The sequence below is a fragment of the Massilibacillus massiliensis genome, from assembly GCF_900086705.1.
Lineage (GTDB): Bacteria > Bacillota > Negativicutes > FLKF01 > FLKF01 > Massilibacillus > Massilibacillus massiliensis.
This window is the reverse complement of the sequence record NZ_LT575483.1, coordinates 866,238-923,908: the sequence shown is the minus strand read 5'-3', so window position 1 is coordinate 923,908 and position 57,671 is coordinate 866,238. Positions and strand designations below refer to the sequence as shown.

49 protein-coding genes and 1 other annotated feature (2 of these 50 cut by a window edge) are annotated in these 57,671 nt (G+C 38.2%); of the genes, 44 read left to right on the top strand and 5 right to left on the bottom strand.

The annotated features are described in order from the left end of the window. The 6 genes from BN6559_RS04740 to BN6559_RS04715 form a co-directional block, all read left to right on the top strand. Positions 1 to 438, top strand: partial view of a YbaK/EbsC family protein gene (locus BN6559_RS04740; protein WP_110953670.1) — the 3' portion only. The gene continues 39 nt to the left of window position 1, outside the view; 438 of the gene's 477 nt are visible here — the last part of the coding sequence; its start codon lies off the left edge, out of view; its stop codon occupies positions 436 to 438. A gap of 579 nt (positions 439 to 1,017) precedes the next feature. Continuing rightward, on the top strand, positions 1,018 to 1,743 hold the full coding sequence (locus BN6559_RS04735) for a tRNA threonylcarbamoyladenosine dehydratase (protein ID WP_110953669.1): 726 nt from the start codon (positions 1,018 to 1,020) through the stop codon (positions 1,741 to 1,743). A 349-nt stretch (positions 1,744 to 2,092) separates the two neighbouring features. Then, positions 2,093 to 2,857, top strand: coding sequence for an HD domain-containing protein (locus BN6559_RS04730; protein WP_110953668.1), 765 nt, complete (start codon positions 2,093 to 2,095; stop codon positions 2,855 to 2,857). 134 nt (positions 2,858 to 2,991) lie between these two features. After that, positions 2,992 to 4,671 carry a glutamine--tRNA ligase/YqeY domain fusion protein gene (locus tag BN6559_RS04725; protein WP_110953667.1) on the top strand — a complete coding sequence of 560 codons (1,680 nt, stop codon included), beginning with the start codon at positions 2,992 to 2,994 and terminating at the stop codon, positions 4,669 to 4,671. A gap of 78 nt (positions 4,672 to 4,749) precedes the next feature. Continuing rightward, complete coding sequence (locus tag BN6559_RS04720; protein WP_110953666.1) at positions 4,750 to 5,064, top strand: hypothetical protein; 315 nt, start codon at positions 4,750 to 4,752, stop codon at positions 5,062 to 5,064. 179 nt (positions 5,065 to 5,243) lie between these two features. Continuing rightward, on the top strand, positions 5,244 to 6,530 hold the full coding sequence (locus tag BN6559_RS04715) for an ArsB/NhaD family transporter (protein WP_110956270.1): 1,287 nt from the start codon (positions 5,244 to 5,246) through the stop codon (positions 6,528 to 6,530). Between the two features lie 421 nt (positions 6,531 to 6,951). Here the strand turns inward: BN6559_RS04715 and putP are convergent, their stop codons facing one another. Beyond that, a complete protein-coding gene (gene putP, locus BN6559_RS04710) occupies positions 6,952 to 8,433 on the bottom strand; it encodes a sodium/proline symporter PutP (RefSeq protein ID WP_110953665.1) in 1,482 nt (493 codons plus the stop codon). Between the two features lie 176 nt (positions 8,434 to 8,609). On the opposite strand from putP, the gene BN6559_RS04705 reads away from it, so the two are divergent. The 6 genes from BN6559_RS04705 to BN6559_RS04680 all read left to right on the top strand — a co-directional run bounded on the left by BN6559_RS04705 (position 8,610) and on the right by BN6559_RS04680 (position 14,529). After that, positions 8,610 to 9,992 carry an NAD(P)/FAD-dependent oxidoreductase gene (locus BN6559_RS04705; RefSeq protein WP_110953664.1) on the top strand — a complete coding sequence of 461 codons (1,383 nt, stop codon included), beginning with the start codon at positions 8,610 to 8,612 and terminating at the stop codon, positions 9,990 to 9,992. A 220-nt stretch (positions 9,993 to 10,212) separates the two neighbouring features. After that, positions 10,213 to 10,860 carry a trimeric intracellular cation channel family protein gene (locus BN6559_RS04700; RefSeq protein WP_110953663.1) on the top strand — a complete coding sequence of 216 codons (648 nt, stop codon included), beginning with the start codon at positions 10,213 to 10,215 and terminating at the stop codon, positions 10,858 to 10,860. Between the two features lie 260 nt (positions 10,861 to 11,120). Further along, complete coding sequence (locus BN6559_RS04695) at positions 11,121 to 12,482, top strand: ammonium transporter (RefSeq protein WP_110953662.1); 1,362 nt, start codon at positions 11,121 to 11,123, stop codon at positions 12,480 to 12,482. A 150-nt stretch (positions 12,483 to 12,632) separates the two neighbouring features. Further along, positions 12,633 to 12,992 carry a P-II family nitrogen regulator gene (locus tag BN6559_RS04690; protein WP_110953661.1) on the top strand — a complete coding sequence of 120 codons (360 nt, stop codon included), beginning with the start codon at positions 12,633 to 12,635 and terminating at the stop codon, positions 12,990 to 12,992. 209 nt (positions 12,993 to 13,201) lie between these two features. Further along, entirely contained in the window at positions 13,202 to 14,068 is an 867-nt protein-coding gene (locus tag BN6559_RS04685) for a response regulator (RefSeq protein WP_110953660.1), read from the top strand. A gap of 2 nt (positions 14,069 to 14,070) precedes the next feature. Continuing rightward, positions 14,071 to 14,529: a chemotaxis protein CheX gene (locus tag BN6559_RS04680; RefSeq protein WP_110953659.1), complete on the top strand. Its 459-nt coding sequence runs from the start codon at positions 14,071 to 14,073 to the stop codon at positions 14,527 to 14,529. Between the two features lie 57 nt (positions 14,530 to 14,586). Here the strand turns inward: BN6559_RS04680 and BN6559_RS04675 are convergent, their stop codons facing one another. Further along, positions 14,587 to 15,759 (bottom strand): aminotransferase class I/II-fold pyridoxal phosphate-dependent enzyme, encoded by a 1,173-nt coding sequence (locus tag BN6559_RS04675; protein ID WP_110953658.1) that lies wholly within the window; start codon positions 15,757 to 15,759, stop codon positions 14,587 to 14,589. Next, a complete protein-coding gene (locus tag BN6559_RS04670) occupies positions 15,756 to 16,235 on the bottom strand; it encodes an Lrp/AsnC family transcriptional regulator (protein WP_110953657.1) in 480 nt (159 codons plus the stop codon). Before BN6559_RS04670 ends, BN6559_RS04675 begins: the two co-directional genes overlap by 4 nt. A gap of 52 nt (positions 16,236 to 16,287) precedes the next feature. Beyond that, positions 16,288 to 16,498: a binding site (T-box leader), on the bottom strand. A gap of 118 nt (positions 16,499 to 16,616) precedes the next feature. Between BN6559_RS04670 and BN6559_RS04665 the strand changes: the two genes are divergently transcribed. From BN6559_RS04665 to phoU, 24 genes are all read left to right on the top strand, one after another. Beyond that, positions 16,617 to 17,099, top strand: a complete 483-nt coding sequence (locus BN6559_RS04665) for a YhcH/YjgK/YiaL family protein (RefSeq protein WP_110953656.1) — start codon at positions 16,617 to 16,619, stop codon at positions 17,097 to 17,099. Between the two features lie 125 nt (positions 17,100 to 17,224). Continuing rightward, complete coding sequence (gene speD, locus BN6559_RS04660; protein WP_234407809.1) at positions 17,225 to 18,007, top strand: adenosylmethionine decarboxylase; 783 nt, start codon at positions 17,225 to 17,227, stop codon at positions 18,005 to 18,007. Positions 18,008 to 18,247: 240 nt separating this feature from the next. Next, positions 18,248 to 22,024 carry a phosphoribosylformylglycinamidine synthase gene (locus tag BN6559_RS04655; protein WP_110953654.1) on the top strand — a complete coding sequence of 1,259 codons (3,777 nt, stop codon included), beginning with the start codon at positions 18,248 to 18,250 and terminating at the stop codon, positions 22,022 to 22,024. A gap of 214 nt (positions 22,025 to 22,238) precedes the next feature. Then, on the top strand, positions 22,239 to 23,144 hold the full coding sequence (locus BN6559_RS04650; protein ID WP_110953653.1) for a DUF2156 domain-containing protein: 906 nt from the start codon (positions 22,239 to 22,241) through the stop codon (positions 23,142 to 23,144). Between the two features lie 404 nt (positions 23,145 to 23,548). After that, complete coding sequence (locus BN6559_RS04645) at positions 23,549 to 23,992, top strand: DUF1934 domain-containing protein (protein WP_110953652.1); 444 nt, start codon at positions 23,549 to 23,551, stop codon at positions 23,990 to 23,992. A 30-nt stretch (positions 23,993 to 24,022) separates the two neighbouring features. Next, entirely contained in the window at positions 24,023 to 25,681 is a 1,659-nt protein-coding gene (gene argS / locus BN6559_RS04640) for an arginine--tRNA ligase (protein WP_110953651.1), read from the top strand. Positions 25,682 to 25,915: 234 nt separating this feature from the next. Beyond that, positions 25,916 to 26,272 (top strand): DNA-directed RNA polymerase subunit delta, encoded by a 357-nt coding sequence (gene rpoE, locus BN6559_RS04635; protein ID WP_110953650.1) that lies wholly within the window; start codon positions 25,916 to 25,918, stop codon positions 26,270 to 26,272. A 128-nt stretch (positions 26,273 to 26,400) separates the two neighbouring features. Continuing rightward, positions 26,401 to 28,005, top strand: a complete 1,605-nt coding sequence (locus BN6559_RS04630) for a CTP synthase (RefSeq protein ID WP_110953649.1) — start codon at positions 26,401 to 26,403, stop codon at positions 28,003 to 28,005. Positions 28,006 to 28,072: 67 nt separating this feature from the next. Continuing rightward, positions 28,073 to 29,008, top strand: a complete 936-nt coding sequence (gene sppA, locus BN6559_RS04625) for a signal peptide peptidase SppA (protein WP_110953648.1) — start codon at positions 28,073 to 28,075, stop codon at positions 29,006 to 29,008. A gap of 9 nt (positions 29,009 to 29,017) precedes the next feature. Beyond that, positions 29,018 to 29,608 (top strand): Yip1 family protein, encoded by a 591-nt coding sequence (locus BN6559_RS04620; RefSeq protein WP_110953647.1) that lies wholly within the window; start codon positions 29,018 to 29,020, stop codon positions 29,606 to 29,608. Between the two features lie 276 nt (positions 29,609 to 29,884). Next, complete coding sequence (locus BN6559_RS04615) at positions 29,885 to 30,274, top strand: response regulator (protein ID WP_110953646.1); 390 nt, start codon at positions 29,885 to 29,887, stop codon at positions 30,272 to 30,274. Positions 30,275 to 30,410: 136 nt separating this feature from the next. Further along, positions 30,411 to 31,040: a hypothetical protein gene (locus BN6559_RS04610; protein WP_110953645.1), complete on the top strand. Its 630-nt coding sequence runs from the start codon at positions 30,411 to 30,413 to the stop codon at positions 31,038 to 31,040. 141 nt (positions 31,041 to 31,181) lie between these two features. Next, on the top strand, positions 31,182 to 32,063 hold the full coding sequence (locus tag BN6559_RS04605; RefSeq protein ID WP_110953644.1) for a peptidoglycan DD-metalloendopeptidase family protein: 882 nt from the start codon (positions 31,182 to 31,184) through the stop codon (positions 32,061 to 32,063). 64 nt (positions 32,064 to 32,127) lie between these two features. After that, positions 32,128 to 32,349, top strand: a complete 222-nt coding sequence (locus BN6559_RS04600; RefSeq protein WP_110953643.1) for an anti-sigma-F factor Fin — start codon at positions 32,128 to 32,130, stop codon at positions 32,347 to 32,349. An 83-nt stretch (positions 32,350 to 32,432) separates the two neighbouring features. Then, positions 32,433 to 35,729 (top strand): transcription-repair coupling factor, encoded by a 3,297-nt coding sequence (gene mfd / locus BN6559_RS04595; protein WP_110953642.1) that lies wholly within the window; start codon positions 32,433 to 32,435, stop codon positions 35,727 to 35,729. 95 nt (positions 35,730 to 35,824) lie between these two features. After that, positions 35,825 to 36,397, top strand: coding sequence for a stage V sporulation protein T (gene spoVT / locus BN6559_RS04590; protein WP_110953641.1), 573 nt, complete (start codon positions 35,825 to 35,827; stop codon positions 36,395 to 36,397). Positions 36,398 to 36,478: 81 nt separating this feature from the next. Then, entirely contained in the window at positions 36,479 to 38,071 is a 1,593-nt protein-coding gene (locus BN6559_RS04585; protein ID WP_110953640.1) for a putative polysaccharide biosynthesis protein, read from the top strand. A 23-nt stretch (positions 38,072 to 38,094) separates the two neighbouring features. Beyond that, positions 38,095 to 39,552 carry a bifunctional methyltransferase/pyrophosphohydrolase YabN gene (yabN, locus tag BN6559_RS19495; RefSeq protein ID WP_110953639.1) on the top strand — a complete coding sequence of 486 codons (1,458 nt, stop codon included), beginning with the start codon at positions 38,095 to 38,097 and terminating at the stop codon, positions 39,550 to 39,552. Between the two features lie 104 nt (positions 39,553 to 39,656). Continuing rightward, the gene (locus BN6559_RS04575) at positions 39,657 to 39,932 is read left to right on the top strand and encodes an HU family DNA-binding protein (RefSeq protein ID WP_110953638.1); all 276 of its coding nucleotides are present in this window, start codon (positions 39,657 to 39,659) and stop codon (positions 39,930 to 39,932) included. A 214-nt stretch (positions 39,933 to 40,146) separates the two neighbouring features. Then, positions 40,147 to 40,440: a hypothetical protein gene (locus tag BN6559_RS04570; RefSeq protein ID WP_110953637.1), complete on the top strand. Its 294-nt coding sequence runs from the start codon at positions 40,147 to 40,149 to the stop codon at positions 40,438 to 40,440. A gap of 14 nt (positions 40,441 to 40,454) precedes the next feature. After that, entirely contained in the window at positions 40,455 to 41,147 is a 693-nt protein-coding gene (locus BN6559_RS04565; RefSeq protein ID WP_110953636.1) for a winged helix-turn-helix domain-containing protein, read from the top strand. Between the two features lie 21 nt (positions 41,148 to 41,168). Next, complete coding sequence (locus BN6559_RS04560; RefSeq protein ID WP_110953635.1) at positions 41,169 to 41,933, top strand: SDR family NAD(P)-dependent oxidoreductase; 765 nt, start codon at positions 41,169 to 41,171, stop codon at positions 41,931 to 41,933. Between the two features lie 287 nt (positions 41,934 to 42,220). Continuing rightward, positions 42,221 to 42,976, top strand: a complete 756-nt coding sequence (gene pstB, locus BN6559_RS04555; protein WP_234407808.1) for a phosphate ABC transporter ATP-binding protein PstB — start codon at positions 42,221 to 42,223, stop codon at positions 42,974 to 42,976. A 30-nt stretch (positions 42,977 to 43,006) separates the two neighbouring features. Next, positions 43,007 to 43,672, top strand: a complete 666-nt coding sequence (gene phoU / locus BN6559_RS04550; protein ID WP_199883739.1) for a phosphate signaling complex protein PhoU — start codon at positions 43,007 to 43,009, stop codon at positions 43,670 to 43,672. Positions 43,673 to 43,758: 86 nt separating this feature from the next. Here the strand turns inward: phoU and BN6559_RS04545 are convergent, their stop codons facing one another. Continuing rightward, positions 43,759 to 45,552 (bottom strand): HAMP domain-containing sensor histidine kinase, encoded by a 1,794-nt coding sequence (locus BN6559_RS04545; protein ID WP_110953633.1) that lies wholly within the window; start codon positions 45,550 to 45,552, stop codon positions 43,759 to 43,761. Between the two features lie 138 nt (positions 45,553 to 45,690). On the opposite strand from BN6559_RS04545, the gene BN6559_RS04540 reads away from it, so the two are divergent. The 4 genes from BN6559_RS04540 (at position 45,691) to BN6559_RS04525 (ending at position 48,889) form a co-directional block, all read left to right on the top strand. Then, positions 45,691 to 46,845: an MGDG synthase family glycosyltransferase gene (locus tag BN6559_RS04540; protein WP_110953632.1), complete on the top strand. Its 1,155-nt coding sequence runs from the start codon at positions 45,691 to 45,693 to the stop codon at positions 46,843 to 46,845. A 249-nt stretch (positions 46,846 to 47,094) separates the two neighbouring features. Beyond that, complete coding sequence (locus tag BN6559_RS04535; RefSeq protein WP_110953631.1) at positions 47,095 to 47,307, top strand: hypothetical protein; 213 nt, start codon at positions 47,095 to 47,097, stop codon at positions 47,305 to 47,307. A gap of 111 nt (positions 47,308 to 47,418) precedes the next feature. Continuing rightward, positions 47,419 to 47,916 (top strand): protease inhibitor I42 family protein, encoded by a 498-nt coding sequence (locus tag BN6559_RS04530; RefSeq protein WP_110953630.1) that lies wholly within the window; start codon positions 47,419 to 47,421, stop codon positions 47,914 to 47,916. Between the two features lie 142 nt (positions 47,917 to 48,058). Then, entirely contained in the window at positions 48,059 to 48,889 is an 831-nt protein-coding gene (locus BN6559_RS04525; protein WP_110953629.1) for a shikimate dehydrogenase, read from the top strand. Positions 48,890 to 48,975: 86 nt separating this feature from the next. Here the strand turns inward: BN6559_RS04525 and BN6559_RS04520 are convergent, their stop codons facing one another. Continuing rightward, positions 48,976 to 50,280 (bottom strand): amidohydrolase, encoded by a 1,305-nt coding sequence (locus BN6559_RS04520; RefSeq protein ID WP_110953628.1) that lies wholly within the window; start codon positions 50,278 to 50,280, stop codon positions 48,976 to 48,978. A 363-nt stretch (positions 50,281 to 50,643) separates the two neighbouring features. On the opposite strand from BN6559_RS04520, the gene BN6559_RS04515 reads away from it, so the two are divergent. The 4 genes from BN6559_RS04515 to BN6559_RS04500 all read left to right on the top strand — a co-directional run. Further along, on the top strand, positions 50,644 to 51,456 hold the full coding sequence (locus tag BN6559_RS04515; protein WP_110953627.1) for a DUF3100 domain-containing protein: 813 nt from the start codon (positions 50,644 to 50,646) through the stop codon (positions 51,454 to 51,456). Then, entirely contained in the window at positions 51,453 to 51,899 is a 447-nt protein-coding gene (locus tag BN6559_RS04510) for a hypothetical protein (protein ID WP_110953626.1), read from the top strand. Before BN6559_RS04515 ends, BN6559_RS04510 begins: the two co-directional genes overlap by 4 nt. 329 nt (positions 51,900 to 52,228) lie before the next feature. Further along, the gene (locus tag BN6559_RS04505; RefSeq protein WP_110953625.1) at positions 52,229 to 53,932 is read left to right on the top strand and encodes a ShlB/FhaC/HecB family hemolysin secretion/activation protein; all 1,704 of its coding nucleotides are present in this window, start codon (positions 52,229 to 52,231) and stop codon (positions 53,930 to 53,932) included. A 50-nt stretch (positions 53,933 to 53,982) separates the two neighbouring features. Continuing rightward, positions 53,983 to 57,671 carry the 5' portion of a two-partner secretion domain-containing protein gene (locus BN6559_RS04500; protein ID WP_110953624.1) on the top strand. 3,175 nt of this gene lie beyond the right edge of the window, so only the first 3,689 of its 6,864 coding nucleotides appear in the window; its start codon is at positions 53,983 to 53,985; its stop codon lies beyond the right edge, outside the window.

The following is a 57,671-nucleotide window of genomic DNA, read 5'->3' as shown; positions in this document are numbered from 1 at the left end:
GATGCGGGGCATAGAGTTATAGAATTTGAACAATCCAGTGCGACCGTTTTGTTGGCTGCAGAAGCAGCCGGTGTAATTCCAGCAAGAATCGCGAAAACAATTTCTTTTCATGATGGAAACGGCGGCTGTATTTTGATAGCAACTGCTGGTGATATGAAAATCGATAATGCTAAATTTAAGCAACAGTTTGGCATTAAAGCAAAGATGTTAGACGCTGATAAAGTAATTGAGCTAACGGGACATGCGATTGGCGGGGTCTGTCCATTTGCAATTGAACATCCGAGTACAAAAGTATATACAGATGTTTCTTTGCAGCGTTTTGACACAATATTCCCTGCCTGTGGCAGCAGTAATAGTGCAATTGAGTTAACTTGCGATGAACTTTTTATTTATGCAAAAAGTAATGCATGGATTGATGTTTGTAAAATAATCTTATAAAAATACGGATTGTCAGCTAAAAAATTCGGGAACTTTTGTTTTCGTTCTCCGGACTTTCTGGCAAGATGCGTTCCGAAAGATGAAAAAAGATCAACTTACGTTAAGAAATCCGTTTGTTTGAGCGAAGCACGTTTAGGATTTTAGTAAGTTGGTCTTTTTTCAAGTATTCTGGAGGGCCATGCTAATTAGTAAGGCCTTGGATAACAGATATATCTGGGTGAACAAGTATAGTAATCTCGCCAGCGAGGTTTACAATTGAAATTTCCACCGCTCACGCTTAGCAGAGTGGCGCTTGATAATGAGCCAAGTGCAAAAATGGGTAAAAAGCCAAAAGCTCGACTGTTCGGGGGTATTGTTTCATCCCAGTCAATGAGTTCGGGATTTTCATAAGGTTCCAAATTTTTCACCTTCTTTTTTGTGTATAAAGATTTGAAGCTATTATTATACTATGTAATCATAACGCACATGGGAACTTTATAGAAAAAACGGGCAATTGGGCTGGAGAGAAATTTGCTGGCGCTGACATTTATGATACAATGACAAAGAATACAGTAATTTTAATAATGTAGGTGATAAGAAATGGAACATAGATTAACAAGAACAGAATTATTATTAGGCAATGAAGGGATTACAAAACTTAAAAACAGTAAAGTCATGGTGTTTGGAGTCGGAGGGGTTGGCAGTTTTGTTGTAGAGGCATTGGCTCGTTCTGGGGCGGGGCATTTAGTGCTTGTTGATAAAGATGATATTTCTATCAGTAATGTGAATCGGCAGCTTCCTGCGACAACTTTGACTGTCGGTCAATCGAAAGTAGAAGTTATGCGCGAGCGTGTGCTTGCGATTGCACCTGATATTAAGATCGAGGTACGGCAAGAGTTTTACTTACCAGGTATGGCAGATGATTTTTTGAAAGATGATTTAGATTATGTTGTGGATGCAATTGATAATGTAACCGCAAAAATTGATTTGGCGGTGCAGACAACGGAACGCAAAATTCCGTTGATCAGCAGCATGGGTGCAGGCAATAAATTAGATCCAACCAGGTTTCAAGTTGCTGATATAAAGAAAACATCGGTTTGTCCTTTGGCAAAAGTCATGCGCCGTGAATTAAAAAAACGTGGCATTGATACGTTAAAAGTCGTTTATTCTAAAGAACAACCATTGGTTCCAATGATGAAAAATGAGCAAGGTGAAATGGTACAGGCCGATTGTCCGGGAAGTATCGCCTTCGTGCCATCTGTTGTAGGTTTAATTATTGCCGGAGAAGTCATTAAAGATATCGTATTTGATCGTTTAAAGAAATAGGCATACAACGCTCGTAACGGGCGCTGTTGCATCTAGATTTGTACTTATAAAAATCTTAATGGAAGAATAAGCGAATAGATGTTCTTTTGGCATTGCCCAAAAGAACCAAAAAGCTAGGCCTTAAACCTCCAAGCTACTTGAAAAATAACCGGTTTACTAAAATCCTTAACTCGCTTCGCTCAAACAAACGGATTTCTTAACGTAAGCCGATTATTTTTCATCCTTCGGAACGTAGCTTTCCGGAAAAGACCAGGTACGAAAAGAAAAGTTACTTTATTTTAGTGTGAAAGCCCCTTATATTCACATTGCTAAAATCCCTGTGGTGAGTATATGGTGGGAGGTGTAAGTATTGAAAGATTTGTTTCAGGACATGCTTGTTTGGACAGAGTCTTATATTCAGTCATTTTATACATCAGAAGAAAATATTCAAGCAAATATTATACTAAAGCAAGAACATACGAACTATGTAATTCAAAATTGCAAATCGCTTGCCAAAGTGCTGAAGTTGAGTACACATGATGAAATCTTAGCAATGATCATAGGTTTGTTTCATGATATCGGAAGATTTAAACAATATAGTATTTATCAGACTTTTAATGATCGATTGTCAGAGAATCATGCGTTACTTGGATTGAAAGAAATTAAGAATTTAACTTTACTGCGTCAGTTGAGTTCGGAGGATCGTGAAATATTTGAGTTCGCGATTGCAAATCATAACGCGATTGAAATACAGAATACAGAGAATGAACGTGCTTATCTTTTTGCTAAAATAATTCGTGATGCGGATAAATTAGATATTTATCGCGTTCTTGAACCAACTTTGATTCCTTCTGACGGAAGCGGATATAGTGATAAATTTATGAAAAGTTTTTTAGAAGGAATACAATGTGATTATTCTGATATCAAAACGCAGGATGATCGTAAATTGGTAAGATTACTTTGGGTATATAATATGTATTTTGCTTGGACAATTCGCCAATTGCTTGCGCGTAAACATATTGAGAATATTATAAAGTGTTTACCTGAAAATGAGATAACAAAAAAGGGGATTGAGAACTTAAATACGTATATAAAAACAAGAATCAGCTTATCAGAGCAACACTTTTTAGGCTAAAATCTAGTATAAAGAAGGAATATGTAATAAAAAGACGAATATAAACTATTTGTATATTTAATTACATATTGGAATATTTTATAACTTAGGATTACTTTTGAAGTGAATAGATAAATCATAAAGGGGTAAGTTTTATGTCAGAGAGTACTGCAATAACTTCAAATTTTGTACAAAACATTATTGATGAAGACTTAAAGAATGGAAAATATAGTGAAGGTATTCATACCCGTTTTCCGCCGGAACCAAATGGCTATTTACATATTGGTCATGCAAAATCAATTTGCTTAAACTTTGGACTAGCGATGCATAATCAGGGACTTTGCAATCTACGGTTTGATGATACAAATCCTACTAAGGAAGACGTAGAGTATGTGGACTCCATCCAGGAAGATGTCAAATGGTTAGGTTTTGATTGGGGAGACAGGATGTTCTATGCATCGAATTATTTCCCGAAAATATTTGATGCTACAATTGAGTTAATCAAGGCTGGAAAAGCTTATGTATGTGATTTAACAGCAACTGAGATGCGTGAATATCGTGGGACTTTAACCGAACCTGGCAAAGAAAGTCCATATCGTAACCGTAGTGTAGAGGAAAATCTTGATTTATTCATGCGGATGAAAAATGGTGAGTTTAAAGATGGTGAACGTGTGCTCAGAGCAAAGATCGATATGTCTTCGCCTAATATGAACATGCGTGATCCTGTCATTTATCGTATTTCTCATACAATACATCATCGTACAGGGGATGCATGGTGTATTTATCCGATGTATGATTATGCACATCCAATTTCAGATGCAATTGAAGGCATTACGCATTCGATTTGTACATTAGAGTTTGAGGATCATCGTCCTCTTTATGACTGGACCTTAGAAGCACTTGGTTTTGATCAGAATACAAGACCAAAGCAAATTGAATTTGCGAGATTGAATCTAACAAATAGTGTAATGAGTAAAAGAAAATTAAGAATGCTTGTAGAAGAAGGTGTGGTATCCGGATGGGACGATCCTCGTATGCCAACCATTTCTGGTCTTCGTCGGCGTGGTTACACAGCAGAATCAATTCGTGATTTTTGTGAACGGATTGGTGTGGCAAAGAGTAATAGTTTAGTGGATGTTGCAATGCTTGAACATTGTATCCGTGAAGATTTAAATGATCGTGCAGACCGTGTTATGGCAGTTTTACATCCGTTAAAGGTTATCATCACAAATTACCCTGAAGATCAGGTAGAGTATGTGATTGCTGAAAATCATCCGCATTCTACAGCAAAACGTTATATGCCGTTTGGTCGTGAAATTTATATCGAGCAAGAAGATTTTATGGAAGAAGCGCCGAAGAAATTTTTCCGTTTAAAACCAGGTGGAGAAGTTCGGCTGAAAAATGCATATATTATTCAATGTGAAGAAGTTATCAAAGATGAAAATGGAAATATCATAGAACTTCACTGCAAGTATGATGCGGATACAAAAAGCGGCAGCAAGGGAAACAGTGGACGCAAGGTAAAGGGAACACTTCATTGGGTTTCGGCGAAACATTCCATAAAAGCGGAAGTACGTTTATATGATTATTTATTGCTAAATGAAGATGAAGAAACGGATACTGCTGATTTCATGCGTACAATTAATAAAAACTCCTTGGAAGTGATTGCAAATTGTATGGTGGAGCCAAGTATCGCGTGGGCAGCTCCAGGTACACGTTATCAGTTCTTACGTCAGGGATATTTTTGTGTAGATAAGGATTCTACAAAAGAGAAATTGGTCTTTAATCGAATTGTTGGACTGCGTGATTCTTGGGCCAAAGCAAATAAAAGTTAAATATAAATTTTTCGAGAAGCGTAAGTTTCTGCCGGCAGAAACTTTCCCATGAATTTTTGAGGGAGAGAGGGGAAGCGTATGGCAAAGATACCAAAAAATTTAAGTGATAAAGAAATGTTTGTTGGATTTAAAGAAGAAAAAACATTTGAGCATACTTTTCTGGAAGCCGACACTCAGATAGAAGATAAACCAGCAATACATAAGAAAAAAGAAAAAGAAGATTTATCAACAGCTTTTTTGACAAAGGAACTTCAAGAAAAAATAGGGAAGGCTTTATTGGACTTAAAGCTGGATTTATTTAAAGAAGGTTTAGTTGAGTATGATCTGAAAGTAACACGCGAAGGAAAGAAGATTGTACTTTCAGCGGTTGCAAGCAAGAAAAAAAATAAATAGTATGATTCTATGGCTAACGGATCTAGCATAAGTGCTTTGATATGGTTAGCCATGTTTTATATGGAAGCATTTTATTGTTTTTACGTGGGTGTGCCATAGATGATACGTTTTTCTGCAGAAAGAAAATTCGTTTTGAGGGTATAGAGAAGAAATTTTATTGTTTGGAAGAAGTGAATGTTGTGGAGAGTAATGCAATATTGGCAGTGGTTATTTTCATCGCTGCTTATACACTGATTGTGTCAGAGACAATTCATCGCACAGTGGTCGCGTTGACAGGTGCCGTTTTGATTCTTTTGTTGGACGTCTTAAATCAAGAAGCTGCACTTCGTTATATTGATTTTAATACAATTGGATTATTAATTGGCATGATGATTATTGTCAATATTACGAGTGAAACGGGGATATTCAATTATCTAGCAATTTGGTCAGCGAAAAAAGTAAAGGGAGAGCCGTTTAAGGTTTTAGTAGCACTGAGTCTACTTACAGCGATTTGTTCGGCTTTTTTGGATAATGTTACGACTGTTTTGCTGACAGTGCCGGTAACGTTTAGTATTACTTCGCAATTGAAAGTTTCTCCGAAACCATTCCTCATCGCGCAGATCCTTTCAGCAAATATTGGCGGTACTGCAACTTTGATTGGTGATCCACCGAATATTATGATTGGCAGCGCGGTACCTGAGCTTGATTTCATGACATTTTTATCAAATCTTACTTTGATTTGCATTGTGATTGAGTTTGTAACATTGGCAATCTTAAGAATTGTGTATCGTCAAAGTTTACATACAACGGATGAGCTGAAAGAAAAAATTATGGCAATGCGAGAAGAAAATCAAATTGTAAATATGCCGCTGTTGAAAAAATGTTTAGCAGTTTTAGCGTTGACTATGATGTTGTTTTTGGTGCATAGTTTATTACATATTGAGACTGCAACGGCAGCATTAACCGGTGCAAGTTTTTTGATGGCGATTACGATTGCACGTGATGAAGCAATGCTCACAAAAGTGTTCTGTAAGGTAGAATGGTTGGCGATATTTTTCTTTATTGGATTATTTATTTTAGTTGGCGCATTGGTGGAAACTGGTGTGGTTGGGCAAATTGCCGCTGGAATGATGCAGTTAACACAGGGAAATGTGACGTTTACAGCGATGTTGATTTTGTGGATGAGCGCAATTGCTTCCGCGTTTATTGATAATATACCTTTTGTTGCAACGATGATTCCTATGATTCGTGAAATGAGCGTATTAGGATTTGATAATTTAGAGCCTTTATGGTGGGCACTATCTTTAGGTGCCTGTCTTGGGGGAAATGGGACTTTAATTGGTGCAAGTGCGAATATTATTGTTGCCGGAATGGCAGAACAGAGAGGCTATCATCTTTCGTTCATTCGTTATATGATGATCTGTTTTCCATTGATGCTCTTATCCATTGTTTTATCGAGTATCTATATTTACATTCGATATCTATAAATCGATATGGGGTTGCTATATTAAGAACTTTTTTGTAAAACTGAATGTACAATTAAACGAGGATGTCCTTTTGGCATGAACGTATTTTACTGTAGAATATGGGAATAAAAACAAAAGCTGTCGCATTTTAGTGCGACAGCTCGGACTATAGACAAATAATATATTTATGTAGATAACTTAGAAAATAACGAAATTCGTTTCAATTATAAACTAGAACGAAGATAGGTTGCCGGTTGGTGAGAGGTGCTCAAATGCTAGGCACAGTAATAAGGGGTTGTGAAGGTGTCGTACTTCCGTACGTCGACGCGCAGCACCTTACTGTAACGACGCAGATGAGTGCTTATCATCGACCCGCTGCCTATCTGTCCATAGTTTGTTTACACGCTGAGGGGGCCGCATTAAAAATGCGGCCCCCTCTCATTTATATAGTACTCTTGTCTACAGAATCAAAAACGTCGAGTGTTTTTTGATCGGGTGGGGTATCGTATTTGCTTACAAAGTAAATAGATAATAAAGATAAAAGAAAGCCGGGTACGATTTCATACAGACCAAACCAGGAAAATTGCTTCCAGATAAGTACGGTAACACCGCCCACAATAATACCGGCTAGGATGCCATTGCGTGTTGTGCGGCGCCAGTAAAGTGAAAGCAAAATCGCGGGGCCGAAGGAGGCGCCAAAACCTGCCCAGGCGTATGCAACCATATCTAGAATTAAGCTATTAGGGTTTAAACCAATGATAATAGCGATGATAGAAATTACGAGAACCGATATGCGGCTCGTCCAAACCAATTCTTTGTCAGATGCATTTTTATGAAAGATTGCTTTGTAAAAGTCTTGGGAAAAAGCAGATGCGGCTACCAGCAGCTGCGAAGAAGCGGTACTCATAATAGCAGCAAGAACAGCAGAGATAATGAGTCCATAGAAAAATGGTGAGAATAATTGATCTGTCATTAACATAAATACAGTTTCGACATCAGAACCAGTGAGTTCGGTACTTAAAAAAACTTTGCCAACCATACCGACGAGAACTGCTGCTGCTAAGGATATAATAACCCAAGTCATCGCAATACGTGTTGCTTGTTTAATTTCGCGGGAGGATTTGCTGGCCATAAAACGGACTAAGATATGTGGTTGTCCGAAGTAACCAAGTCCCCATGCTAATAAAGAAATAATTTCTATTGCACTGAAAATACTGCCGTCTTGTTTTGTAAAGGGATTAAAATATTCGGGATCTATCATATAGAGCGCAGTGAAGGTAGGTGTGATACCTCCAAAGGCATAGGCACCTAATAGGGGAACTGCAACAATGGCGAAGAACATCATAATACCTTGAATAAAATCAGTCCAGCACACAGCGAGGAATCCACCGATAAACGTATAAAATACAACGACAAAAGCTCCAAAAATCAAAGCGTATTCGTAAGGTATACCAAAGACTGTATGAAATAGTTTTCCTCCGGCTACAAAGCCAGAAGAAGTATAGATGATGAAAAAGATCAGAATGAATACAGCGGAAATGATTCTTAAATAATTTGATGTATCGTGAAAACGATTTTGAAAATAGTCGGGCATTGTTAAAGAATTATTGGCAATTTCCGTATATCTGCGAAATCTCGTCGCGATGAACCTCCAATTTGCATAAGTTCCTATTGCCAATCCAAGTGCGATCCATCCAGCACCAAGTCCGGCAACATAAGCATAACCCGGCAATCCCATAAGCATCCAGCCACTCATATCAGAGGCTTCGGCACTTAGAGAGGTTATCCAGGCTCCAAGCTGACGATCGCCTAATATGTAATCTGACATTTTCTTTGTACGTCTATAAAAATAAATGCCGATAGCCATCATAAGCGCTAGATAAAGAACAATGGCCAATATAATATAAAAATTCTCGGTTAACATAAAATACTTCCTCCAATTTATAAAGATAGTTCATATTATACATATAAATGTATGCGGAATGCAATCAATAACCGTATATAAACTCGTTTATGTTATTGTCCGCTGGTAGATAATAGGAAGAGTATACGTTATAATAAAATTGTGTATGGCATAGTGTCGAGAGGAGTGCTGCAAAGATGCATGATAATTTTGATATAGCAATCATAGGAAGTGGCCCAGCAGGAATTTTTGCTGCGTATGAACTTATGTTGAAAAAACCTACACTAAAAGTAGCAATCATTGAAACTGGTAAAGATATTTATCAGCGCCATTGCCCAATTACTGATAAAAAGGTGGAACATTGTATCAACTGCAAGCCATGCAGCATCATGCGTGGTTTTGGCGGGGCCGGTGCTTTTTCGGATGGTAAATATAATTTTACGGCACAATTTGGCGGTTGGCTGAATGAATATTTATCTGACGATGAGATTTTAGAATTGATTGCATATGTGGATGAAATTAACCTGTCTTATGGTGCGCCGAAAGAAATGTTCAGTACAAGCAACAGCTCGCTGGGAAAGAAGGCGATTGCTTGCGGCTTACATTTGTTGGATGCGAAGGTGCGTCATCTCGGTACAGAAAATAATCTGAAAATGCTGCAGGCAATCTATGAAGTGTTGAGAGAAAAAGTTACGCTGCTGTTTGAGACGACTGTAGAAAATATAAAGCCGAAGACAAATGGTTTTACCCTAGAGCTTGATAATGGGCAGTCTATAGAGGCAGCGTATTTAATCGCTGCACCCGGCAGAGCTGGTTCAGAATGGTTTACGGAGCAATGTAAAACATTAGGGTTGCAGCTTCTGAATAATCAGGTTGATGTTGGTGTAAGAGTAGAATTGCCGGCGATTGTATTTGAACATATAACGGATGAAGTATATGAAGCAAAGCTGGTCTATCGAACCAAACAATATGGAAATTTAGTGCGAACGTTTTGTATGAATCCAAAAGGGTATGTTGTAGCAGAGAATACGGATGGCATTGTTACAGTGAACGGACATAGTTTCCGCGATGAAAGGATGCATAGCAAGAATACAAATTTTGCGTTACTAGTCAGTAACAAATTTACTGAGCCTTTCAATGAACCGCATCAATATGGAAAGCGCATTGCTTCTTTTTCTAATATGCTTGGTGGAGGGGTATTGGTACAACGATTTGGTGACTTAATTAAGGGGCGGCGTACGAATGAACAGCGCTTAGCAAAAAGTTTTACAAAGCCTACCTTAAAAGCAACGCCTGGCGATCTTAGTTTAGTACTGCCGAAACGTCATTTGGATAATATTATAGAAATGATTTATATTTTAGATAAGATTGCGCCGGGAACGGCAAATGATGACACATTATTGTATGGTGTAGAAGTTAAATTTTATAGTGCTAGATTGGAACTTAATAAAAAATTAGAGACGAAAATTGCAAACTTTTTCGCAATTGGGGATGGTGCTGGCGTGACACGCGGTTTATCACAAGCGGGTGCAAGTGGTGTATATGTGGCAAGAACGATTTTGGAACGTGTGAAGCAATAAATAGAGGACGTTTTAATCGTTGTGCAATGCAGACTCTATGATTTGAGTTAGTTTGGGATAAATAAATTGTGAGATGTTTATTGTTATGTTACAATACATGATAAGGCGATAAAGAGGAAATAAAGAGGTTATTTGAAATCTTTTCTAGATCGAAGTCGATCTGTGCGATCTTTATACGGCTGAAAACAATTTATAGAAGTAAGGATTTTGATTTTTCATTATGTTTGTTTTTGATATTATTGGAACAATTGCTTTTGCAATGGCTGGCGCATTAACAGCAATACAAAAAAAACTTGATATTTTTGGTGTGTTTATTTTAGCAGTGACAACGGCTATGGGCGGTGGCCTGATGCGAGATATTATGATAGGCAATACGCCACCGATCGCGGTTAGAGCTTATGAGTTCGTAATAATCAGTATTATGTCCGCGGTCTTTGTGATGGCAATACACCGATCCATTGATAAATTTAATTTTACGATTCAAGTATGTGATGCTATTGGTTTAGGGGCTTTTACTGTGGCGGGCGCAAATATGGCGATTGATTTTGGGCTGAACAACTTGTTGTCTGTTACTTTTTTTGCAGTGGTTACCGGTGTCGGTGGCGGCGTAATCAGGGATATTTTCATACAGGAAATTCCCGGAGTGTTCTGTAAGGAAATCTATGCTGTTGCGTCTTTGGTAGGTTCTGTATGCTTTTATTATATTTATCCGCATGTTTCGTTGCAGCTGGCGATGTATGTTGCCTTTATCGTAACGACACTATCACGCTTGATTGCGATGAAATACAATATTCATCTGCCGATTATTCAATCCATCGGGTCACAAATAGAGAGAAAAAAGGCAGAATGTTTTATCAAAAATAGGTAATCATGTATACATGTATGCAACTTGACAGAACTTAACATCCTGTATATAATTAGGAACATCAACAAGATAGTTTTGAGGCAATGAAGCCTCCGCAGATTTTATTGCGGAGGCTTTTTCTATTTTCGAATCTTGTTTGAAGAGACAATGACGTCTTGAGATTTTAGGTAATACGATGTGTGTATACATAGATTACTTAAACTCAGACGTTTATTTTTTTTATTTCATTTTGTTTAAATTATGAGGGGAAAGAGGGTATTAAGATGAAAAAGTTATGGTCTACAATTTTAACCTCGGTTATGCTCGTGTGCATGATGGCTCCTGTGGCTTTTGCTGCAGATGCAGAAGCTGCTGCGAAAATTGATGCAGGAGATACTGCTTGGGTACTAATTAGTGCGGCATTGGTATTTATTATGACGCCGGGTCTTGGGTTTTTCTATGGCGGCATGGTACGAAGTAAAAATGTTTTATCCACGATTATGCAAAGCTTTTTTATTGTTGCACTTATTTCTGTTGAATGGGTATTATTTGGTTATTCTTTAACATTTAGTGGTGATGTTTCAGGCTTGATTGGTAATTTTGATAAAGTTGGGCTGGCTGGAATTGGCGTAGCTACGGTTTTAGAGAATGGCACGATTCCTGAATTTGCTTTTGTGGCTTTTCAATGTATGTTCGCAGTGATTACACCGGCATTGATTACGGGTGCTTTTGCTGAAAGAGTTAAATTTCCGGCATTTTTAGTTTTTATTTTGTTATGGGCAGTTTTCATTTATAATCCAATGGCGCATTGGGTTTGGGGCGGTGGCTGGTTAGCAAAACTAGGTGCACTTGATTTTGCAGGCGGTCTTGTCATTCATATCTTATCTGGTGTTTCTGGGCTAGTATTTTGTTTAATGATTGGCAAGAGACGTGGTTATGGAAAATCACCGATTGTACCGCATAACATACCAATGATTGTTCTTGGCGCGACATTACTGTGGTTTGGCTGGTTTGGTTTTAATGCTGGGAGTGCACTTGGTGCCAATGGTTTAGCTGCAAGTGCCTTTGTTGTTACGCAAGCTGCTGCTGCGGCTGCAACGATATCTTGGGTTTTTGCTGAGTGGATCTATAATGGAAAACCTACCTTATTTGGTGCAGCAAGCGGCTGTATTGCCGGGTTAGTTGCGATTACGCCTGCAGCTGGATTTGTAACGACATTACCGGCGGTTTTGATTGGTCTTGTCGGTGGTGTAGTATGCTATTTTTCTGTTGCGGTTCTAAAAGCAAAACTTGGTTACGATGATTCTTTGGATGCCTTTGGCGTACATGGCATTGGTGGTACATGGGGTGCGATTGCAACTGGACTTTGGGCAACTACTTCTGTAAATGAAGCTGGTGCGGATGGCCTTTTTTACGGCAATCCTGATTTGGTTGTAATTCAATTGATTTCGGTAGTAGCTGCATGGATTTTTGCGATTGTCGGTACTTTCATCCTCGTAAAACTCATTGGCTGTTTTATGCAAATTAGAGTGGATGAAGCTGATGAAATCGCTGGTACGGATCTTAGCGGGCATGGTGAAAGTGCATACGGACAAACAATTATTGCTGGCCATCCAGTCATTGGAGGTCAAGACGTAAAAATGTAACTTTCTAGTAGACGGCAAAGTCTAGAATAGGATGTGCATAAAGTTTTTGATTTGTAAGACGATTGGCAGGATAAAAAACGATAAATTTGGGTTTGGCGGACTGCTCAATATAAGCTCGATTAAATTTAGAATATAAAGAGAGGTTGTATGATGAGAAAGCTAACGAAGATTGATATTATAACGAGACCGGGGAAACTCGAGGAATTAAAAGAGGCATTAAATGCAATTGGTGTCGCGGGAATGACTGTAAGCCAAGTTTATGGCTGTGGGTTACAAAAGGGACATAAGGAAGTGTACAGAGGTCAGGAGTATACGATTAATTTAGTGCCCAAAGTAAAAGTCGAAACTGTCGTGTGTGAAGTTCCTGTTGAAAAGGTTTTGGATGTGGCACAAAAAGTATTAAAAACAGGAAAAATCGGTGATGGAAAAATATTTGTCTATGATGTTGAAAATGCCATACGAATCCGTACGGGCGAATCAGGCGATATCGCAATTATTGACCAAAAATGAGCAAGAATATCTTCCCCTAAAAGATACTTTGATGATTTTTAAACCCAGTATACAGCTGAAATGCTGCATACTGGGTTTGTTATTTTATAAAAAATATGAGGTAATATATGTTATTATTTAAGTGACGTTTGCAGGACTTTTGTCACATTTGTATAAATATATAAATACAACAAAGTATTTGAGTCTGATTATACAAGAAGGTGATGTATGTGAAAAAAGTTCGTGTATTGGTTGTTGACGATTCTAAAATGAGTCATATGATGCTAGATGGAATCATGTCGAAAACAAATTTCGAAATTTGTGGTTATGCAATGAATTGCGAAACAGCTGTAGAAAAATATCAAGAATTGCAACCGGATGTAGTTACAATGGATATGAATTTGCCGGATGCTGATGGACTTGAGTGCAGTAAAAGAATTTTAACGATAAATCCACAAGCAAAAATCATTATGATTAGTGCGATGAAAGATACGAGTTTAATGATACAAGGCCGTGCAATTGGCATTCGTTCATTCTTACAAAAACCCTTGTCGCCGAATGATCTGATTGACACCTTAATTATGGTTTGCCAGTCAAACGATGAGATTACGGTCAAACGACTAGAAGAATCTTATGTGCAAGCTTTTGTGAAGGTCATACAAAAAAATTTATTTAGTTTGGCAGGCGTGCATTGTAAGATTACAGCCGAAATTGCAAAAGAAGAGAAGATAGAAATCAATGGAATTGGAATTTTGATTGGTCTTACTGGAATGCCGGTAGGTCGAATTATTTTACATACGGATTTAAAAACGATGCATAGTTTGGCAAGAATTATCCTTGCCAAAGGGGATGATGATGAGATTACGGAAGACGAAGCGAGCGCTTGCATAGAAGAGACTGCGAATATTATTGCAGGGCATAGCGTGTCAATGATTAATGATGCTTTTAAGGATAAAGAATTAAGGATTACACCTCCAGGCATTATCATTGGGGAAAAGCTTAGTATGGTCAATCCAAAACTTATTGCTTTTAATGTGCTGGCAAGTACGAGTTTTGGAGATTTAAAAATGAATATTGGATTCGCTGGAGGGGAGTAACATTGGACGCAAAATTAGTTAACCCATTTATTGATGCAATGACTACAGTAATGCCGCAAATGGGGTTTCAGAATATTGTCAGAGGTAAAGTTGCAGTAAAGGATAAGGCGGCTGACAGTTTAGGCGTTACCGTTTTAGTTGGTATAACAAAAGAGATACGAGGGAATGTGGCATATAATATGTCTGATGAAACTGCACGTTTTATCGCTTCGACGATGATGTGCGGTATGCCGGTGGCTTCGTTCGATGAAATGGCACAAAGCGCGATTTCTGAACTGTCTAATATGCTAACAGCAAATGCTGCGACCAATTTAACTACTCTGGGAATTGAGGCTGATATTTCGACACCTAGCTTGACAATCGGTGATGGATTTACAGTGAAAATTAGTGATGGGCAATATCTTGTAATTGAAATGGTAGTAGATGGACATGCCGTAGAAATCAATATTGCACTAAAATAAAAAATACCGTTATAAAACAAGATCGTTTTATAACGGTATTTTGCGTGGATATTGCAGCTATTTTTTATGCTTCTTTACAAAATTTTCGATTCTGGATAAAGCTTCTGAGATTTTATCTACTGAAGTGGCATAAGAACAACGGATAAATCCTTCACCACATGCACCAAAGGCTGTTCCTGGAACTAAAGCAACTCGCTCAGAGCGAAGTAATTTTTCAGCAAATTCTTCCGAAGTAAGTTCGGTGTTTTTTATAGAAGGAAAAATATAAAAAGCACCTTTCGGTTCAAAACACTCTAATCCCATATTACGTATGCCGTCTAAAATAAGATGACGACGATGATCATATTCAGTGACCATTTTCTTCATATGCTTTTCTCCATGCCGGAGTGCTTCTACAGCACCGATTTGTGCTGTGATTGGTGCACAAAGCATGGTATATTGATGAATCTTTGTCATCGCAGCAATGAAGGTTGGATTTGCCAGAGCATAACCAATACGCCAGCCTGTCATGGCATAAGATTTTGAAAAGCCGTTTAATAAAATGGTTCGTTCACGCATACGAGGCAAGGCAGAGAAACAAGTATGCTTTGCCCCACCATAGGTGAGATTAGAATAAATTTCATCCGATATAACGATTAAATCGTGTTTTTCGGCGAAATCAGCAATTTGCGCTAGGTTATCTTTGCTCATAATTGCGCCGGTTGGGTTGTTTGGATAGCCAATGAGTAATACTTTGGTTTTAGGCGTAAGATATTTTTCTAACTCCTCGGCGGTAATACGAAATTCATTTTCGATTGTGGTTGGTACGCCCACAGCTATGCCCCCAGCAAGTGTAACACAAGCTTTGTAAGATACGTAGCAAGGCTCAGGAATCAATACTTCATCTCCTGGAGATACTACTGCACGCAAAGCCAGATCCAGTGCTTCACTCACACCGACAGTGATGAGAACTTCATTTTGAGGGCAGTAGGTTACATCATGATCCCTTTTTAATAAATTTACGATTTCTTCGCGAAGTTCTAAAAGTCCGTGATTTGAAGTATAGGCTGTATAACCTTGTTCTAATCCATATACGCAGCTTTCACGAATATGCCAAGGTGTTATAAAATCTGGTTCACCGACGCCTAGGGATACCACATCATCCATTTCAGCAGCAATATCAAAAAAACGGCGAATACCAGAAGGAGCAATTGCATTTACAGAAGGCGAGATACGAGATGCCCAATTCATGGCGACACCACCAATCTACGGTCTTTTTCTTGATCGTCGATAATAACCCCGTCTTTTTTATAGGGTTTCAACATAAAGTTGCTGCGCGTACTGATCACGCCTTCAATTGTAGCAAGACGTGTTGCTACAAAGTTAGAAACGTCTTTTAAGGATTTTCCTTCAATCATGACGAGGAGATCAAAACCACCTGACATGAGATAGACGGAACGGACCTCATCAAAGCGATAGATCCGTTCGGCGATTGCATCAAAGCCTACTTCTCGCTGCGGGGTAACTTTTACTTCGATTGTAGCTGTAACGGTGTCATCACCAAATTTTTCCCAATTAATCAAGGTGTTATAACTTAAGATGACTTTATCTTTTTCGAGCTTTTTGATTTGTTCTTCTATTTCATACTCTGATTTATGCAACATGGCGGCGAGTTCTTCGACCGGTCTTTTTGCATCATGTTCTAATAATTCGAGTAACTCTCTCATCCTAATCCACTCCTAAAATTTTTTTACAATAAAAAAAGTTCTCCATCCTTGAAATAAGGACGAGAACTGTTCCCGCGGTACCACCTTAGTTAGCATAAAGCTCACTTAGCTATCGTTAACGCCGATTCTACGGTAAAGCCTACTTCAAGAAGGTTCGGCTCACAGCTCATGGGCAGCTTTCTAAAAATATTCTTACCGATTCACAGCACCATCGGCTCTCTGTAAAGAATTTATTTTTATACTTATCCAGTCATTGCTTATATTGATATATTTGTATAAAATAATAACATAGGCCAAAAGGAGAATGCAATAACAATTTTCAAAATATTCTTTGGCGGTCTGTTACATAGATTAAAATTATATCATAAGGGGTTGGTTTGAATGATCGTTGGAAATGTGAACAATTTGGACAAAGAAATCTGTCAGTTTCCTGAAGCAATAAGAAAAGCTTTGGCTTTTTTGCAGGAGAATGATTGCGCAAATCTCAAACCGGGAAAATATGTAATTGATGCCGAGGCTGATATTTTTGCTCTGGTGCAGGAGTATAGAACAAAAGAGAAAAAAGATTGTCGCGCTGAAACACATGCAGAGTATTTGGACATACAATTTTTAGCGAAAGGTAAAGAGGTTATGGGGCAATGTGCATACCATCCATCTCTTGAAATTGAGGAAGATTGTTTAAAAGATCGCGATGCATGTTTTTATAAAAATCTGCCAGCAGAAAGTCAGATTATTTTAGGGGCAGGCACTTATGCGGTGTTATATCCGACAGATGTACATCGTCCAGGCTGCAGTGCGGAAAAACCGGAGGATGTTGTAAAATTTGTTATAAAAATCAACGTTAAATCGCTAAAAACAGCTTAATTTTTCTAAAAATAAGATCATAATGACGAAAATGGAGAAATAAAAAGGTTTTTAGTGTTTTTTGTAGAATAGTAAATGAGCTATTTCTACTTCGGTAGTTAATTTTAAAAGTAAGGTGGATTAGATTGGATACTAAAAACAAATTAAAACTTTATGGATTTAATAATTTGACGAAGACATTAAGCTTTAACATGTATGACATTTGTTACGCAAAAACGGCAGAGCATAAAAAAGCATATATAGAATATATTGATGAAGAATATAATGCTGAGCGGCTTACGGCTATTTTAACTGAGGTTGCACATATCATAGGCGCTAACATTTTAAATATTGCGAAACAAGATTATGAACCCCAGGGCGCTAGTGTAACGATGCTGATTTCTGAAGAACCTGTCGAGCCGATGTCAGATGCGGTCGTGTGTCATTTAGATAAAAGTCATATTACAGTGCATACGTATCCAGAAAGTCATCCTGACCAGGGAATTACTACTTTTCGTGCCGATATTGATGTTTCTACTTGCGGTATGATATCACCATTAAAAGCACTGAATTATCTTTTGAAATCTTTTTGTTCAGATATAGCGATGGTTGATTATCGGGTAAGAGGATTTACGCGTGATGTCAATGGAAAAAAATATTTTATTGATCACAAAATTAATTCGATACAAAACTATATTGAACCTAAAATTAGGAATCAATATCAAATGATTGATGTAAATGTTTATCAAGAACATATTTTCCATACGAAAATGTTGCTCAGAGAATTTGATTTGGATAATTATCTTTTTGGCACGCCAAAGAATGAATTAATGCTTGGAGAAAAAAAGAAAATTAAACAACGCTTGAAAAAAGAAATGGCGGAAATTTTCTATGGGCGTAATATTCCAAAAGTAAAAGGAACTTTATAATAACAACTTAGTTTCCAAATGCATCGAGGCTTTTTGTTTGGGAGCTAAGTTACATTTGTTTCATAGACAAACTATTTTGGAAAATAGCTTGTCTATAAGATAAATGAAGACTGAATTTTACCCAAGGTTTAGCAGAAAATCCTAGGTGGATGTGTCTAAGGGGTAACGGAGCTTTTTCCTGCGTGGGAAATTTAAAACGATCGATCAAGGGAATTGTTAAGATATATTGGAGGATGGAAAATGAGTGTAAGAAGAATTTATGTGGAAAAGCGTCAAGGCTTTTTTGATATACCGGCGCAAGCTTTGTGCGCAGATTTAGTGGAGAGTTTTAATTTATCAAAATTAAAAGCAGTACGTGTGATCAATCGTTATGATATAGAGGGAGTAAGTGAAGAAGAATACGCATTGGCGCGTAATATTGTTTTTTCTGAGCCTACCGTGGATGTTGTATATGATGAAACTTTGCCGAATTTTCCTAATTCGCGGATGTTTGCAGTAGAATTTTTACCGGGTCAATATGATCAAACCGCTGACTCGGCTGCACAATGCGTGCAGCTGTTGACGCAGAAAGAGCGTCCGGTGATTACGACTGCACGCGTAATCGTACTCGTTGGTGAAGTGACAGACGAAGAATTTGATAAGATCAAATCTTATTGCATTAACGAAGTAGAAAGTCGCCAAGCGTCTTTGGAAAAACCAGAAACATTGAATCTGACAGCAGAGGTACCGGCTGATGTAGAAATTTTAACTGGTTTTATCGATAAAAGTGAAGGCGAACTTCAACGTTTTATGGATGAACAAGGATTTGCGATGAGCTTCCAGGACTTGAAATTCTGTCAAACGTATTTTAGAGATACGGAAAAACGTGATCCAAGTATTACTGAAATTAAAGTCATTGATACCTATTGGTCAGATCATTGCCGTCATACAACTTTTATGACAAAGGTAGAAGCGGTTGAGATCGAAGAAGGATATTTTTCTGAGCCTATAAAGAATGCGTATAAAGCTTATTTGGAAGATCGAAAGTTGGTTTATGGCGATAAAGAACGTGATGTTACGTTAATGGATATTGCTGTAATTGGGATGAAGCAGCTTAGAAAGCTGGGTAAATTGGAAGATTTAGATGTGTCAGAAGAAATCAATGCTTGCAGCATTGTGGTTAACGCTGATATTGACGGGAAAAATGAAGAGTGGCTGGTTATGTTTAAGAATGAGACACATAATCATCCGACTGAAATCGAACCATTTGGCGGTGCTGCGACCTGTCTTGGCGGTGCGATTCGCGATCCGCTTTCCGGACGTTCCTATGTTTATCAAGCAATGCGTGTTACCGGTGCAGCCGATCCAAGAAAAAGCGTTGCTGAGACTATGCCGGGGAAATTGCCGCAAAAGAAAATTACCTTGGGAGCAGCGCGTGGTTACAGCTCCTATGGCAATCAAATTGGTTTAGCAACAGGACAAGTTGCTGAAGTTTATCACGAAAATTTTGTTGCAAAACGCTTGGAAGTAGGTGCGGTCATTGCGGCGGCACCAAAGTGTAATGTGGTGCGTGAAGTCCCTAAAGTAGGGGATGTAATTGTCTTGGTTGGTGGAAAAACTGGCCGCGACGGCTGTGGTGGGGCAACTGGATCTTCTAAAGAACATACAGAAGAATCGCTTACAAGCTGTGGTGCAGAAGTACAAAAAGGGAATCCGCCAACGGAACGCAAAATTCAGCGGTTATTCAGAAATCCAGCCGTAAGTAAGATGATCAAACGTTGTAATGATTTTGGAGCTGGCGGGGTATCAGTTGCAATTGGTGAGTTAACGGATGGCCTTGCAATCAATCTTGATGCAGTACCTAAAAAATATGAAGGCTTGGATGGGACTGAGCTTGCGATTTCGGAATCACAAGAACGTATGGCAGTTGTAATCAGAAAACAAGATACGGCGGCTTTTATCCAGTTCGCTGATGCGGAAAATTTAGAAGCAACTGAGGTTGCAACGGTCACAGAAGATGCGAGATTGAAAATGTGCTGGCGCGGCAGAGATATTGTAAACTTAAGCCGTGCGTTTTTAAACACCAACGGTGTAAAACAAACCGTTGATGTAAAAGTGACAACACCAAGTATAGATACAAATTACCTGCAGCGCACGCCGGAAGTAATTGTAGAGAATTTGACGGATTTAGAACAGGCTTGGATTGCAAATCTTGCGCAATTAAATGTATGCAGTCAAAAAGGTCTTGTAGAACGTTTTGATTCTACAATCGGTGCTGGTACTGTATTGATGCCATTTGGCGGAAAATATCAGAAGACCCCTGCGGAAGGTATGGTGGCAAAACTGCCAATACTAAGTGGTGAAACGAATACTGCAACAGCAATGACATATGGTTTTAATCCACATTTAATGGAATGGAGCCCGTTCCATGGTGCAGTGTATGCCATTGTGGAATCTGTTGCAAAAATCGTTGCTTTAGGTGGTAAATATCAGAGCATTCGTCTTACTTTACAAGAATACTTTGAAAAATTGGGGACAGACTCTGCGAGATGGGGAAAACCATTTAGTGCGTTGCTAGGCGCATTGCACGCGCAGCACGGATTTGAAATCCCTGCGATTGGCGGTAAGGATAGTATGTCAGGAACATTCAAGGATATTGATGTACCGCCATCTTTAGTCTCCTTTGCCGTTGATATTGTCAAGGCGGATAAAATCATTTCTCCAGAATTTAAGCGTATGCAAAGCAAAGTGATTGTTGTTCCAGCTGTACGTGATGTATATGATCTGCCTGATTTTACTTCATTGAAACATAATTTCAGTAAGATCAGTCAGATGATACAAGAAGAAAAAGTGCTTGCTGCACATAGTGTGCGAATTGGCGGCATAGCAGCTGCTGTCAGTAAGATGACATTTGGTAATGGAATCGGGTTTAAATTTGCAGACCGTGTGACTGCAAAAGATTTGTTTATGTGTGATTACGGTACAATCATTTTAGAAATTGCACCGGGTACGAATCTAGATCATTATTTAGAAGGCACAAAGTATTATGAATTAGGTGTGACAACAGAAAAGCCAAATATCATTTTCGGCGATGCCATTGTCAGCATTGCAAAAGCGGAAAAAGCGTTTGATGGAACACTAGAAAAGATTTTTTCGACAAAAACAAAAGAAGTCAGCAAAAAAGTAGGTGTGGTGCCATATACAGCAGGTAATAAAATTACGGCTGCGGCAACGTATGCAAAACCGAAAATTTTTATTCCTGTATTCCCGGGCACGAACTGTGAATATGATTCTGCCAGAGCATTTGAGCGTGCTGGCGGGGAATCGGAAACTTTAGTAATTCGCAATTTGACTGGACGGGCGGTAGAAGAATCGGTAGAGGCTATCGTAAAAGGAATTGCACAGGCGCAAATTATAATGCTGCCCGGCGGGTTTAGTGCAGGTGATGAACCCGATGGTTCCGGTAAGTTTATTGCCGCAATGTTTAGAAATCCAAGGATTAAAGAAGCGATCACTGCACTCTTAAAGCAGCGTGATGGATTGATTCTCGGAATTTGCAATGGTTTTCAAGCTTTGATTAAGTTAGGCTTGGTTCCATATGGTGAAATTACAGACTTAACGATCGATAGCCCGACCTTAACCCATAATCAAATTGGCCGTCATATTTCGTGCATGGTAAAAACGAAAGTTGTATCAAATCTTTCGCCGTGGTTTAACAATGTCAAAGTCGGCGATGTACATGATATTGCTGTTTCTCATGGAGAAGGACGTTTTGTAGCGGGCAGTGAAATCGTGGCAAAACTTCGTGCGAAGGGGCAAATTGCAACGCAATATGTGGATTTCGCAGGAAATCCATCGCTTAATATTCCATTTAATCCAAATGGCTCTGTGGAAGCGATTGAAGGTATTACAAGTCCGGATGGCCGTGTGTTTGGTAAAATGGGACATTCTGAGCGTATTGGAGCTTCTGTAGGAAGGAATGTTCCGGGGAATAAAGATCAACAGATCTTTGAAGCAGGTATCCGATATTATAAATAAAACAGACTCGTTTTGTCCACGATAAGCAGTGGGGCAAGTTTGTATTGAAGTTTATTTAAAAAGTTTTTTTAGTCTTTTTATGAACCGTTTACGAAAGAATACAAGGGGCGTAAACGGTTCATTTTCTTTGTAAATATTTCCGATTAATCCGATGGAATTGATAAGAATTAATTGTATTCAGTACCTTTTGCTGTTATAATATTCATTCAAGGGAGTGATTTATATTAATTTTCAAGCATTAAAAAAAGAAGATAAAAGTATTTTTGATCGGTTTTTTAGCGATAGATATTATGAAAATTCCCATTTTAATTTCACGAATTTATTTATGTGGCGTAATGCATATCAGATCATGTGGGCGATTGAAGATGACGTACTCTATTTAAAAGCCACATGGGAAAATGAAGAATTTGCTCTGCAGCCTTTTGGTCCAGTAGAAAAAATGCAGCAAGCAATTGGAGCGTGGCTGAACTACTTTAAAGAGCAGCAAAGACCGTTTTTCATGTATGGTGTAGAGAAGTCTATGGTTGTGGAATTGGAAAACTTCAAAGGTGTGGAATTTGAAATTGAGGAAGATCGTGATAATTTTGACTATGTGTATGAAAGTCAAGATTTAATTCACTTGGCAGGTCGTAAATATCATTCGAAAAAAAATCATTTAAATAGTTTTAAAAAAAATTATCCAGAGGCTGAATATAAGCCAATTACGGATGAGCTAATTACACAATGTAAATTAAATATCAATGGATGGTATAAGAAACATGGTACGTTTGATGATCCTATTTTAACAACAGAACGTGATGCAATTATCGAAGTTCTCAATAATTTTGAGTACCTTAATTTGCAAGGTGGAGCCATTGTATTGGATCATCGTGTGGTTGCCTTTACTTTTGGTGAACAATTGAATACAGATACTGCAGTCATTCATGTAGAGAAAGCTGATCCTGATATTAGAGGCGCATATTCGGCGATTAATCAAGAGTTTGTCGAAGCTGCCTGGTCTCATCTAACGTATATCAATCGTGAAGAAGATATGGGATTGGCGGGCTTAAGAAAAGCAAAAACAAGTTACAAGCCAATAAAAATGATTGAAAAATTTAATGTTAGATTAAAAGAACTATAAGTAAAAGCTTTTATTTTTTATGTTTTCATTTTAACAAAACTTTTTATGTATGGATAAAATGGCCAATTTGTAAGCAGACATTTGGCATTTATGAAATTTGTGCTAGAAAGTTTACATTTTTATTGATTTTGTTGCATATACTACGAATGGAAAGCGAGCGGAGCTTTCCATGCAAGGCGCCGTAGGTTTATTTAGAGTAGATAAATCGCGGCGCTACGGATTTTTATAGACTGCCTGAAATGGCAGTCTTTTTATTTTTAGCGGGGAGCAAAAGAATGGTATACGGCTTAATTTTGCATTAAATTGTAGAAAAATCTCTAGAATGTAAAATTAAAGTCGTTTAGATTATTGGCAACCTTCAATCATTACGCTATAATATCTATATGTTATAGAGGAGTTTTTTGATGAATAAAGTATTAGTTACGGTTATTGGAGTACAAAAAGATGAAGCTGGTGAGGAAAACCGGATTGAATTGATATCGGTTGGCAAGCACTACTGTAAGAATGGTGTCCATTATATTTTATATGAAGATAGCGAAATCAGCGGGATGGAGGGAACCACCACTTTGCTGAAAGTCGCGGATGATTCTGTTTCGTTAATTCGCAAGGGAAAGATTATGCAGGAACAGTATTTTGCTTTGGATAAAAAAAGTTTGAGTACGTATACTACGCCATACGGTCGATTGAAGTTATCTGTTTTGACAAAGAAACTTGATATCCAGTATGGTGTAATTTCTGGAAATATTGAGATTGACTATGAATTATCCATTGATGGCAAGTGGCAAAGCGATAATCAATTACAGATAAAAGTTTGTGCTGATGGCGTAACTTGTAGTAATATAAATTAGATAAGCATTTTTAATCAGGAGGATCGGATTTTGGATATTAAAGAGTTATTGAATCGTGCAATATATACTGCCGCACAGCAGGCGATCGCTGATGGGGCATTTAGTGCTGAAGAACTGCCGCAGATTATTCTAGAAGTACCGCCGCAAAAAGAATTTGGTGATTATGCAACAAATTTTGCGCTGCAAGCTGCCAAAGCTGCCAGAACGAAACCTAGATTGATTGCGGAAGCGATTGTTGCCCGTTTAAAAGAAGATTGGTTAGAAAAAGCTGAAATTGCAGGCCCTGGATTTATTAATTTTTATTTAAAGCCGGGGGTTATTTATGATACCTTGGCTGCGATCATCAAGGCTGGTGCGCATTATGGCGATTTGAAAAAACAGCAAGAGGAAAAAATTCAAGTTGAATATGTAAGTGCCAATCCAACCGGACCTCTTCACGTAGGGCATGGAAGAGGTGCGGCTGTGGGCAGCGCACTTGTCAATTTATTGCGTGCTGCAGGCTATGAAGTGCAGAGTGAATATTATATCAATGATGCGGGCAATCAGATTGATAATTTAGCCGCTTCGGTGAATGCGCGTTATTTAGAGCTGCTTGGGAAGAGTTTTGAATTTCCGGAAAACGGTTATCATGGGCAAGATATTATAGCAACTGCACAAAGAATTATAGATCGTCATGGGGATCAATACTTACAGATGACTGCAGAGGAACGTTTGACAGTTTTTAAAGAATTGGCTTTAAAAGAAAAATTGGCAGCGTTGAAGGAAGATCTAGCAGCTTTCAATGTACACTTTGATGCATGGTTTAGTGAACGCACCTTACATCAGGCAAATGCGATTCAAGAAACTTGTGACTTTTTGCTTGGCAATGGTAATATCTATGAAAAAGATGGTGCTTTATGGCTTAAATCAACTGCCTATGGCGATGACAAAGATCGTGTTGTGATTCGTGATAATGGTATTCCTACGTATTTAGCGGCCGATATTGCATATCATCGGAATAAATTAGAACGTGGATTTGATACTTTAATCAATATTTGGGGTGCGGATCATCATGGTTATATTTGCCGTGTAAAAGCGGCGATTGAAGCGATGGGATACAAAGCTAAGGCTTTGGAAGTTCTAATTTTGCAAATGGTGAGTTTGTATCAAAATGGTGAATTGGTTAAAATGTCAAAAAGGACGGGACAAAGTATTACGTTAGCGGAACTGATTGAAGAAGTTGGTACGGATGCAGCAAGATTTTTCTTCATTATGCGTTCCATTGACAGTCAGCTTGATTTTGATTTAGACTTGGCTAAATCAAAATCGAATGAGAATCCGGTTTATTATATCCAATACGCGCATGCAAGAATTTGCAGCATTTTTAGACAAGCAGAGGAAGCTGGGATGAAGATGAGTACGCAGCCTAACCTCACTTTGTTAACAGCACCATCTGAAATTGAGTTAATTAAAAAAATGGCTGCTTATGAAGAAGAAATTGCTTATGCAGCGAAGGAACGGGCACCGCATCGTATTGCGCGTTATGTACATGAACTTGCCGGCGCTTTTCATAGTTTTTATAATCAGTGTCGCATCATGGGTGTTGAAGCGGATTTGGCAATGGCCAGACTCGCACTTGTGGGTGCAGTGCAAACTATGATTCAGCATGCACTTGGTATTTTAGGTATCAGTGCACCAGAGAAAATGTAATGAAATTTTATTAAAAAAACAAAGGATACAAAGGAGCTATTCTCTTTATATGAATAAAAGCTAAGGGTGAGGGAAGTTTTATAGCCTTTGGTTTAGCATTGTCCAGAGATTTAGCCGTTTTTTACTCCCGTTTTAAAAGACGGGAGTCTTAGCGTGTAATCATCGGAGCAATCAAATAGTTTTTATATAGATCGTATAGTTTTTGGGTTCTAATTATGAGAGGGGATTTTTATTTTGGATTTTACACAAGAATCAGAAGTGGATATCGCATATTTTATTTTAAGTCAAGCAGGGGAGACAGTTTATTTTAAAGAGTTGATTATGGATGTTATTGATAAAAAACACAAACCGGTTCAATCCTTATCTAAATCAATTTCAGAAGTCTATACATTGATTAATATGGATAGTAGATTTCATTATGATGGGAAAGGCATGTGGGGACTCACAGAATGGATTCCGCAAGAAGTGAAACGTTCTCATAGCAGTGTAGCATCGAAAGCAGCGGCCAAAACAGGAACGAAACGTCGCGAAAAATTATTAGAAGAAATTCAAGATCATGATGTTGTAGTGAAAAACAGAGAAAATGACTAGGCTTGACAGAAAGCTATAAAAAAGGATACAATAGTGGGCGTGTTTTTAAAAGAAGTGTGTCGATTTTAGATTGATTCACTGAAGATATAGAAATAATGCAGGGGCAATGAATTAGGAGGATATTTCGCATGGCAAAGTATATTTTTGTTACCGGAGGAGTTGTTTCTTCACTAGGTAAAGGTATCACTGCAGCTTCATTAGGTCGCTTACTCAAAAGCCGTGGTATTAAGGTTACGATTCAAAAATTTGACCCGTATATTAATATTGACCCAGGAACAATGAGCCCATATCAACATGGTGAGGTTTTTGTTACTGAAGATGGTGCTGAAACTGATTTAGATTTGGGCCATTATGAACGTTTTATAGATATTAATTTGAGTAAAGGTTCTAATATTACGGCTGGGAAAGTGTATTGGTCTGTTTTGAATAAAGAGCGTAAAGGGGAATATTTAGGCAGTACTGTACAGGTTATTCCTCATATTACGAATGAAATTAAACAGCGCGTGTATGATGTGGCGGCTGATGATGAAGCAGATGTTGTAATTACCGAGATTGGCGGTACGGTTGGTGATATTGAAAGTCTTCCATTTATGGAGGCCATTCGCCAAGTGAAGAAAGAGGTCGGGAAACATGATGTATTGTATATACATGTAACGCTCGTCCCTTATATTTCTGCTGCGGGCGAATTGAAAACAAAACCTACACAACATAGTGTAAAAGAATTACGTAGTATTGGTATTCAGCCGGATATTCTCGTATGTCGTACTGAAAAAGAACTTTCTGTTGAGATGAAAGAAAAATTGGCTTTATTTTGTGATGTCGATGCAAATGCTGTTATTCAAAATAAAACAGCGAGTACAATTTATCAAGTGCCTTTAATGATGCAGGAAGAGGGACTAGATAAAATCGTATTGGATAAATTAAATATGCGGGATGCTGCACCTGCCAATATGGCTGAATGGGCTGAAATGGTTAATAAAATTAATCATCCAGAGAATGAAGTGACCATTGCTGTTGTTGGTAAATATGTAGAATTGCCTGATGCGTATATTTCTGTAACGGAATCTTTGCATCATGCAGGAATTTCAAATAATACCGATGTAAAAATAAAATGGATCAATTCAGAAGAAGTAGAAGCAGCAGGGACAGATTATGATGAAGTATTTTCTGATTGTAAGGGAATTTTAGTTCCAGGCGGTTTTGGTGATCGTGGTGTTGAAGGAAAAATTCGTGCGATTCAGTATGCACGGGAAAATAAAATTCCGTTCCTTGGTCTTTGTCTGGGAATGCAATGTGCAGTGATTGAATTTGCACGTCATGTATGCAATATGGAAGATGCACATAGTACGGAATTTGCCCCAGATGTGAAATATCCTGTCATCGATTTGATGTCATCTCAGATTGATGTGGAGGAAAAGGGCGGTACGATGCGTTTAGGTGCTTACCCTTGCAAAGTTGCTCCGAATACGAATACTTATACAGCTTATCAATCGGAACTCATCCATGAGCGTCATCGTCATCGTTTTGAATTTAATAACCTATACCGTAAACAGCTTGAAGAAGCAGGGTTGGTTATCGCCGGTACATTGCCAGATGATAGTTTAGTGGAAATCGTAGAAGTAAAAGACCATCCTTGGTTTGTTGGTTCGCAATTTCATCCTGAATTAAAATCACGCCCTAATAACCCACATCCTTTATTTAAAGATTTTGTTAAAGCCGCATTAAATCAATAATTTATGAAAATAAGCAAGACTGTTGGAGAATCCAACAGTCTTGCTTGCTAAAAGTGAGGTGTAAACAATGCGAAAGAAACTTATTATGGTGATATTAAGTGTAGTCATACTTGTGTCTGTGGGAATCCTGACGTTTGGAAATAAGACCGTAAGTAAGCAATCCGTTACAACAGGCAATAAAATTGCTGTGATTTATGTAGAGGGAGCGATTACCGGCGGACGTGGTACAAGCAGTATATTATCAGAGAATGGCGGAACGGATAATTTGATTAAACAGCTGCACGAGGCTAGTGATGATCCTTCTGTTCAGGGCATTGTACTTAGGATTAATAGTCCGGGCGGAAGTTCAACTGCAACCGAAGAAGTCGGTGAAGAAATTAAAAAAATTCGTGCGCAGGGGAAACCAATTGTCACTTCCATGGGAGATGTAGCCGCATCGGGTGGATACTGGCTGGCTGCTTGCACCGATAAAATTTATGCAAATCCGACCACCTTAACAGGCAGTATTGGTGTTTATATGCCATATTCTAATTGGGAAGAATTATATAAAAAAATTGGAATACGTCAGGAAAAAATTAAAAGCGGAGTTCACAAGGATATTCTATCGAGTGATCGTCCAATGACCGAGGAAGAACGTGTGATTTTACAGACCATGGTTGATGAAATTTACCAGGGATTTGTTGAAGTTGTTGCAGAAGGTCGGCATATGGAGCTTGAAACGGTGAAAAGACTTGCGGATGGTCGCGTTTATACTGGAAAACAGGCAAAAGAGCTTGGCTTAGTTGATGAACTTGGAAATTTATATGATGCCATTGATGGTTTGTCAGAAATGGCTGGCATACAAGGTAAACCGAAAATTAAGGAATATGGTAAAAACAATCCTCTTTCTATGTTAATGACGACAAGTGATAAAGCAGAAATTTTAAAGGCTTTATTAGAAACTATTCCGGCAGAAAATGATGTGAAATCTGTAGTGCCTATGGCAATACCCGCAAAATGGTAGGTGAAGAACATGAGTTATGTATTGGAACTTCTTTATGATATGTTAGTAAAGCCTAAAGCAGCTTTCAAAGTGATTGTTTGGGAAGGAAAAGTATCAAAGGCGTGTCAAATTGTCTTGTTTAGTACAGTATTTTCTAGCTTGGCAGCTTCGGCAGGGATTTTTGAGGGAACTTTTAAGGGCATAATTTTGGTTGCACAAATCGTTTGCAGTGTGTTGACTTGGGGGATTTGTGCTGCTGTTTGGCATTTGCTTGCAGAATTACTCGGTGGACACGGTTCAGTAAAAAGGTTGCTTACGGCAATCGGATTTACTTATTTTCTACAGCTGCTTATTATACCGATTTATTTAATTGCAAGCTTTTTGCCCACCTTTGGATTTTTGATTATTTTATTGGCGACACTTATCATTACAGTTTGGTCTGTTGTACTGGGAATATTGGCGATTCGGGAAGTTTATCAATTTTCTGGAGGTAGAGCTGCCTTTGTATATTTTTTACCAGTTTTGATGATGGGCGCTCTTGTTTTGATTCTGTTTTTTTCAGCAAGTGCATTTTTCATGTCTGCTGCAAGTGATATTCTTACAAATCCACCACAATTTTAATTGATCCTCTATTGAGAATTATCAACGCGAAAGGCAGACTAAAAAGCCTTTCGCTTATTTTTTATTTTGGAAATTCAAATCGTGTCTTTATTTATCTTATAAAATAAGAATTTATTTGTTACGAAAAAGTATCGTTTACGCGTAACATTGAAGGGGAGGAATAAAATAATTTACAATAAACCCTCTTTTTTAGGCAGGATTTTAATTTTACTAGTCGAAATGTAAAGAATAGGTAATTATATATACTGATGAATAGGGTGAGGTGGATAAAGAAAGGTGAGTAAATCAAAAGTGTTGGTCGTAGATGATCAGCCAGGAATTCGTCGTCTGTTGTTGGAAGTTTTTACGGATGAAGGTTATGATGTGAATATTGCTACAAATGGAAATGATGCGTTAGAAAAAGCAAAAGAAGTGCAGCCGGATGTGATTTTAATGGATATGAAAATGCCGGGGATGGATGGTATCGATGCGCTAAAGGAATTAAAAGCGTTGAATCTGGCTGAGCGTGTAATTATGATGACTGCATATGGAGAATTAGAACTTGTAACAAAAGCAAAGGAGTTGGGGGCATTTGCTTATGTTACAAAGCCTTTTGATATCATCAAACTTTGTGAAATGGTATCGGGGTATATTGCTGGAAATAAAGGCGAAATCAAGATTAGTTAAGAGTGGGCTGCTGGCAAAATAATTTGCGGCAGCTTCTTTTATTATAAAATACACAGGCAGGATTTTTAGTGTCATTGGCGAATTCCTCAATCAATAGGCAATAAGAACTAACTTTATAGTGAAAGGAGTGAGGTACGTGATAATTCATGCTGGTTGGTCTATCGCTTTGTATTGTCAACGTTGTGGGAAAATTCAAATACATGATCTGTCTTATTTTGCGGAAAAAGAGAATGTGAAAACGCTGCGATGTAGTTGCAATCATCCACAGGCGACACTTATGCGTACTGCTTCTAACTATATTAAGCTGCAAATGCTTTGTTCTTCTTGCAATCATTTGCATGAAACAAAATATAAAATGAAAAATCTTTTTAAAGTGAAGTTAGAAAAGATTTATTGTTCAAAAGATTTTTTTGAACTTGGTTATATCGGAAGGCGAGAGGCTATAGAGTCTATTTTAATGCGAACAAAACGAGAGTTTGAACGCATAATCAGCGATGAAGAACGAATTGAAAAGCAACAGCTTTTACTTGAGATTATAAATAGAATACATGATATTGCAGAACAAGGCGGCATTATTTGCCCTTGCGGCAGTGAGGCAATTGACGCTGACTTGTCGAAGGATTCCTTGGTTTTAGAGTGTTTACACTGCGGAAGCTATTGTACGATCTCAGCCAAAGATGAAGAAGATTTAGAAAAACTGCAAGAAACCGAATGTATTGAACTGACCCAAGGAAGAGTTTTGGTAAAAAATATTGACTTAGATTAAATAAAATTTTAAGCATAGATCATACAAAGATATATTTGTATTGTCTATGCTTTTTTTTGCTGTTTTTTCGTAATGTATATTTTTTGTCTTTATCGTGAACGCTATTTTTGAATCAAGTTATTTTCTAGTGAGGCGAAATAAATGGATATGAATAAAGGTAAACAAATGCGTATGCTGGGCATCGTTCTTGGCTTTGGTATGCTTATGGGGCTAGTATGGTGGGCTGTTTTAGAATACAGTGATTTTGAACCAGTGCGTGAACCTGCTTTAGAGGTTAGTGAATATAAAGAAATTGTTTCGAAGGCGCCAAGAGTAAAAATGCGGATGCACATTGTCAAGGATGGGGAAACATTATCGGATATTGCTTCTCTATATCAAGTAGATGTGGATACTTTACGCGGTGCGAATGAAAATTTGACCGATATCATCCAACCTGGTGATAAATTATTGGTTTTACCTCAGAAAGGTGTATTGTACACTGTAGCTGAAGGAGATTCTTTATGGCGCATTGCTAAATTATTTCAGGTTGAAGTAAAAAATATTCTAGAACAAAATGAAAAAACGGAAGAGTTCTTAAAAGTCGGAGAAAAATTATTTATTCCCGGTGCTAAACCAAGAGTCGTGGAAGCCGCTGCCGTGCCAGCTTCAAGACAGGTGACAAGTGGCTTTATCAGGCCTGCAACGGGGGTTGTAAGTTCACCTTTTGGCGCTAGATGGGGGCGAATGCATGAAGGGATTGATATTGCGGATGATTTAGGAACTCCGATTCGGGCAGCATTGGCTGGAAAAGTTACTTATGCAGGCTGGCTTGGCGCCTATGGGTATGCAATCATGCTGGAACATAGGGAAGGATATTCAACGTTGTATGGTCATTTACAAAGTATGCATGTGGTAAAAGATGAGTTTGTCAACCGTGGACAGGTCATTGGTGAGATGGGCAATACGGGGAATTCCACTGGACCGCATGTTCATTTTGAAGTACGGCATCGCGGGGAATTGATCAATCCGGAAAATGTATTGTAATCGCATAGTTTTTCTCCAAATGGAAATACTAAGTAAAAGTTGATTTTCAATTTGGGGGATTTTTATGAAAATATATTATCATTGTGAACTATGCGGTGCAGCAATTGGTATGTTAGATATGGAATATGTTGATGAAGTAAAATTAGGATTTGATTGCTTGACGAGTGAAGAACGTCAAGATATAATTGAAGTTGATCATTTTGCAAATACGATGCATGTAAAGTCATTATGTGATGATTGCGTGAAACGTTTGGGGTTGGATAGAGAAAAAATTAGATTACATTAGGAATATCATAATATTTATTTTCATAGATATAGTAGGGCTTTAGCTTTAGCTAAAGCCCCTTTTCGCATGGGTGAGGTGTAAAAATGGAAAAACTTTTTGAGTTATTGACGACAGATCCAGCAATTACGCGAGTGGTGGACTGTTTTGGCATGGAAAAAGAGCAAAGTTTGGTGTATGGTTTATCAGGATCTCAAAAGGCGGCAGTTCTTGCAGCCAGCTACAATCAGCACCCGCGTACGACGGTTATTATTACGAGTAATCATGCCTCTTTAGAGGTTTTAAAATCGGATTTAGAAATGTTATTACCAGCGGTTTCAATACTGGAATTGCCCGCGCTAGACCTGATTACATTTTCTGCGGCGGCAAAAAGTATTGAGCTTGCGGCCAAGCGTATGGATGTTTTAGGTCGGTTAATACGCAAGGAGAAAATGATTGTACTGGCAACGGCAGCGGCTTCGATTCAAAAGGGGTTGTCAAAGCTGGAATTTGAGCGTTCAAGTTTGAACATTACAATGGGGATGGAAATTGAACGGGATGAAATTTTAGAAAAATTAGTACAACTTGGCTATGAGCGGGTAGAACAAGTCGATAGTTTGGGTAAATTTAGTGCCCGCGGTGGCATTCTTGATATTTTCCCGATTAATAGTCAGGCACCGATCCGCGTAGAGTTTTTTGATAATGAAATTGACTCTTTACGTGAGTTTGATATAAATTCGCAGCGGTCGATTGAAAATATTACCAATGTAGACGTCCTTCCATTATTTCAAATGGACAGCGATGGCAAACCGGCAATGTTTTTATCTTATCTGGAACAAACAGCAACCATTATTTTTGACGAACCCACGAGAATTCGTGAACAAATGACAATGCTTGTGAAAGAAAATCCAGAGTTGAAAAAACGTATGTTTAACTGGAATGATATTACGAGTATTGCAAAGAATAAAAATGTCTTATATATATCGCTATTATTACAAAAATATCCTTATACTGAACCAAATGAAATTATTAGTGTAACTGCAAAGGCTGCCGCTCCGTTTCATAAACAGATGGAGATTTTAAGTAGTGAAATTAAAAGCTGGAAAGAACATAAGATGCATGTTGTCTTGTTCATGACAAATGAGCAAAAGGCGATGTCGATGTTGGAAATTTTAAAAGAGCATCAGATTGCAGCCGAATTTCAGCCAGAACTTAAAGCGCTGGTTGAGGGGTTAGTACTGGTTACTGTCGGCACACTTGTCAATGGGTTTGAGCTGCCGCAAGCACATATCGCTGTTATTACGGAAAAAGACGTATTTGGCAGACAGAAGAAAAAAGCATTGCCACGCGTAGCAAAAGCAGAGAAAATTACATATTTTAGAGATATCAATATCGGAGACTATGTTGTACATGTAAATCATGGGATCGGTAAATACGTCGGCGTAGAAACCTTAGATGTTGCTGGAATTCATCGTGATTATTTACATATTCGCTATGGCGGCGATGATAAGTTATTTGTACCTACGGATCAGGTGCATTTATTGCAGAAATATATTGGCTCGGAGGGCGACGTACCTCGCCTGCATAAAATGGGCGGTAACGAATGGAATAAAGCGAAATCTAAGGCAAAAGCAGCTGTTGCTGACATCGCTAAAGAATTAATTAAACTTTATGCGCAGCGGCAAATTGAAACTGGATACGCGTTTGAATCGGATACACCATGGCAAAAAGAATTTGAGGAAGCTTTTCCGTATGAAGAAACTGCGGATCAAATCGCTGCGATTGCTGAAATAAAAGCGGATATGGAAAAGCCGCGACCAATGGATCGGCTATTATGTGGTGATGTTGGCTTTGGAAAAACGGAGGTAGCGATACGTGCGGCTTTTAAGGCTGTGATGAGCGGAAGGCAAGTTGCGGTATTGGTTCCGACTACTGTGCTTGCACAGCAGCATTATCAGACGTTTAAAAGCCGATTTGCAGGATTTGGGCCGGTCGTGGATGTGATTTGCCGCTTTAGAACAGCAAAACAGCAAAAACACACCTTAGAAAAAGTAAAAACCGGACAAGTGGACGTTTTAATCGGTACGCATAGTATCTTAAACGCCAATAATGTACAGTTCAAAGATTTAGGCTTATTAATTGTAGATGAAGAACAACGGTTTGGTGTTGCACAAAAAGAAAAAATTAAAAAGCTAAGTAAGGGAATTGATGTGCTTACGTTAAGTGCGACCCCGATTCCACGTACGTTGCATATGTCGCTCGTGGGTGCAAGAGACATGAGCATTATTGAAACACCACCGGAGGAGCGATTCCCGGTACAAACTTATGTAGTTGAAAATAATGATGAGATTATGCGTGATGCGATTAAAAGGGAATTGAAACGCAGCGGACAGGTTTATTTTGTTTATAATCGGGTAGAAACAATTGATAAAATGAGTTCGCATTTGGCAAAGATGCTTCCCGATGCCAAAATACAGACAGGTCATGGTCAGATGCCGGAAGAATTGCTTGAGCAGGTCATGTTGGATTTCTACGAAGGCAAAGATGATATCTTGGTGGCAACAAGTATTATTGAGAATGGATTGGATGTAGCAAATGCAAATACCATTATTGTGTATGATGCGGATCGGTTTGGCTTGTCACAATTGTATCAAATGCGTGGACGTGTTGGTCGTTCTAATCATATGGCATTTGCATATTTTGTTTATCAGGCGGATAAAGTATTAACAGAGGTTGCGGAAAAACGATTACAGGCAATTAAAGAATTTGCTGAATTGGGTGCTGGATTTAAAATTGCTATGCGTGATTTAGAAATTCGCGGAGCAGGAAATTTGCTTGGCGCGCAGCAGCATGGGCATATTGCCACGGTGGGGTTCGAAATGTATTGCAGGCTGCTTGAAGAAGCTGTACAGGGATTGAAGAGTGGTGAGGAAAAGCCGATTGTAATAGAACCTGTTCTGGAATTGAACGTAGAAGCGTATTTGCCTGGCGACTATATTGAAGATGCCATGCATAAGATAGAAGTATACCAACGGATTGCCGCAGTTAGAAATCAAGATCACTTACAAGATCTTTTAGATGAATTGATTGATCGTTTTGGAGAACCGCCAGAAGCTGTAACCAATTTATTAGCGGTTGCTGAAATTAAAAATACAGCACGGACTTTAGGTTTGCAGTCTATTATTCAGCGGCCTGCCAAGATTGAATTTACTTTTAGTGAGCATCCAAATATTGAAGTAGAAGGCATTTTGAAACTGAAAGATTTATTTGGTGGTTTTGTAAAAATTATTGCAGGACCGCCAGAGGTAATTAGTTTGAAATTGTCTCCGAACTATATGAAAAAAGTATTAGAGTTTGTAAAAAAAGTATTAAAAACTTTAGCTCTGCAAGATAGGAAAAATTAGTTTTATCCCCTACGGTTGATGAATAAATTTCAATAAGTAGATATATACTATTATTGGAATCAGATGTCAGAAACTGTAGAAAAGGGGGGATAAGTTTGAAAGCAACAGGTATAGTTAGAAGAATTGATGATTTAGGAAGGGTTGTTATTCCAAAGGAAATTCGCCGGACGCTGAGAATAAGAGAAGGCGATCCGTTAGAAATTTATGTTGATCGTGAAGGAGAGGTCATATTAAAAAAATATTCTCCGGTAAGTGAATTGGGTGATTTTGCTAAAGAGTATTGTGATTCTTTATATGAAGCAATTGGAAATATCATATTAATTGCTGATCGTGATGCTATGGTAGCTGTTGCCGGTGCCGCTAAAAAGGAATTTTTGAATAAACCATTAGGTAAAATCGTAGAAAAGATTATGGAAGAGCGTAAAGCGGTACTTATTAATAATCCAAGTGAATACAAAAACGATCATGCTTGTCCGATTGAAATTGAAGAAGATGAAGAAGAGTCTTACAAGTTCACTGCAGAAGTGATTGCACCAATTATTGTGGAGGGGGATGCAATTGGAGCTGTTATTATTTGCTCCAGGCAGGCCAATGTCCAGATGGGAAATATGGAATTGAAACTTGCAGAAACAGCAGCAAGTTTTTTAGCAAAACAGATGTCACAATAAGGTTGCAGTGTGAAAAGAAATTGAAGGGGTTGTTGCAAAAATGTTTGTAACAACCCCATTGTTATTTGGAAGGAGGATCTTATGCACAAAAATGACTTTTTAAAAGGAGCATTTATTTTAACTATTGCTGGTATTATTGTAAAAGTCATTGGTTCTGTCAATCGTATTATTTTATCGAGGCTTCTTGGTGGAGAGGGTATTGGCCTTTATCAAATGGCATATCCGATGTATCAATTGGCATTGAGTGTTTCATCTGCAGGCATTCCAGTTGCAATTTCAATTTTAGTCGCAGAAAAGTTAGCCTTAAAAGACGTATATGGTGCAAAGCGAATTTTTCAAGTTTCATTGAAGGTTATGGTGATGACGGGGCTTATATTTAGTTTATTACTATATTTTGGCGCCGGATGGCTAATTGAAGCGCATATTGTACGTGACCAACGTGCCTATTATTCTATTGTTGCACTTGCACCGGCGATTTTTTTTGTTACGGTTTTATCCAGTTATCGCGGATTTTTTCAAGGGATGCAAAGTATGACGCCAACGGCTGTATCGCAAATTTTTGAACAACTATTTCGTGTGATTACGATGATTGTGCTGGCAGTTGTTTTATTGCCGTATGGGCTTTCTTACGCGGCAGCCGGTGCCAGCTTCGGTGCAGCACCAGGGGCGGTTGCTGGAGTCATTGTATTGCTTTATTATTATTGGCGTTACAAGAAGGAAAATAAAACCAAAGTCGTAATAAGAAATACCGATCATAAGCAAGAGAGCAGCTATCGTATTATTAAAAATATTATCAAATTGGCACTGCCGGTTTCGCTTGCGAATATTATGCTGCCGCTGACGGCAAATATTGATTTGTTAATCGTACCTGTTCGTTTAGAAACTGCTGGATATACGGTAGAAGAGGCCACTGAATTGTTCGGCTATTTAACTGGAATGGCGGTATCGCTGGTCAATCTGCCGACGATTTTAACCGCGTCGCTTGCAGCCAGTTTGGTTCCGGCGATTTCAGAGGCTTATACATTAAAAGATCAGCACGCAATTCGGCAACGGACGAAGACGGCATTTCGTATTGCAAATTTATTAGGAATTCCTAGTTTTATGGGACTGTTTTTATTAGCTTTTCCAATTTCAGAACTTTTATATGCAACACCCAATGCAGGGACTTGTATTGCGATATTGTCCTTTGGTATAATTTTACTTGGTATAGGGCAAGTTACAACCGGTATTTTACAAGGCTTGGGACATACGACGATACCGCTCGTAAATATGGTGATTTCGGCACTTGCTAAATTGGGATTGAGCTATTGGCTGACTGCCGATCCAGTTTTAGGGATAAAAGGTGCGGCATGGGCAACGAACGCTGATTTTGGGATAGCGGCGGTTTTAAACTTAATTTTTGTTTACCGTTATGTCGGGGTCGGAATTGACATAAAAGATACGTGTAAAGTGATCGTGTCAACTGCGGTTATGGGGTTGATTGTACTTATCAGTTACGATTTTGCTATGATACATATAATGAATAATACGTTCGCTACTTTGCTTGCGATTTTTGCTGGTGGAATGACATATCTGGTTTCCTTGATTTTGACGAGAAGCATAACAAGTCAAGATATGGTAAGTATTCCTGTGGTAGGTAAAAAAATCAGTGCTTTATATGATAAACTGAAATAGAGAAAGATTGAGGAGCAGAAAGAATGGGAGAAATTATAATTGTTGGACTGGGGCCGGGTTCGCTCGGCTTTATTACTTTAGAGACATGGGACAAACTAACGAGTGCTAAAACACTGTTGCTGAGAACAGCAAAACATCCAACGGTAGAAGAATTGCGAAAGCATAAAATAGAGTTTTCTTCTTATGATGAGATCTACGATACAAAAGCAACTTTTGAGGATGTATACCAGACAATTACGCAAGATGTAATTCGCAGAGCAAAGCAGGGGGAACAAGTCGTCTATGCAGTGCCTGGCAGTCCGCTGGTGGCTGAAAAAACAGTGCTTTTAATTCGTGATATGGCAAAAGAGGAAAATATAAAATTTCGTATTTTACCGGGAATGAGCTTTATCGAAGTATTATATGTGCAGTTGGGGATTGACCCCATTGACGGACTCACAGTCATTGATAGTGAGGATGCTGAAGGTTTGCCGGAGGGGTTGCCTACAGCGATTGTTGTAACACAAGTATATAATCAGCAAGTGGCATCAAATTTAAAACTCAGCTTGATGGAACGGTATCCGGATGATTTTGACATCACCTTACTACAGAATTTAGGATTAGAGAATGAAGAAATTATAACAATTCCGCTATATGAATTAGATCGGCAGCCGCATATAGACCATTTGACAAGTGTTTATGTCCCGGCCCTTCAGGAGCGCGAACAATCGTTTTCACTTTCACCAATTGTTGATGTAATGGCAAAGCTGCGTTCGCCAGAAGGCTGTGTCTGGGATATTGAACAGACACATAAATCTTTACGTCGTTATATCATTGAGGAAGTTTATGAAGTGATAGAAGCAATTGATCTTGAAGATGCAGCGCTTCTTTGTGAAGAGTTGGGGGATCTATTATTACAGATCGTATTTCATGCGCGTATGGCAGAAGAAACTGGCGCGTTTACGATGCAAGATGTAGTCGATCGTGTAACGGAAAAAATGATCCACCGCCACCCGCATGTATTTGGTGACATTTCTGTGCGGGATGCCGGGGAAGTTGTTTTAAACTGGGAGGCAATTAAAAAAGAGGAAAAGAAAGATGTGCGTAAATCAATTTTAGATGGTGTTCCTAAAGATTTGCCAAGTTTGATGAAAGCTTATAAATTACAACATAAAGCTGCAAAAGTTGGTTTTGATTGGGATAATATTGCACCGGTTTGGGATAAAATAAGAGAAGAGGTTGCCGAATTAAAACAAGCGATACAAGAAAATGATAAGGTGAATATGGAAGCTGAATTTGGCGATGTACTATTTTCCATTGTCAATTTATCGCGATTTCTAAATATTGATCCGGAAGTTGCCTTAAATAGGACGAATCATAAATTCATTCGTCGATTTTCTTATATAGAAAATAATGTAAAAAAGAAAGGGGAAAAATGGGACGATTTAACTATTGCGGAGTTGAATCGGTATTGGAATGAGTCAAAAGTATTAAATTTATAGGAATATCGCGAAATTTTGGCAATTTTTTTCCCAAATAAAGAGGAATAAACCAAGTAATAGCGAATTAAGCTATTCGTAATCATTTCATAGAGGAGGCTAATTTTGTGAATAAAACTGAATTAGTAGCTAGCGTAGCAGAAAAAGCTGGCTTAACGAAAAAAGATGCTGAAAAAGCGGTAAATGCATTATTTGCGAGTGTGGAAGAAGCATTAGTTGCAAATGATAAAGTGCAAGTCATTGGTTTTGGTACTTTTGAAGTAAAAGAACGTGAAGCTAGAAAAGGCCGTAACCCACAGACTGGCGCAGAAATTACGATTCCTGCATCTAAAAATCCTGTATTTAAAGCAGGCAAAGGTCTTAAAGACGCTGTTAATATGTAATAGAAATGAAACCAGGTTGATAAAGAACCTGGTTTTGTTTTTTATAAGGGATTCGAAGGAAAAATTGCGTTTTAATGTGTAGGACTATTTTCAGTGTGTTATTTTGTAAAAGTAGTAGCTCTTGTATTTTTATATCGCTAGCAGGGTATGTATTTATTTTGTTGAAAAAGAATGATATGATAAAGTTGTTTAGTGAAGATGCAGGAGTGATTTCATGATTCAATGTCAAAAATGTGGGAAAAGTATGCATGAAGAACAAGGGCTTGTCAATACGAATATAGAAAACAATGAGAAAATGATTCTCTGTGAAGCGTGCTTTAAAGCCTGTGTGGGTGTTGATTATAAAACATTTCAAATGAGAAAAGCGAATGCAAAACAAGGGTGTTTTGCAACACTGGTGTGTTTGCTGGTATCTGTTTATGCTTGGATGGAATATGGAATTCTCTATGGGATTGTTGGAATCATGATAACTGGTCTAATTTATTATTTTTCTGCAAAAATTAATTAGTTATGGAGGAAAGTATGCAACAGAAAATTTTGGTTGTGGATGATGAAGCTTCGATACGTGAACTCATAACATTTAATCTTGAAAAGGCTGGTTATCAGGTGATTGGTGCACAAGACGGTTTAGAAGCAATAGACTTGGCCTATGACAAAGTAGCGTTAGTCGTGCTCGACTTGATGCTGCCTAAGATTGATGGAATTGAAGTTTGCCGGCGTTTAAAGGCGCAGCCGCAAACTGCAGGGATTCCAATTATCATGTTGACGGCAAAAGATGAAGAGATAGATAAAGTTTTGGGACTTGAACTCGGGGCGGATGATTATCTTACCAAGCCGTTTAGTCCGAGAGAATTGGTGGCACGAATTAAGGCAGTACTGCGTAGAAGCGTAAAAGGAAGCTTACCTATGGGTCAGCTTAGCGTTGGAAATTTAAAGATGAATTTTGCCAGTTATGAAGTTTTCCTAGGGGATCAGCTGCTAGAATTAACGCCTAAAGAATATGAACTTTTAAAATTATTTTTAACTAATATGGGGAAGGCGTATTCAAGAGAGCAATTGTTAGATCAAATATGGGGTTATGAGTATTATGGCGATACGAGAACTGTTGATGTGCATATCAGGCACTTGCGTGCCAAATTAGGTAGTGAGCCGAAATTAAGTGAAGCAATTGAAACCGTTCGTGGTGTAGGATATCGTTTTACGAATATTAAATAAGAGGTCTATGAGGTTAATTTCATGAAAAGCGAAACAAAAAAAGTTGCGGTTATTACAGGCGGTACCTCTGGTATAGGGCTGGCTGCAGCGCGAATTTTTTTAGAACATGGATATCGCGTGGCTTTGATTGGAAGTACGGCAGATAAAGGTGACAGAGCCTTAACGTACTTGAAGGCACATGATAGCTTAGCGATTTTTATACAAGACGATATACGCAGTGTCGATGCGTGTAAGCGGGTAATTGGGCGGACAATTGAGCACTTTGGACAAATCGATGTATTGGTAAATTCTGCGGGGATTTATTATGAAAAATCCATTGAAGACATGACAGAAGAAGATTACATGCAAATTATGGATATTAATATAAAAGGGACATATTTTATGTGTCAACAAGCTGTGGCCTATTTGCGGAAAAGCGCTGCGGGTGCAATTGTGAATGTATCTTCAGATGCTGGGATCAATGGAAATTTTCTTTGTTCGGCTTATTGCGCTTCAAAAGGTGCTGTTACTGTGTTTAGCAAGGCATTGGCATTGGAATTAGCACCGTATCATATTCGCGTGAATTGTGTCTGTCCGGGCGATATTGATACACCGCTGACAAGAGCACAGCTTAAAAATCAGAAAGATGCAGCAGCACAGCTGCAAGAGATGGCCAGTGTTTATCCGATTGGCAGAATCGGCAGAGCAGAGGAAGCTGCAGAGGTCATTTATTTTCTCGCATCCAATAAAGCGAGTTTTGTTGTTGGCGCAGCTTGGAGCGTCGATGGCGGTGTGACCGCATATTAATATAGTTATAAGAGGGTGTCGCAGTTTAATGCGGCACTTTTTTTGTTGTATGAGGTCAATTTTATTGGTTTATACTAGGGGCGTGTCTGAAAACGATCAAAACGGTCACTGACGACGCTTTTTGCGCCATTGACCATTTCACTAGCTTTTAGACACACCCTAGGTTGAGATTATGTTTAATTTTTGAATTTTAACACAATCTTAACAATTTTATAACAAATATATCTTAGGATTCATGATATAGTTCCTGTATGCAAACAGAAAATCATGACGGAGGAGTTCTATCTATGGACTATAAAATTCAAGCGAATAAAGTAAATTTATTCTATGGGCAAATGCAAGCGCTAAAGCAAATATCTTTAAATGTAGAACCAAATACAGTTGTAGCTTTAATTGGCCCGTCCGGCTGCGGTAAATCTACTTTTTTAAAGACGCTGAATCGAATGAATGATTTGGTAGAGAACGTGCGCATTGAAGGCGACGTTTTGCTTGACAATATAAATATTTATAAACCTGATACGGATGTTGTTATGCTTCGTAAACGCATGGGAATGGTATTTCAGAGGCCAAATCCATTTCCAATGTCTATTTATGATAATGTCGCTTATGGACCTCGTATTCATGGAAGCACGAATAAAAAGAAACTGGATGAATTGGTGGAAGGCAGTTTGCGTGGCGCTGCTTTATGGGATGAAGTGAAAGATCGGTTGAATGCTTCTGCAATGGGAATGTCCGGTGGACAGCAGCAGCGTTTATGTATTGCAAGATTGTTAGCAGTGGAGCCGGAAGTTCTGTTGATGGATGAGCCGTGTTCAGCACTTGATCCAATTTCTACGATGAAAATAGAAGAACTTGTTACTGAGTTAAAAACTAAATATACAATTGTTATGGTGACACATAATATGCAGCAGGCAGCACGTGTGTCAGATTATACTGCATTCTTTTTAAATGGCAGCTTAATTGAGCACGATCAAACCGATGTAATTTTTACTCGGCCGTCTGATAAAAAGACAGAGGATTATATTACGGGACGATTTGGCTGAGATGACATAAAATAAGGGGGAATCTATTCTATGGTGGGGGTTACAAGACAAGCGTATATTGAGGAACTGGAAGCATTGAGAAAAGAGATCAGTAAAATGGGGATGGCTGTCGATCAAGGTTTGAGAGACTCTATAAATGCTTTGGTCAATCGCGATATACAGCTAGCAAAACAAGTCATGTTAAATGATGATTTAGTTGATGAAATGAATGTGAAAATAGAAGATAGCTGTATGCTGCTGATTGCCAGACAACAGCCAATTGCCAGAGATTTAAGAATTATTGCAACCGGGCTTAAAATTTCAACCGATTTGGAACGCATTGGAGATCATGCACATGATATAGCAAAAACTGCAACAGAGTTTGATGAACAAGCGTTTATAAAGAAACTGGTAGATATTCCTCAAATGGCAGAATATGCGGGCAAGATGTTACAAGATGCAATTCTCGCCTACAATACATTTGATGTTGCTTTGGCAGAACAAGTGTGTTTAGATGATGACCGAGTGGATATGTTATATGCAAAAACTTTTAGAGAATTATCCAAATTCGTTGTGGATGATCCGATTAAGGTAAAACAAGCAACGCAGTTAATTTTTATTGCTCGTTATTTAGAGCGTGTTGCCGATCATGCAACAAATATCGCCGAATGGGTAATTTATCTTGTGACGGCAGAACGGATTCGTAAAAATAGATAAAATCAAATGAAATGGTGAATGAGAAAAAGCGGTATAACTAGTAAAAGTACTAGTTATACCGCTTTTTATGATGAATGTATAGGCGTTTATGATTCAGTTTTTATTTTTAACGGAATATGAAAAGTGAAAGTCGTTCCTTGGTTTAATTGGCTTTCTACGGTAATTTTGCCGCCGAATATTTCTACGATGAAGCGTGCGAGTGATAAGCCAATCCCTGAACCGCCTTCTTCGCGTGAACGTGCTTTATCGGCTCGATAGAAACGTTCAAAGACAAAAGGTAAATCTGTTGGTGCGATGCCAATCCCGCTATCTTGCACGCGAATCCAAAGCATGTGATCTTTCTGCCAACAATTGAGTGAAATTTTTCCTTGATTTGGGGTATATTTTATGGCATTTTCAACTAAATTAATGATAAGCTGCATCATCCAGTCAAAATTTGATTCAAAGGCTGGAACATCATCGGCGATGTGGATAGAAAAATCTTGGTTTTTTTGTGTAATTTGCGGTAATAGTTTTTGTCTGACGGATTGAAAGATCGAATCAATATGGATGGTTTCTAATTGGATTTGTTTTCGATAATCATTTGTATCAAGTTTTGCTAGTTTTAATAAATCTTTGATTAATCGATGCATTCGCTCTGATTCTGTGTGGATAATTTGAATGAACTTTCGACTTAGTACAGGCTCTTCCAGTGCTCCATCTAGCAGTGTTTCAGCAAAACCTTTAATTGATGTCAGAGGGGTCGCCAGTTCATGAGATGCATTTGTGACAAATTCCACTTGTCGGTCATACACTTCTTGCATCACTGAGATATCATGAAAAACGCTAAGTACACTTGTCGTTTTATCTTCTGCATCAGCGAGCGGAGCGAAAAAAACTTGAAAAGTTTTTTGGGTATTTTGTATCTTAATTTTCATATGGATCAACTTACTTTGTCCTGATGCTAAAACTTCCGTCGCCGTGGAAGTAATCAGACTGTTGCCAATCACACTAATGCTATGCTTTCCTAACATTTTAGGAGAGATGTCAAAAAGTTCTTTGGCTGTTTTATTTGCTGTAGTGATATTTCCATAACCATCAAGCAGGATGACCGCATTGTCCATGTTTTCTAAAATTAAAGATAACTTTTTGGCTTCAGCATCAATTTCCATGATTTTATCTTCAAGACGAGAAGTCAAATGATTGATTGTATGCGCAAGGACTTCAATTTCATCGTTGGTCTGTAAATGAATACGCTCACTAATATGTCCATCGGCGATTCTTTCGGCAATGGCAGTAATTTGTTTAATTGGTTTTGTATTTTTATGGGCAAGCCATATCCCAACGATAATCGTGACAAAAATGGTCACCAGCAGTGCCGATAGAATGACCGCTTTAATCATATGGTAGCTAGATTCAATAGGCGTTAAGGTCATTGCAGTGCGAACGATTCCGGTGAGTTGATTGTTTTGATAAAAAGGGACTGCAACATACAACATATTTTGTTCAAGGGTAGTACTATAACGGATTGCTGTGGCATAATCGCTTTTGAAAGCTGCTTGTACTTCTTGACGTCCCAAATGATTATCGAGATCAGAAGCATTTTCCCAGGAGTCGGCAAGCACGTTTCCTTCTAAGTCTAGTATGGTAATTCTAAGATTTACTCGATCGCTGATTCTTCTGATCTCATTTTCTAAATATTCCTTTTTACTTGTATCATAAAGATTTTGCTCTAAGGTAATTTCGATTATTTTTGCATTGTTAATTAAATCGATGGTTTTTGCTTCTAAATTTTGCGTATAAAAGAAATGCAATAAATAAGCACCTAGCGAGGATAAGGATAAAACGGTTATAATAAGAGTAGAAAAAATAATGCGATTACGGATACCGAAAGGCAACATAAAAAACCTCCTTTATCGTTACGTTTATTAGTAAATTCGGATAGAAAGGATAAAAAACAAATCGATTTTCCAATTATAGCTTAACAAAAGGGCTACTTTATATTATAGTATATAAGAGATTAGTTGGAGGAACTAAATATGTATTCAAATAAAAAAAATTTTCTTATTGTTACTGCTTCTATTGGTGCAGGACATAATAGAGCGGCAGAAGCAATCGGCAATGAGATAAAAATTAAATATCCGCAGGCAGAGATACATATTGTTGATTTTATGTCTACAAAGACAGCTTATCTCAATGGAATTCTCAAAGAAGCTTATTTAAAAATGCTCAGTTTAGTACCCGATATGTACGAATTTTTATATAGTTTTACGCGTGGGAAATTGCAGGGCGTATCAGTGCAAAGTTTATTGGCTTTGGCCATGAAAAATGATATGGCTTCACTTGTACGGCGGTATAATGCAGATGTTGTGATTTGTACACATCCATTTCCTTGTGCTGCTGCAGCGTATTTAAAGAAGACAAAGCAAATTGATGCTGTCCTCAGTGGTGTCATTACCGATTTTTCGATTCACCAGCTGTGGGTTTATAAAGAAGTAGATCTATATTTCGTTGGGAATTCGGCGCTCCGCAGCGAATTGACGCAAAAAGGAATAGACGCATGGCGCATCTATGATACGGGGATTCCGATTGATACTTATTTTAACCAAAATTATAATAAAATAGAATTAATAGAAAAAATGCAGTTAGATGAAATCAGTCCGATCATTTTGGTTATGGGCGGAGGGCTTGGACTTGGTGGTGTGAATCTTGCCTTGCAAAGTTTAGAGACAATTGATGTTAAGGTGCAAATTATTGTTGTCGCTGGTGAAAATCAAAATTTGTGGCTGGACTTGAAAGCGCAGGCCGGCAAATCAAAGCATATGATTCAAGTATGGGGTTTTTCTAATAATGTACAAGAACTGATGGCAGTTTCAACAATTCTTATCAGTAAACCCGGTGCACTTACCATTAGCGAAGCTTTAGCGATGGAATTGCCGATGATTTTAAACGAACCTATTCCTGGGCAGGAAAAAGAAAATGCGGCTTATGTAGAAAGTATTGGAGCAGCGATCTGGGTAAAGGATAGTACTAAGTTAGCTGATGTAGTTGCAGGCATTTTGACAAATCCAGAAAAATTAATAGAAATGCGTCACAACGCAAGACAATTTAAAAAACCAAATGCAGCCAATGATATTGTTGAAAAAATTACGAATTATATTGACAAGCAAGAAGATATTGTAGCTGGTATGTAAGAAAAATCACCTTATGGATTGTGGAATAAGGTGATTTTATTTTTCGCTATAGGTACTTGTGGAATGACTTTGGATAGTATATTTAAAGTATTTTATTTACAAAAATCGTTAAAATTATCAATTTAATCATAATAAAACGTAATTGTAGTCGCTTTTAGTAAAATTCGACAGTAATTTTTAAATAGAGGTATACAATGAAATAGGACTATGGTATCATGATAACATAACAGGAAAGTTGTGGTGATGTAAATGGAACCTATAAAAATTACAAAGGACGGTAATGGTATCTCTAAATGCCCGAAATGTGCAAATACGCTAAGATATATAGAAGCACAGCCTGTCACTGTAGTTGATGGAAAGTTAAATCTTGTGGATAGTGAAGCACATTATAAATGTGATCATTGCCATTTAGCATATCGTCGTTTAGTACATACGGACTATTTTCAAGGTTACGAAGAATAAAAATAAAACTGCCAATTATTTTAAACGCATTAAAATAATTGGCAATTTTATTTTTATTTGGTTGAAGAGAATAGTTGTATATGCGATAATAAAGTCAAAAAGCTGGTGGAAATGATGAAACAAATTCTTGTGCGAGTTTTTCTAATGATCGGTATGCTCGGCAATATGTCAATCGCCTTTATGCAGCCAAACCTTGATGTAGATCTGTCCGTCGAAGTGAATCATAAAGGAAAACAAGAAAAATTACCAGAAGAATTTATTTTAACGAAACAAGATTACAATCGTGTTTTACAGGTGCAAAAAAATGACATGATACAGATTCGCTTGGCAGAGAATCCAAGTACAGGCTACACGTGGAAATTTAGACAGTTAAATACGGAGTGCTTTGAAGTATTGAATGTAGAAAGTTTCATTCCAGATCGATTGATTCCGATGGTTGGACAATCTGGCTTAAAAGTGATTACACTAAAAGCGAGGAAGATAGGTACCTCAGTAATTGAAGTCGTGAATTATCGGGATTGGGAAGGTGAAAACAAAGCAATTGATCAATTTTTGGTGACAGTAACGATTGTCGATCAGGCTGAAGAAAATGTTAAAAGTGAAACCTAGTGCATGTCTATGTAAGACAAATTGAATGAAAAATTGAGCCAGTTATGTAGACAAACGATTGTTATTGAAAGCATACATACAGAGAAAAAGTTTTGAATTAGACGGTTATAGAGTTGTCAAAATAAATATAAGGATTGGTTAAATGCAAAATTTAGGAATTATTGGTTACCCAATCGGACATTCCCTGTCTCCCCATATGCATAATGCTGTAATTGATGCATTAAATTTAGATTATACGTATATCGCAATGCCTGTTAAACCAGAAGATATAGAAGAAGCTGTTCTTGGGTTAAGGGCGCTTCAATTCAGGGGATTTAATGTTACCATTCCACATAAAATTTCTATCATGAAATTTTTAGATCAAATAGATGCAAGTGCTGAGGCGATTGGTGCTGTGAATACAGTGGTTAATCAAGAGGGCGCTTTGATTGGGTATAATACGGATTATATAGGATTTATTGCGCCACTGAAAAAAATGCAGATCGTTATAGCAGATCAGAATGCGATTATTCTTGGTGCCGGAGGTGCAGCAAGAGCTGTATTATGGGGACTCATTCGCGAGAAAGTGCGACATATAACTGTCGTTGGACGAAATATGGAAAAGTTAAACGCATTACGTGAGCAGTATAAACGTTATTTTACAATTGAAGTGCTCGATTGGAATGATCCGACCTATGAGCAGCGGCTGCAAACTGCAGCACTGATTGTGAATACGACTCCACTTGGTATGCATCCAAACGTAGACGCTTGTCCGCCAATTAATTGGTCTTGTGTAAATAAAAAAGCCGTGGCTTATGATTTGATTTATACGCCTAGTATAACGCAATTTTTGGCTAAAGCTAAGGCAAATGGCAATGCCATATTGAATGGAGAAAGTATGTTAGTCGAGCAAGGCGCCGTAGCTTTTAAGATATGGACGGCAAAGGAACCTGTTACATCGGTTATGTATGAGATATTAAGGAAAAATAAATAAAGAAAAACGGTTGTTTGTGCAAAGATAAGTACAAACAACCGTTTTTTAGTTTTGACAAGCTGTAATTTTTAAAAATGCTTGCGGTTTTATTTTATCGATTCCATAAAGGCAAGGTATTCTTCTTTTGTCATCCTTGGTTGATAATTTTCTAGAACTTGCTCTGCTTCCAGCGCATTATCATAAAGCAAATCAATGATTGTTGCTGCCATACATTCAGCGGAAATCAGATAAGCCATCTCAGGATCAGATACTTTGAAATCACGGGTATGTACAGTTCCCGTTACGCCTCCCATCCATGGATGGATGATCGGCATAATATGTGATACATCGCCCATATCTGTACTGCCAGAATTGTGACCAAGGTGAATGGTTGCGTTTTCTCCTAAGATATCGATCGCATTTGTTTCAAATAAATCCGTCATTTTATCATCATTTACAAGTGGTAAGAAACCAGGCATATCATGAATTTCGACTTCAGCACCGATTGCCATTGCACCGCCTTTTAATGCACGGTTGACTTTTTTGTTGGCATCCAGCATGGCATCTACGGTTTTTGCCCTAACGTAACTTTCCATGCGAATTTCGGATGGTACGACATTTACAAGATCGCCGCCTTTGGTGATGATTGGATGAAAGCGTACATAATCTTCATCTTTAAAGGTTTCTCTTTGGGCATGTACAGCGGTAAGGGCAATCAATGCGGCGTTTAAGGCATTGATACCTTCATGAGGTGCGCCCGCAGCATGTGCTTCCTTCCCGATGAATTTAACGAGTTTACCCACAAAACCATTACTTGTGCCGCCAACGTCAATGAGGCGTTTGTTTTCTCCGCTCATCGATACGTGCATCATCATTGCCATATCAATATCATCAAAAGCGCCCAGCCGAATCAATTCTGCTTTGCCGCCAAAATATTTTAATTTCCCTTGCTGGCGTAGTCGGTTGCGATATTCTAGCTCCACGTATTCTTCAGCCGGGACAGCAAATGCAACAACATCTCCATCAAGTTCGTCAATGACACCAGATTCTTTTAAACCAATCGCGCAAGCAAGCATTGCGGCGATTTGTGCATTATGCCCACAAGCATGTGCGGCACCGGTTGTTAAATCTGCTAATGGATGATCATGACAGACAATCGCATCGAGTTCACCCAGAATTGCGACTGTTCGTTTGGAGGCTTTGCCTTTTAATCTGCCTTTAACCCCGGTAATTGCATGGCTTGCAGAATAGTCTATATGATGTCGGTTGAAAAAATCTGAAACTTTTTGCGCGGTTTTAAATTCTTTAAAACCTAATTCCGGTTCTTTGGCGATGGAATCAGCCAGATGAAAGATTTCATCTTTATGTGCATAAATTGCATCACGCACTTTTTTCTTTAATAAGTTTTTCAATTGAACACACTCCTAAATGAATCGCTTGTTTCTTTATGAAATAGGCTTTGAATTTAATTTCATTATAGCAGGTAAAAAGATTTTGTGGGAACTTTTCTTTACATATTTACACAAAAAGTTGAAATTATTCATTGTTAATGTAAAAAAGAGTGGTTTTACCTAAAATTATTCTTTGACAGCATGAAAACAATAGGATATACTTTAATACAGCATTACTAATACAAATGTTTTTTGGTAAAAGATTTAGTTTACTTTATCAAGAAAAAGAGTGGTATATGTGTAATGAATAGGTCAGACAATGAAGTCTTCGTAATGGTAATAATGCGAGGGCTTTTTGTATTTTAGGAAAAGGAGAAAGTTTAAATGAGCTTGTTAAAAAATTGGAAAATTCATGTAATTGCTCTTGTCTTGGTAATCATTTCAGAAATGATTGGAATGAAGAAAATTCCTGTTGGTCCTGGTGTGTTATTATTTTTACCGATGTTATATGCGATGATTCTCGGTGGTTTTATCAGCTGGCCGAAGATGAAGGTCATACATGAGGGCGAGATGAAACACGCAACAGCAGTCCTTGGTTTATTAACTTTATTATTAGTCACCAAATTAGGGGTCATCATTGGTCCATCATTAGCAAAACTTGCCGAAGCCGGCTGGGCATTATCTATTCAAGAATTAGGTCATTTCTTTGGTACAGTTGTGCTAGGTTTACCGCTTGCGATTGCATTGGGATTAGGACGTGAATCTGTAGGTGCGACTTTTTCAATTGATAGAGAACCTAACATTGCAATCATTGCCGAAAAATATGGTCTTGATTCCGGTGAAGGTCGCGGGGTCATGGCAGTTTATATCTGTGGTACAGTATTTGGCGCAATTTGGGTAGGCTTAATTGCAGGATTTCTGGCTGCACTCCAAATTTTCCATCCATATGCATTAGCGATGGGATCTGGTGTTGGTTCTGGTAGTATGATGGCAGCTGCAACTGGAGCAATTGTCGCTGTATTCCCCGATCATAAAGATGATATTTTGATGTATGCAGGCGCAAGTAATTTGTTAACTACGATGGTTGGAATTTATTTTTGTTTATTTGTTTCATTGCCTGTTACAAATTATCTATATAAAGTGCTTACACCAATCCTTGCACCGAAAAGAGTTAGAGATGGAGGTGTAGACAAATGAATTGGACTGAGAAAATAGCGATATTTATTGTCGCTGGAATGTTAGCTGTTGTAGCAGCTGTGGTTGGTTTTAAAATTGCTGTTATGGATGCGTTGATTGGCAGTGCAATTTTAGTCGCAATTACCTTGATTGGGATTCTAGTTGCACAGATTATGCCTGGGAATTTACCAATGGTTTTTTGGGTATCAATTGTTGCGATTCTATCCACTACCTCACTTTCTCCGTGGGCAGAGACCGTTACAAAATATACGGCAAAGATCGATTTTCTAGCAATTTGTACGCTGGTATTATCTTATGCCGGATTAACTGTTGGTAAAGATTTAGTGATGTTTAAAAAAATGTCTTGGCGAATCATCGTAGTTGCCTTGGCTGTTTATACAGGTACATTTGTTTGTGCTACATTAGTTGCACAAGTTATGCTTCATTTGGAAGGCCTTATTTAAATTCTTGAAATCTTATTGATTTCAAAGTAAGAAGATTCTCTCTAAAAAGAGTACACGAATTTAAGCGATATAAAATCGCCTGAATTCTGTGTACTCTTTTTTTATTACGCTTTTATTGAAATATTTATGTAACCTTCAAATGTTTGCGTTTCTCTAGGATCAGATTTAAGTGCTAAATTATAAAATATTAAAAATAAAAGGAAAACATTAGTAATACATAGTACTTTTGTCTTGTTTTTGATAAAAGGCATAGAATTTTACAAATTCATGTAATATAATACATTCCGTTAATAATTTGGCTTTATTTACAAAGCTAGGGAGATGGAAAGATGTATTTATATTATAGGCTTCTTACGTTATGTTTTGTTCTATTTCTTTCAACGCAAATCGTATATGCTGCACCAACCTCAATCAATGAAAAAAGACAGGAAAGTCTTATGCAGCAGCAAGAACAAAAAATCAATGCGCAAAAAGCCAGCGAAGAGAGCCAAAGAAGAAGTCGAGAGAATATGGTGCAGTTGAAAAAAGAGACAAAAGTCCTTGGAAAAATAGAGCTGCCGGAAGAAGACCCTAGCTTTTATATAAAAGAACTTCATCTGCGTGGGGGCTATGTAGAAAAGTTTACTTGGATAGAAGAATATTTAAGGCAATATGAAAATGAGAAGATCGGCATACAAGGAATTAACCTTTTGCTTAAAAATATCAATGAAGCCCTTGTAAATAAAGGATACATAACCACTCGAGTCTACGTAAAAGAACAAGACTTATCGAGTGGTCTTTTAATGGTTGATCTCTCGGCAGGGACGATTGGTCAAATAAAATTTGCAGAGCAAAAGACATGGGGAACCTTTAAAAATGCTTTTTCGGTGCATTCTGGTGATCTTTTAAACATTCGTGACCTTGAACAAGGATTAGAGCAAATGAAGCGTGTTCCTTCTCAGGATGTGGACATTAAAATTCAGCCGACAAAAATAACTGGACAAAGCGATATTATCCTCACTGTAAAGCGTACAAAATCTTGGAAGATCGTTACCTCAATTGATGACTCTGGTTCAGAAAACACGGGGAAATTGCAGGCTACTACGGCTCTTGAAATCGATAATTTATTTTCAATGAATGATATTTTTAATATAACCTATAACAAAGATGCCGCCAGTGATGGAGAAAGACGCGGGACAAGAGCCAATAGTTTTTATTATTCTATTCCTTTTGGCAAGCAAACGGTATCGTTTAGCAAATCAAACTACGATTATCATCAAACGGTAACAGCAGCCGTTGTGCCATTTCTATCTTCCGGTAAAACAGAGAACTTTCAATTTAGTCTCAGCCATCTATTAAGCCGGGATCAAACGAGAAAAACAAATTTTGAATTTAACGTGATAAAGAAAAAACGCCGCAGCTTTATTGATGATACTGAGATCACCGTACAAAGGCAGCAAACTACAGCAATGCAGATCGGGTTTACCCACAAACAATATTTTGGACAAACCGTCTTAGATGCAGCGCTGCGTTATCAAAAAGGGGTTGCTTGGTTTGGCGCGAAACCAGGGCCAACCGATGGAATTGCTGACCAGCCGACGACAAAATATAACATGTACCTAATGGATATCAATCTCGACACTCCGATGAAAATCGGCAGTGTAAATGGGCAGTATAATCTAACAATTCGTAGTCAGCAAACGAAAAATTACCTGTATGGATCAGAATTTTTCAGCATCGGCGGTCGGTATACTGTCAGAGGTTTTGACGGGGAGCAGACGCTTTCCGCAGAAAAAGGACTCATTATACGAAATGAAATCAGATTACCGATTAGTAAAACCAGTCAAATCTATACAGCCCTGGATTATGGCAAAGTTGCAGGACCCTCTACAGAATATTTACTTGGCAAAGAACTATGGGGTACAGCACTTGGAATTAGAGGGAAAATCAAAGACACACAATACGATGTATTTATTGGCTGGCCTGTAAAAAAACCGGATGGATTCAAAACGCCTGCAAGAACCTATGGGTTTCAAATTACCACGCAACTGTAAAAACGAGTGGTATTTAATAAAGAAAAGTTTTATACAAGGAAGTGAACCAAGTGAAGAAAAAATTAAAAGTTTGCTGCAAAAAAATCATTGCTTCTGCCGTACTGATGACCTTTACCCTGCAGCCGCTTACCGTATTTGCAAATGTAGTTGCTGACCCTAATGCAAATAGTACGCAAAAGCCAGGAATCAATGAAATCAATCAAACTCCAGTTATTGATATTGCAGCACCAAATAGTAATGGACTATCACATAACCTTTATACGGATTTTAATGTAACGGCAAATGGTGTGATTTTAAATAATGCTACGCAACTTGCAAAAACTACGCTTGCTGGCGATGTACAGGCGAATGCAAATTTAAATGGGCTTGCTGCAAGCATCATTTTGAATGAAGTCACAGGGACAAATCGTACAAATTTAAATGGTATGCTCGAGGTGGCCGGAAACCGTGCTTCCGTTATCATAGCAAATCCCAATGGAATCACAGGAAATGGGTTTGGCTTTATCAATACAAATCGCGTAACTTTAGTTACCGGTACGCCAAATCTTGATGCAACTGGCGGGCTAAACTCCTTTAATGTAAGCAGTGGTGACATTGCAATTGAAGGCGGCGGTATCGGTGAAGATACACCGATGACGAAACTAGATATTCTGACTAGGGCGGCAAAGATCAATGCCGAAGTATGGGCTGATGAAATCAATATAGTCACCGGTAATAATAAAATTGACTATCAGACTTTATCAACTGAAAATATCCCAGAAAATGCAGCACAAAAACCAGTTGTAGCTCTTGATGTAGGAGCCGTCGGCGGAATGTATGCCGGAAAAATTATGGTTGTCGGTACGGAAGAGGGCTTAGGGGTTAATTTAGCTGGTGATGTATCTGCTAATAAAAATTTATCCTTGACCAATGCAGGGAAAATCGTTGTCAATGGCAATATAAGTGCGAAAGAAGTACTAACGATTACTGCTGGCGATGATTTTGTAAATAACGGGCAAATTTCTTCTAATCAAGACATTCATATAAAAGCGCAAAATATTACCAACACTGGTTTTATCAGCGCCGGTGAAGAAGATGAAGACGAAGATGAAGACGGTAATGCAACAAATACAAAAACAGTCCCAGCTGATTTTACTGCAGATGCAATGGAAAAAATTGATATTACAGGTGTGATCAGTGCCAGCAATACGATAACGTTGGCAGGGAAAAAAGTTGCCTATGAAGCGAGCAATGCAATCGCTGAAAATATTATAGTCAATCAGTCTGAACCTGATCCTACGGTAGAAGAACCGCAAAAACCTTTACCGGAAGACATAACAAAACCTCTTTTGCCTGATATACCTGATTATGCGCAAAGTGCAACGACAGACGCCGTTTCAAAACCAGAAAGCCTTGCCTTGACGGCAGATCAAAAAGCGTCGGGTGTTTATAAACCGATTATCGATAAGACTGCTAGTGGAATAGATCTTGTCCAGATTGCAACCCCGAATGCCAAAGGCATTTCAAGAAACCTCTATACCGATTTTAATATCAAATCCAGTGGTCTCATTTTAAATAATGCAACCAAATATGCCAAGACCCAACTAGGCGGCTATGTCGACTATAACAATCGTTTAGGCGGTATCAGTGCCAAAGTTATTTTAAATGAAATCACCAGCACAAATCCAAGCCAATTGAACGGCTTTATCGAGGTTGCCGGTGATAAAGCAAGCATTGTTATTGCAAATCCAAATGGTATGACCATCAATGGATTCGGTTATATCAATACCAATAATGCTGCGCTCTCTACGGGGATTATTAGTCGTTGGGAGAATGGCAATGTCGAATTTTATCCAATGGCAAATGGAGATATTCTATTACAGGGGGATGGCTTGAACGCCAGTAAAACAAATACAATAACGATTCTTGCCAAGGCATTTACCAATACTGCCTCTGAACTTTGGGCGCAGGATCTTATGTTGACAAGTAATGGAGACCTCATCAACACTGGAAAAATTGTTGCTGATGGTCAGATGACGTTAAAAAATAAAAATCTGGATAACAAAGAAAATGCACTGCTTTATAGTGGCAAAGATATGACACTAGATACAAAAGAAAATATCCGGAATAAAAATGCTGGTATAGAGGCAAAAGGCAATAGCAGAATCCGCGCGCAAAATCTTGGAAATCAAGAGGACGCCGGGATCTTTATCGGTGGAGATTTAGATCTTTCGGTGGAGCAGCTGCTAGCCAATCAACAATCTGTTATTGCTGCAAATGGCAAGGCAGATGTGATTGCAAAGAATATAAATAATGTGGAGAATGCTGTTGTATATAGTACAAATGATTTAAAAATCACGGCGGCAAATCGCATATTAAATCAATCGTCAGATATTGAAAGTCAGGGCAGTGTAACTTTGGCGGCCAATCAACTGATAAACGAAAAAGAAATATTTGAAACTTACTGGGATATCACCCATCAGACAATTTCTTATGGCATTACCCCTCGCCCGGATCATTACAGTGCGACGAGAAGATTTGCAAGAGAAATCAAAACCGGTACGATTCAAAAAGAAACTACTGATGCACAAATCTTAGCCGACAAAGACATTACTATTAACGCAGAAAATGTTACCAATCACTACAGCACAATTGCTGCAGGTCATGATTTGACCATAGATGCCCCCTATATAGAAAATTTTGGGTACCAAGGAACGATCATTACTACCGATGTCGGCAACGATACACACAACTGGAAATATAAACACCATGGGAAATGGCATCGCCATTGCCACATGGTCTATGGAACAACCGTTATTCCTTACTACAATCAGACGATCGTTGATGAACCAATTTCCAGACCCGGGGTTTTAAGCGGTGTGAACAAAGTCAAAATCACAGCAAAAATCATCGACAACAGAACCTTCAATGCTGGGAAAAATGTCATACAGAACAAAGTAGAAGATCTCACAGAACCCAACGTGTTAAATCAGTTACGAGGAAAAAGACAAGACGAACTAGCGATTGGAAGCTTAGCAATTAACAGCAAACTTTTTAATATCAATCATAATCCGACGGCAAAATACTTAATTGAAACCAATGGAAAATTTGCGGATTATAAAAGTTTTCTATCCAGTGATTACCTGCTCGAACGCGTCAAAGCTGATCCTGAAAAAGTAGCGAAACGTTTAGGTGATGGCTACTACGAACAAAAGCTTGTCACGGAACAGATCACCGAACTGACCGGAAGAAGATTTTTAAATGACTACAGCTCAGCGCTGGAACAATACAAAGCTCTCATGGAAGACGGTGCAGCCTTTGCAAAAGACTACAATCTAACGGTCGGTGTAGCCCTGACCAAAGAACAAATGGCAGCCTTAACCAGCGATATCGTATGGTTGGTTGAAGAAGAAATTAACGGCGAAAAAGTACTCGTTCCCGAAGTTTACCTCGCAGCCCTAAAACCAGGAGATCTAAAAAACAGCGGTGCACTCATAACCGGAACGGACGTAGAACTTGTCGCAAGTGATGATCTAAAAAATATTGGGACGATCAAAGCTGATAAAAGCTTAACTGTGACAGCCGGTAATATCACCAATGAAAATGGAACGCTAACAGGTTCTGATGTAAACTTGACTGCAAAAGAAAATCTAGACAATCGCAGTGCAAATATTACAGGTGACAATGTAACGATCACCGCAGGTAATATCATCAATCAAACCAATACAAAAAATGAATCCTATCGTGAGCTTAATCAAAC

Excerpts from the sequence above, each read along its gene's own strand:
- BN6559_RS04585 (WP_110953640.1), top strand. The coding sequence starts at position 36,479 with ATGCACAAAAATGACTTTTTAAAAGGAGCATTTATTTTAACTATTGCT.
- BN6559_RS04545 (WP_110953633.1), bottom strand. The coding sequence starts at position 45,552 with ATGTTGCCTTTCGGTATCCGTAATCGCATTATTTTTTCTACTCTTATT.
- BN6559_RS04725 (WP_110953667.1), top strand. The coding sequence starts at position 2,992 with ATGTCAGAGAGTACTGCAATAACTTCAAATTTTGTACAAAACATTATT.
- BN6559_RS04700 (WP_110953663.1), top strand. The coding sequence starts at position 10,213 with ATGTTTGTTTTTGATATTATTGGAACAATTGCTTTTGCAATGGCTGGC.
- BN6559_RS04675 (WP_110953658.1), bottom strand. The coding sequence starts at position 15,759 with ATGAATTGGGCATCTCGTATCTCGCCTTCTGTAAATGCAATTGCTCCT.
- BN6559_RS04540 (WP_110953632.1), top strand. The coding sequence starts at position 45,691 with ATGTATTCAAATAAAAAAAATTTTCTTATTGTTACTGCTTCTATTGGT.
- pstB (WP_234407808.1), top strand. The coding sequence starts at position 42,221 with ATGGACTATAAAATTCAAGCGAATAAAGTAAATTTATTCTATGGGCAA.
- BN6559_RS04695 (WP_110953662.1), top strand. The coding sequence starts at position 11,121 with ATGAAAAAGTTATGGTCTACAATTTTAACCTCGGTTATGCTCGTGTGC.
- BN6559_RS04670 (WP_110953657.1), bottom strand. The coding sequence starts at position 16,235 with ATGAGAGAGTTACTCGAATTATTAGAACATGATGCAAAAAGACCGGTC.
- BN6559_RS04630 (WP_110953649.1), top strand. The coding sequence starts at position 26,401 with ATGGCAAAGTATATTTTTGTTACCGGAGGAGTTGTTTCTTCACTAGGT.
- phoU (WP_199883739.1), top strand. The coding sequence starts at position 43,007 with ATGGTGGGGGTTACAAGACAAGCGTATATTGAGGAACTGGAAGCATTG.
- BN6559_RS04605 (WP_110953644.1), top strand. The coding sequence starts at position 31,182 with ATGGATATGAATAAAGGTAAACAAATGCGTATGCTGGGCATCGTTCTT.
- mfd (WP_110953642.1), top strand. The coding sequence starts at position 32,433 with ATGGAAAAACTTTTTGAGTTATTGACGACAGATCCAGCAATTACGCGA.
- BN6559_RS04530 (WP_110953630.1), top strand. The coding sequence starts at position 47,419 with ATGATGAAACAAATTCTTGTGCGAGTTTTTCTAATGATCGGTATGCTC.
- BN6559_RS04620 (WP_110953647.1), top strand. The coding sequence starts at position 29,018 with ATGAGTTATGTATTGGAACTTCTTTATGATATGTTAGTAAAGCCTAAA.
- putP (WP_110953665.1), bottom strand. The coding sequence starts at position 8,433 with ATGTTAACCGAGAATTTTTATATTATATTGGCCATTGTTCTTTATCTA.
- BN6559_RS04655 (WP_110953654.1), top strand. The coding sequence starts at position 18,248 with ATGAGTGTAAGAAGAATTTATGTGGAAAAGCGTCAAGGCTTTTTTGAT.
- BN6559_RS04665 (WP_110953656.1), top strand. The coding sequence starts at position 16,617 with ATGATCGTTGGAAATGTGAACAATTTGGACAAAGAAATCTGTCAGTTT.
- yabN (WP_110953639.1), top strand. The coding sequence starts at position 38,095 with ATGGGAGAAATTATAATTGTTGGACTGGGGCCGGGTTCGCTCGGCTTT.
- BN6559_RS04705 (WP_110953664.1), top strand. The coding sequence starts at position 8,610 with ATGCATGATAATTTTGATATAGCAATCATAGGAAGTGGCCCAGCAGGA.
- BN6559_RS04505 (WP_110953625.1), top strand. The coding sequence starts at position 52,229 with ATGTATTTATATTATAGGCTTCTTACGTTATGTTTTGTTCTATTTCTT.
- BN6559_RS04510 (WP_110953626.1), top strand. The coding sequence starts at position 51,453 with ATGAATTGGACTGAGAAAATAGCGATATTTATTGTCGCTGGAATGTTA.
- BN6559_RS04525 (WP_110953629.1), top strand. The coding sequence starts at position 48,059 with ATGCAAAATTTAGGAATTATTGGTTACCCAATCGGACATTCCCTGTCT.
- BN6559_RS04570 (WP_110953637.1), top strand. The coding sequence starts at position 40,147 with ATGATTCAATGTCAAAAATGTGGGAAAAGTATGCATGAAGAACAAGGG.
- BN6559_RS04560 (WP_110953635.1), top strand. The coding sequence starts at position 41,169 with ATGAAAAGCGAAACAAAAAAAGTTGCGGTTATTACAGGCGGTACCTCT.
- BN6559_RS04565 (WP_110953636.1), top strand. The coding sequence starts at position 40,455 with ATGCAACAGAAAATTTTGGTTGTGGATGATGAAGCTTCGATACGTGAA.
- sppA (WP_110953648.1), top strand. The coding sequence starts at position 28,073 with ATGCGAAAGAAACTTATTATGGTGATATTAAGTGTAGTCATACTTGTG.
- BN6559_RS04535 (WP_110953631.1), top strand. The coding sequence starts at position 47,095 with ATGGAACCTATAAAAATTACAAAGGACGGTAATGGTATCTCTAAATGC.
- BN6559_RS04720 (WP_110953666.1), top strand. The coding sequence starts at position 4,750 with ATGGCAAAGATACCAAAAAATTTAAGTGATAAAGAAATGTTTGTTGGA.
- BN6559_RS04690 (WP_110953661.1), top strand. The coding sequence starts at position 12,633 with ATGAGAAAGCTAACGAAGATTGATATTATAACGAGACCGGGGAAACTC.
- BN6559_RS04600 (WP_110953643.1), top strand. The coding sequence starts at position 32,128 with ATGAAAATATATTATCATTGTGAACTATGCGGTGCAGCAATTGGTATG.
- BN6559_RS04515 (WP_110953627.1), top strand. The coding sequence starts at position 50,644 with ATGAGCTTGTTAAAAAATTGGAAAATTCATGTAATTGCTCTTGTCTTG.
- BN6559_RS04645 (WP_110953652.1), top strand. The coding sequence starts at position 23,549 with ATGAATAAAGTATTAGTTACGGTTATTGGAGTACAAAAAGATGAAGCT.
- BN6559_RS04735 (WP_110953669.1), top strand. The coding sequence starts at position 1,018 with ATGGAACATAGATTAACAAGAACAGAATTATTATTAGGCAATGAAGGG.